33 protein-coding genes (1 of these 33 cut by a window edge) are annotated in these 41,723 nt (G+C 49.4%); 21 read left to right on the top strand and 12 right to left on the bottom strand.

Going from position 1 to position 41,723, the window contains the following annotated elements; all coding sequences use genetic code 11:
- Nucleotides 1–109: 109 nt before the first annotated feature.
- Nucleotides 110–1,108: a 2-hydroxyacid dehydrogenase gene (locus tag AC2215_RS09850; protein WP_486809812.1), complete on the bottom strand. Its 999-nt coding sequence runs from the start codon at nt 1,106–1,108 to the stop codon at nt 110–112.
- 236 nt (nt 1,109–1,344) lie between these two features.
- Here AC2215_RS09850 and AC2215_RS09845 point away from each other — a divergent pair, with 236 nt between their 5' ends.
- Complete coding sequence (locus tag AC2215_RS09845) at nt 1,345–2,631, top strand: glucose-1-phosphate adenylyltransferase (protein ID WP_486809811.1); 1,287 nt, start codon at nt 1,345–1,347, stop codon at nt 2,629–2,631.
- A gap of 46 nt (nt 2,632–2,677) precedes the next feature.
- Here the strand turns inward: AC2215_RS09845 and AC2215_RS09840 are convergent, their stop codons facing one another.
- Complete coding sequence (locus AC2215_RS09840) at nt 2,678–3,523, bottom strand: uroporphyrinogen-III synthase (protein ID WP_486809810.1); 846 nt, start codon at nt 3,521–3,523, stop codon at nt 2,678–2,680.
- Between the two features lie 156 nt (nt 3,524–3,679).
- Here AC2215_RS09840 and AC2215_RS09835 point away from each other — a divergent pair, with 156 nt between their 5' ends.
- From AC2215_RS09835 to AC2215_RS09815, 5 genes are all read left to right on the top strand, one after another.
- Nucleotides 3,680–4,363 carry a tetratricopeptide repeat protein gene (locus AC2215_RS09835; RefSeq protein ID WP_486809809.1) on the top strand — a complete coding sequence of 228 codons (684 nt, stop codon included), beginning with the start codon at nt 3,680–3,682 and terminating at the stop codon, nt 4,361–4,363.
- A 246-nt stretch (nt 4,364–4,609) separates the two neighbouring features.
- The gene (locus AC2215_RS09830; protein WP_486809808.1) at nt 4,610–4,969 is read left to right on the top strand and encodes an MGMT family protein; all 360 of its coding nucleotides are present in this window, start codon (nt 4,610–4,612) and stop codon (nt 4,967–4,969) included.
- Between the two features lie 645 nt (nt 4,970–5,614).
- Nucleotides 5,615–6,613, top strand: coding sequence for a hypothetical protein (locus tag AC2215_RS09825; protein ID WP_486809807.1), 999 nt, complete (start codon nt 5,615–5,617; stop codon nt 6,611–6,613).
- Nucleotides 6,610–8,241 (top strand): hypothetical protein, encoded by a 1,632-nt coding sequence (locus AC2215_RS09820; RefSeq protein WP_486809806.1) that lies wholly within the window; start codon nt 6,610–6,612, stop codon nt 8,239–8,241. Before AC2215_RS09825 ends, AC2215_RS09820 begins: the two co-directional genes overlap by 4 nt.
- A gap of 144 nt (nt 8,242–8,385) precedes the next feature.
- Entirely contained in the window at nt 8,386–8,982 is a 597-nt protein-coding gene (locus tag AC2215_RS09815) for a hypothetical protein (RefSeq protein ID WP_486809805.1), read from the top strand.
- Between the two features lie 587 nt (nt 8,983–9,569).
- On the opposite strand, the gene AC2215_RS09810 is transcribed toward AC2215_RS09815, so the two are convergent.
- On the bottom strand, nt 9,570–10,139 hold the full coding sequence (locus AC2215_RS09810) for a hypothetical protein (RefSeq protein ID WP_486809804.1): 570 nt from the start codon (nt 10,137–10,139) through the stop codon (nt 9,570–9,572).
- Nucleotides 10,140–10,795: 656 nt separating this feature from the next.
- Here AC2215_RS09810 and hslO point away from each other — a divergent pair.
- Nucleotides 10,796–11,692 carry an Hsp33 family molecular chaperone HslO gene (hslO, locus tag AC2215_RS09805; protein ID WP_486809803.1) on the top strand — a complete coding sequence of 299 codons (897 nt, stop codon included), beginning with the start codon at nt 10,796–10,798 and terminating at the stop codon, nt 11,690–11,692.
- Between the two features lie 151 nt (nt 11,693–11,843).
- Here hslO and AC2215_RS09800 read toward each other — a convergent pair whose 3' ends face one another.
- Nucleotides 11,844–12,599 carry a fatty acid desaturase gene (locus tag AC2215_RS09800; protein ID WP_486809802.1) on the bottom strand — a complete coding sequence of 252 codons (756 nt, stop codon included), beginning with the start codon at nt 12,597–12,599 and terminating at the stop codon, nt 11,844–11,846.
- A 508-nt stretch (nt 12,600–13,107) separates the two neighbouring features.
- On the opposite strand from AC2215_RS09800, the gene AC2215_RS09795 reads away from it, so the two are divergent.
- The 7 genes from AC2215_RS09795 to AC2215_RS09765 all read left to right on the top strand — a co-directional run bounded on the left by AC2215_RS09795 (nt 13,108) and on the right by AC2215_RS09765 (nt 20,416).
- Nucleotides 13,108–13,422, top strand: coding sequence for a hypothetical protein (locus tag AC2215_RS09795; protein WP_486809801.1), 315 nt, complete (start codon nt 13,108–13,110; stop codon nt 13,420–13,422).
- Between the two features lie 192 nt (nt 13,423–13,614).
- On the top strand, nt 13,615–14,898 hold the full coding sequence (locus AC2215_RS09790) for a M16 family metallopeptidase (RefSeq protein WP_486809800.1): 1,284 nt from the start codon (nt 13,615–13,617) through the stop codon (nt 14,896–14,898).
- Between the two features lie 205 nt (nt 14,899–15,103).
- Complete coding sequence (locus AC2215_RS09785) at nt 15,104–16,399, top strand: M16 family metallopeptidase (protein ID WP_486809799.1); 1,296 nt, start codon at nt 15,104–15,106, stop codon at nt 16,397–16,399.
- Nucleotides 16,400–16,561: 162 nt separating this feature from the next.
- The gene (locus tag AC2215_RS09780; RefSeq protein WP_486809798.1) at nt 16,562–17,899 is read left to right on the top strand and encodes a four-carbon acid sugar kinase family protein; all 1,338 of its coding nucleotides are present in this window, start codon (nt 16,562–16,564) and stop codon (nt 17,897–17,899) included.
- Between the two features lie 98 nt (nt 17,900–17,997).
- A complete protein-coding gene (gene patX / locus AC2215_RS09775) occupies nt 17,998–18,243 on the top strand; it encodes a heterocyst-inhibiting protein PatX (RefSeq protein WP_486809797.1) in 246 nt (81 codons plus the stop codon).
- Nucleotides 18,244–19,426: 1,183 nt separating this feature from the next.
- Nucleotides 19,427–20,017, top strand: a complete 591-nt coding sequence (locus AC2215_RS09770; RefSeq protein WP_486809796.1) for a slr1658 family protein — start codon at nt 19,427–19,429, stop codon at nt 20,015–20,017.
- A 141-nt stretch (nt 20,018–20,158) separates the two neighbouring features.
- A complete protein-coding gene (locus AC2215_RS09765; protein ID WP_486809795.1) occupies nt 20,159–20,416 on the top strand; it encodes a CRR7 family NDH-1 assembly protein in 258 nt (85 codons plus the stop codon).
- Between the two features lie 151 nt (nt 20,417–20,567).
- Here the strand turns inward: AC2215_RS09765 and AC2215_RS09760 are convergent, their stop codons facing one another.
- The 6 genes from AC2215_RS09760 to AC2215_RS09735 form a co-directional block, all read right to left on the bottom strand.
- Nucleotides 20,568–20,735 (bottom strand): hypothetical protein, encoded by a 168-nt coding sequence (locus tag AC2215_RS09760; protein ID WP_486809794.1) that lies wholly within the window; start codon nt 20,733–20,735, stop codon nt 20,568–20,570.
- A 216-nt stretch (nt 20,736–20,951) separates the two neighbouring features.
- Nucleotides 20,952–22,325 (bottom strand): glycogen synthase GlgA, encoded by a 1,374-nt coding sequence (gene glgA / locus AC2215_RS09755; protein ID WP_486809793.1) that lies wholly within the window; start codon nt 22,323–22,325, stop codon nt 20,952–20,954.
- A gap of 241 nt (nt 22,326–22,566) precedes the next feature.
- Nucleotides 22,567–23,055: a hypothetical protein gene (locus AC2215_RS09750; protein WP_486809792.1), complete on the bottom strand. Its 489-nt coding sequence runs from the start codon at nt 23,053–23,055 to the stop codon at nt 22,567–22,569.
- Nucleotides 23,056–23,101: 46 nt separating this feature from the next.
- Nucleotides 23,102–24,385, bottom strand: coding sequence for a hypothetical protein (locus AC2215_RS09745; RefSeq protein WP_486809791.1), 1,284 nt, complete (start codon nt 24,383–24,385; stop codon nt 23,102–23,104).
- Nucleotides 24,386–24,434: 49 nt separating this feature from the next.
- Entirely contained in the window at nt 24,435–25,427 is a 993-nt protein-coding gene (locus tag AC2215_RS09740; protein WP_486809790.1) for a trypsin-like peptidase domain-containing protein, read from the bottom strand.
- Nucleotides 25,428–25,434: 7 nt separating this feature from the next.
- On the bottom strand, nt 25,435–26,496 hold the full coding sequence (locus tag AC2215_RS09735; RefSeq protein ID WP_486809789.1) for a trypsin-like peptidase domain-containing protein: 1,062 nt from the start codon (nt 26,494–26,496) through the stop codon (nt 25,435–25,437).
- Between the two features lie 115 nt (nt 26,497–26,611).
- Between AC2215_RS09735 and AC2215_RS09730 the strand changes: the two genes are divergently transcribed.
- Nucleotides 26,612–27,421: a GUN4 domain-containing protein gene (locus AC2215_RS09730; RefSeq protein WP_486809788.1), complete on the top strand. Its 810-nt coding sequence runs from the start codon at nt 26,612–26,614 to the stop codon at nt 27,419–27,421.
- A gap of 69 nt (nt 27,422–27,490) precedes the next feature.
- Nucleotides 27,491–28,480 carry a hypothetical protein gene (locus AC2215_RS09725; RefSeq protein ID WP_486809787.1) on the top strand — a complete coding sequence of 330 codons (990 nt, stop codon included), beginning with the start codon at nt 27,491–27,493 and terminating at the stop codon, nt 28,478–28,480.
- Between the two features lie 57 nt (nt 28,481–28,537).
- Here AC2215_RS09725 and AC2215_RS09720 read toward each other — a convergent pair whose 3' ends face one another.
- Nucleotides 28,538–31,375: a beta strand repeat-containing protein gene (locus tag AC2215_RS09720; RefSeq protein WP_486809786.1), complete on the bottom strand. Its 2,838-nt coding sequence runs from the start codon at nt 31,373–31,375 to the stop codon at nt 28,538–28,540.
- Nucleotides 31,376–31,592: 217 nt separating this feature from the next.
- On the bottom strand, nt 31,593–33,560 hold the full coding sequence (locus tag AC2215_RS09715; RefSeq protein ID WP_486809785.1) for a choice-of-anchor Q domain-containing protein: 1,968 nt from the start codon (nt 33,558–33,560) through the stop codon (nt 31,593–31,595).
- Between the two features lie 291 nt (nt 33,561–33,851).
- Here AC2215_RS09715 and AC2215_RS09710 point away from each other — a divergent pair, with 291 nt between their 5' ends.
- The 5 genes from AC2215_RS09710 to AC2215_RS09690 all read left to right on the top strand — a co-directional run.
- Nucleotides 33,852–34,937: a TIGR03032 family protein gene (locus tag AC2215_RS09710; RefSeq protein WP_486809784.1), complete on the top strand. Its 1,086-nt coding sequence runs from the start codon at nt 33,852–33,854 to the stop codon at nt 34,935–34,937.
- Between the two features lie 760 nt (nt 34,938–35,697).
- Entirely contained in the window at nt 35,698–35,967 is a 270-nt protein-coding gene (locus AC2215_RS09705; RefSeq protein WP_486809783.1) for a hypothetical protein, read from the top strand.
- Nucleotides 35,968–36,419: 452 nt separating this feature from the next.
- Nucleotides 36,420–36,779 (top strand): hypothetical protein, encoded by a 360-nt coding sequence (locus tag AC2215_RS09700; RefSeq protein ID WP_486809782.1) that lies wholly within the window; start codon nt 36,420–36,422, stop codon nt 36,777–36,779.
- A gap of 190 nt (nt 36,780–36,969) precedes the next feature.
- Nucleotides 36,970–39,315, top strand: a complete 2,346-nt coding sequence (gene glgB / locus AC2215_RS09695) for a 1,4-alpha-glucan branching enzyme (protein WP_486809781.1) — start codon at nt 36,970–36,972, stop codon at nt 39,313–39,315.
- A gap of 1,124 nt (nt 39,316–40,439) precedes the next feature.
- Nucleotides 40,440–41,723, top strand: partial view of an ATP-binding protein gene (locus tag AC2215_RS09690; protein ID WP_486809780.1) — the 5' portion only. It continues 69 nt past the right edge of the window; the window shows 1,284 of its 1,353 coding nt (coding positions 1–1,284); the start codon lies at nt 40,440–40,442; its stop codon lies off the right edge, out of view.

Raw genomic sequence — 41,723 nt, 5'->3', positions numbered from 1 at the left:
TGGGGTGTAGGGTGTGGGGTGTGGGGTGTAGGGAAAATTCATCTCCCTGTCCCCTTGTCTCCCTGTCCCCTTGTCCCCTTGTCTCCTTGTCCCCTTGCCTCCCCACCTCTCAATCGGGAAGTTGAACCTGATTCGGACAGGGTCGTCCTTTGTCAAAATCCGTAATATTTGCCAACGTCGTTTCGGCAATATTTTGCAAAGCGTTGCGGGTAAAAAAGGCTTGATGTGCCGTAATCACCACGTTAGGAAACGATTGTAACCGCTGGAAATCATCATCTTGAATGACGGTATCCGAGAGGTCTTCAAAAAATAAATCTTCTTCTTGCTCGTAGACATCGATTCCCAGATAGCCCAGCTTACCGGACTTGAGGGCATCGATCGCTGCTGCGGTATCGATGAGTCCTCCCCGACTGGTATTGATGAGCATCGCACCGGTTTTGAGGTGTGCCAGGGATTCTGCGTCGATCAGGTGGTACGTCTGGGGGGTGAGGGGACAGTGGAGGGAAACGATATCCGCAGCCGAGAGTAACTCCGGCAATTCTACATATTGCACGCCCATCTCCACAAACGCCTGATTTTGGTAAACGTCATAGGCGAGTAATTGGCAACCAAACCCTTTCATAATTTGGGCGAAACACCAACCAATTTTCCCCGTCCCGACGATTCCCACCGTGGAACCGTGCAAGTCGAATCCCAGCAACCCTTCCAGGGAAAAATTATCATCTCGCACCCGGTTGTAAGACCGATACAGCTTGCGATCGAGCATCAAAATCAACGCCACGGCATGTTCGGCTACCGCGTAGGGAGAATAGGCCGGAACGCGCACCACGGTCATTCCCAGTTCCGCGGCCACCGCTAAATCGACATTATTAAACCCCGCAGAACGCAGGGCAATGAGTTTCGTGCCTCCAGCGGCTAGGCTGTGTAAGGTGTCTGCGTCGAGGCGATCGTTGATAAACGCGCAAACCGCCGGAAATCCCGCTGCGAGCACTGCAGTTTCTGAGGTGAGGCGAGGTTCGAGAAAGACCAGTTCGTGCCCTAGATTGCCATTTGCCCCATCAAGAAACTGTCGATCGTAGTTTTTAGAACTGAAAACTGCAACTTTCATCACCCTCACCCTAAGTAAAGTCTTAAAAATAAATTTATCGATCGCAACCGAGTCGTTCGATCTCGCTCAGAAATCGATCCCCTGCATTTTACCCATTTTTCCAACCCAGGAAATGTATCGATCTCGACATACCTCGCTTCTAGGCTGTAACCGATTTTGCTAGACCCCTTGCCAAGAAACTCAGACAATCGGACACTAAGACTGGACAATCCCCTACTCAGTCAAGAGGTGTTTCGGTGAAAAGAGTTCTCGGCATTATTCTCGGTGGCGGGGCAGGTACTCGTTTGTACCCCCTGACGAAGCTCCGAGCCAAGCCTGCGGTTCCCCTCGCAGGAAAGTATCGTCTTATTGATATCCCCGTCAGTAATTGCATCAACTCCGACATTCACAAGATGTACATTCTGACGCAGTTTAACTCGACGTCGCTCAATCGACACGTTAATCGCAGCTATAATTTTTCCAGTTTTAGGGAAGGTTTTGTCGAGATTCTCGCAGCTCAGCAAACCTCAGATAATCCCGGTTGGTTCCAGGGAACGGCCGATGCCGTGCGTCAATATTTGTGGCTGTTGCAAGATTGGGATGTGGACGAATACCTGATTTTATCGGGCGACCATCTCTATCGCATGGACTACAGTCTATTTGTCAAGCGCCACCGGGAAACCAACGCTGATGTCACCCTTTCCGTCGTTCCCATTGACGAAAAACGGGCCTCAGATTTCGGCTTGATGAAAATTAACGATGCCGGTCGAGTGGTCGACTTCGCTGAAAAGCCCAAGGGAGATGCCCTCAAAGCGATGCAAGTGGACACCACCGCTCTGGGACTGACTCCCGAACAAGCGGCTCAAAGCCCCTATATCGCTTCGATGGGCATTTATGTTTTTAAAAAACAAGTTTTAATCGATTTACTCGAAAAAGCTCCAGACCAAACGGATTTTGGAAAAGAAATTATTCCCGGTGCTGCCGCCGATTACAATCTGCAGGCTTATTTATTCGATGGCTACTGGGAAGATATCGGAACCATCGAAGCCTTTTTCAATGCCAACTTGGCGCTGACGAAGCAACCAAAACCTCCCTTTAGTTTCTACGATAAAAACGCACCGATCTACACCCGCGCTCGCTATTTACCTCCGAGCAAGTTGCTCAATTCTCGGGTCACCGAATCGATGATCGGGGAAGGATGCATTCTCAAAGATTGCCGGATCGATCGCTCCGTATTGGGGGTTCGCACTCGTATTGGTGCTGATTGTGTCATCGAGGAGTCCTTGATTATGGGGGCAGACGACTACCAAGCGTTTGCCGAACAGAATGCTCCCGAGGATAGTCAAATTCCCATTGGCATCGGCGAGAAGACCACCATTCGTCGTGCCATCGTGGATAAAAATGCGCGCATCGGTCAAAACGTCCAAATCGTGAATAAAGACCGGGTGGAAGAATCCAATCGCGAAAGTCTGGGATTTTATATTCGCAATGGGATCGTCGTCGTACTCAAAAATGCGATAATTCCCGATGGAACCGTAATTTAACGGCGATCTGACATCGACTTCAGACGATCGGGTGTATCTACGGGTTTCAAGCAGACGATGGAGCAAAAAACTCTGCCATTGCTCGGGCGAAACCTGCAAACGAACTATAATCCTCCGAGACGATCGCGACTGTCATTCCTAATGTTTTGGCATTGGCGGCTGTATAGGGTCCAAAACAAGCGATCGCACATCCCGCAAGATTTTGCGGGGAGTCGATCGTGCCTAAAAAACTTTCAACTTCCGCACTGCTACTAAAGGCGATCGCATCAACTTTACCTTGACGCACGAGATTCAACTCGATTTCGTAACCGTTGGGGAGCGATCGCCGGGTAGCGTAGGCGGGTACGCGGGTGACACTCATCCCCAAATTCTCTAACGCCGCCACAAAATCAGGGACGATGTTCGGTTCTCGAATGCCCATCACTTCGGGAACGGGAACGAGGATGGTTTGGGAGGCGATATCGATGATGGGAGAGAGTTCCGCGACAATGCCGTTGGGACTGGGTTCGGCGGGAATCAGGTCGGCACGAAACCCCAACTCGGTAAGCCTGCCGGCATCTCGACCGATGGCGATCGAGCGGCAGCGTGCCGATGGGGATAGTCCTAAGGTATTCAAGCGTTCGGCAACGGCATCGATGCCGTTGCGACTGGTAAAGGCTATCCAATCGAATCGATCGAGCTGTTGAAGCGCGCGATCGAGGGCAGTATAATCTTCAAGCAAACAAGTTTCAATTGTCGGCATCAAAATCGGCAGTCCGCCCAAATCCACGATTTCCCGCGCTAATCTAGAAGCGTAGGTTCGCGGTGCGGTGACCAGGATGCGCTTGCTCCAGAGGGGAAGTTGATGGGATGGAGTGAGTCGGCCAGGTGGATGGGTAGATGAGAGAGACACGGTGACGCACACACACACAGAAGATAAGAGATAAGAGCGTTCACCAATTGTCCGTTGTCCGCGATCGGTTGTCTATGCACCTGAGCTCGAGAAAATGTACGGTGTCCGGTTAGGATAGGGGGTGTTTACTTTGAAACCTGGCGCATGAAACGATTTATGAAACCTGTTTTCTTGAGATCGAACCTGCTTGCCGTCGTTCTGGGAACGCTCGTCTCCCAACCCACTTGGGCGCAGGACTCGATCGTGCTTTCGCAGACGGTTTCTCAACTGACGCGAGACTACGATTATTTGATTGATGTCTGCTCCGAAAGTCGCGGACGAGAAGCCCTGGAGGCTTGCGATCTCGCTTTGGATATTCAACCAGAAGATGCCACGACTTGGACGAACCGAGGAACGAGACTCGACGAACTCGGACAACTCCCAGCGGCTTTAACATCCCACGATCGGGCCATCGAACTGGCATCGGATTATTCCCTGGCGTGGGCGAATCGATGTTCGGTACTCATTGGCTTAGGTCGCAATTCCGAAGCGATTGAATCCTGTCAAGCAGCCATTCAAGGTGATGGTCGTTGGGGGGCGATGGGAGAAGTGCTCGCGTGGTATAACTTGGGTGTTGCCTTGCACTATCTCGAACGAGACGAGGAAGCCCTCGATGCCTACAATCGGGCGATTTCTCTCACACCGAACGATGCCGATGCTTGGAATAACTTGGGTTTGGTCTTGGAAGGGTTAGGTCGGCTTGAAGAGGCAATGGACGCCTACCAACGAGCGATTTCTCTCGATCCGGCTCATCCGCTAGCCAGACGCAATATCAATCTATTACAACCTCAAATCGATTGAGGATGTGAGTTGCGAATTGTTGTAAATGTTGGAGAGTGCCGAGAAGGGTGTGTTTGAAGTCAGTGTCGATGGAGTTTCAATCCTGGGGACATGGACGACAGGATCTAGAAAATTCAGAAATTAGCTTTGTCCCAACGCAACGATCGAATTGAGAGGACTAGAGTTAAGGTTTTAGGGTGAGTGAGAAAAGATCGCCGTTGACTTCTCTCTTGTGACTCTGGCGAATTTCACCGATATTTGCAACACATGTCTGTCTACGAGCAAATTTACGCCATCGTGCGTCAAATTCCCTTCGGTCAAGTTGCCACTTACGGGCAAGTGGCAATCTTGGCGAATTTAGCCGGTCGAGCGCGTTTGGTTGGATATGCACTATATCGGGTGGACTCGATTGCGGCAGATATTCCCTGGCATCGGGTGGTGAATGCTAAAGGGGAAATTTCCCATTCACCCCAGCGACGGGGAAGCGATTATCTCCAGCGATCGCTCTTGGAAGCCGAAGGGATTGATTTCGACGATCGCGGCAAAATTAATTTACGTCAGTATCTGTGGCAATTTCCAGATCGCACTACGGAAATGGATGAGGATACGATTGCCTGCAGTCGGTGAAATCGGGCTGTTTCCACCGTCGAGTAATATATCTATACATTTAAGATGAATTTAACGTTAGTGCCGCGCAGCCAAAACACCACACTCGTTATCAACAGCTGAAATCAAGGTATACTCAGGCTTTTGAGTTTTTAATCGTATATTTCTAATTCCCCATAGCGATGCAAGTTTGGGCTCGGCCGAACACCTGATTTATCCTCGGCCCAAACCGCTAATTTTTGCGTAAAAGCCCCCTCCAAAGCGGGCTTCACCTGAATTCGCATTAAGTTAGCATCTTTTACCATATCTTCTTGCACAAAAATACATAAAAAGGTTCCGGAAAGTTCTCGGGTGACTTGAATAAGTAGACAAGATGAGTGCCAAAGTACGAACCGACAGTATCCTCAAAGACAAACACGATTGGTTCGTAGAAGATCTGAAACAATCATTCAACTTTTCAAGGAGGATTTATTGTCTTCACAGACTATTTTTCTCGAATCACAAAACACTCAAAATTCACAACAATATCACCCACCTCAGGTACTGTCTAAAATCGGCAAAAAAATTAGACTAGAAATATATCATAACCCTAGTAAATAAAACTTAAATATTATTGAGTTTTTGCAATTATTGCCGATTCAAAGAGTAAACAACTAGGAGAAAGCCTTGTTACTTTATACAGACCCAACTCGCTCGAACGTACTCGCAAATCAAGGAGCCTTAGAACTCTATCGAGATATCGTCAGAGGATTTTATCTCAACTCTGCTCGCATTCCCAATTCCAACTTCACGAGAATCGAAGCCTTCAGCAAACTTGACACCGAGACTCAAGCCCAAATAGACACGGTGTCCTGGATCGCATTTCCAAAATCAGCGGTTGCATCCGACGAAGAAATCGATCGGCAGCGCATCCGATTGCAGGACGAATATGTTGAGTGGCGCACCCAACGAGATTCAAATGGGGCCGTTCGTCAAATTACCTTCACCACTGAATTTCTCGAGTACTACGAAGCCCTTGCCCAAGTCAGTTTCGAGGCTCTCGTTGCAGGTATTCAAGCGGTGATTCCCGGTGCAAACCCAACGCCACGGGAATTACTTGGCACCGAGTTCGATCGCCCCGAAGATCGGGCTTTTAGGTTCCGCCAACACCTACCCCAAAACCCCTGGAATAACGGCGAGAAAGGCATTCTTTGCTTGTCCCAACAGTTTAATACCATGAGTGCCTTGTTTACCCTCGTCCATGAGTGCGGCATTCCCAACCCCCAAGTCGATCCGGCCGAGATTTGCCATAACGCGAACTGTCTGCACACTCGCAATTCCGATCCCTTCGTCTGTACTGCCTGTCAAAATCAAGCTCGGGGGTCGCGCGCCTTGAGCTTAGCAGATCCGGTGGGCATCAAAATTCTCAAACTCGATGGCATTTGGGAAGTCGATGGCGAGCGCATTGCCATTAACAACCCCGATCGCAACCGAGGGATTTGGCAGGTGAGTCGCAACGGACGGCGAGCGGTGCTGAACGTGATTCCGGGTCTGACCCTCGACAGCCGTTCGATCGTGACGGGAACTCAAATTTCCACGAAGCTTTCGGTGGGAGTAGACGTAATTACCGCTCCGGAAGACGCATTACCCGAATGGGCGAGAACCGGGCAGGAGGCATTGATATGAGAATGGCGAATATCCTGCGCGAAACCATCATTCGAGGTGCAATCGCCCTGACAGTAATCCTGGGAATCTTCACCATCGGTATTTTTTCCGCCCAAGCGCAACCAGTTTCCTTACTCAAACAGACCCACGATCGCGCCCGAGTCGAACCCTTACCCCCCGCCGAACTCGACGAACTTGGCGATCCGTTTTTCAACCTCGTTCTGCAGAAGCGTCCCGATGTCACCAACCTCACAGACATCGAAAATCTGATGCAACCCGATGCGACAGAAACCTATGTAGTTGACGAGCGGATCGTCGATAAACGCTTGGGACAATCTCGTCGAGGCATTCTGGCATTTCGAGGGGAAACCGACGGTGAATTTCTCGAACCCAACGTGATGATGTCCGTTGCCTTCGATTCGGAAAAATTTTCCGAGACCCCCGACTTCCTGGAGGTGTGGGGTTGGGATAGCCAGCGCGGTCGCTACAATTTTTATAAACTCGATCGCAGCGGAACCAACGAACTGAGCTGGAAATTTCGCGGGTCGTCGGTGGGGGCTTCTGCGCTAACCCCTCGACAGCGGACGGGAACTTGCATGGCTTGCCACGTCAACGGCGCGCCGATTATGAAAGAACTGTTCTTCCCGTGGAATAACTGGCACTCTTTTGCCTCGGAAGCCACCTACCTGAAAGCCGAACAACCCGATCGCTGGCCGGTTGCCGATAGCAAACGCTTGAAGGAACACCTCACCAGTGCCGAAAAACTGGAGAAATTAATAATTCCCGCGATCCGCAGACTCAATACTCGGAAAATTAATGCGAGCGTCCGCACCGATCGATCGGTGGTGGAAGTGACGGAGGCAAAGGAACTGCTTAAACCTCTTTTCCAAACTACAGAGGTCAACTTTATCAGCGACGATCGCCCCTCGAACCTCCATCCATTTTCCGACACCACCTCCCAAAGCGAGATTGCCATCCCCGATAGCTTTTTTCTCAATGTCGAGCTGATTGCTGGGGGGGGATTTGCCGGATACCGAGGTTTAGGCATTACCGAAAGCCGCCAGTTTTCTGAAATGGCGAAGGTGGAAGCGGCAGAGTACGATCGGTTGGTGCAAGAATCAGCCGTCAAATTAGCCGGTCAGCGACCCGGAGATAGCCATTTCGCCTGGTTCGTGCCGGAAGCAAGCCATATCGATAATGATGAAATCGACCAACTGATGGGCAAAGGCATCGTCCCTCGGGAGTTTGTGGCATCGGTTATGGCGATCGACCTGGAAAACCCGATTCTATCAACCGATCGCCAGCGCCTGCTCGACTTCATTCCCGACAGGTTCCAAGTTAAACCCACCAATACCTTAATTCCCCAGACGATCGCCGCCTTAAAACGAGCAAATCCATCGAGCGATTCTCCTGAAGGTCGGTTTTTGACCCTGCTTGAAAGCGACGATCCGATCGCCGAGTTGCGAGATGAGGTGAACGATTATTTAGCGCGCGAAACCCAACTCCTGAACGGGGGAGATGAAGCAACCCGATTTGTCGAACTCAAGCGATTGTATTCCATGGCGATCTCCCGCCGGACAAATCTGGTGCGCGATGAGGTGTTGGGCAACCTTAATGAAGCCCAAGGACTGCTTTTACCTCTGCCGTAGATGGGAGAGTAGGCAATGGACAATTGACAATGGACAATAAGTTCGTTGCGACGCTCTTCCCCCTCCTCACCGTGTCCCCGTGTCCCCGCGTCTCCACATTCCCCGATAGCAGGCACATTTAACCCGATCGCTATACATTGAATCGTGACTATAGAATTTGGCAACAACTCTAATCAACATCGAGAGTCTCATCGCATCAAGCGCATTATCCTTCCCGTTGCGAGCATTGTCGGCTTGGTACTACTGGGATTTTTTTCTCCCAGGTTTTCTTCGGCGATCGCGATTAATGACTCGATTAGCACGGATATTGGCGGCTTACTGGGTATCCTCGCATTTATTTCTTTTGCCTTGGAGAGCGCCCTGGAAATTTACGTGAGTACGCTACGCAATGCAGGTCGCGAAAGGTTAGAGCGACAAATCGAACGAGTTCCTTTGGAGAAGGAAGAATCTCAACCGGGTGATGGTGAAATTGCCCAATTAAACCTGGAACTTTTCGAATACCGCGAAGATACGGCATACATCACTCGCGTTGTCAGTCTCGTAGCCGGTGTCCTCATTGGGATTATGGGCGTTCGTATCCTGCAACCGTTTGTGAATTTAGGTACGTTAGCTGGATTTCAAGTGCCTCTATTTCACGCTGTGGATATCTTACTCACCGCAGCTCTACTTTCCGGTGGCAGCGAAGGCATTCACCAACTGACGAAGATTTACGCCAAAGCCACTCAAAAAGCTGTTGAGTAGGAGTTGGAACCGATTTCGGTGCCGGTCAACTTTACGAATCATTTTATCCCCCTACCTTCCTAAAGTTAAGGTTGCAAACCCAACATCGAGGGAAATTAGGGGGTTTTTGGCAGAAGTACGAGATCTTCAGGCGGTCATGTTGCGCTTGAGGAGAGCAGCGTACAGGTCGATCGTGACATCGAGTAGAGACAAGGTTAATGGTAAGTTGCACGTGGCTGGCATCAATCGGAAATCACTGATGTGATCGCCACCATTGCCTACCCGGCAGATGCTTTCACTCTACTCGATCGATTGGCATCAATCAGCGCAAGAGATCTGTTCTGAGTCAAGGGATTGTTGGGGTTGCAGTCCAAATTTAGATTCAGTTGGTGCAGACAGTCGTTGGCGCTAGAAGCAACGAGCGATAGTGTGGCGAGCTTTCAACTTGTTTTTCCGAGTATACGAGAAACCCAACAATCGACAGGATTGGAAATTCCTGGAGTTGTCACCATGGGACCTGTATTTGTTAAGAGCTCAAGGATCGTTCGAGTGTTAGGGCGATCGTTTGCGAGGATGTCTGACGTGTCAGTCGGGTTTGACGATCGAGATTATCGTGCTAGGTTAGCCGTCAGATTCGTCTGGCAAGTGGCAAGAATTTCTCGATCGGATGGGCTAATCTCATCGATGGGGTAGAAGCCGTCCAGTCGAGGCTGGGCACTGACGCTACCAGTTGCGGCCACCAGATTGGTATTGTCTACGGCGATGGTGTAGGGAAAAGATTGCTGGCTGTAGCTATCGACAACGTTTAAGGCCAAGCGATTGCTGCCAGATGTACCGTAGAAGCAATCAAAGGAAGAAGACGGCTGATAAAACGCACCGATGACGCGCTCCTGGCGCACTTCAAAAATTGCGTAAGAGCGACCCATTTGTTGCGGTTGGGAAGACTCTCCCTGAAGGTAAACACCATCGGGAATAGCGGTTTGGGATGGGTAGGAAATTGCTTCGAGAGCTCGCCTCTGAAGAGGTTTCTTCTTCGGGACTGCTTGCGCGCTAGAGATGAAAAAACTGCCTGTAATCGCGCCCAAGGTCACCACTGAAAACAGTTGGCTCGCTCGGATCGACGTTATTGGGGCTTGTTGCGTTGCTACTCCTCCAAACAGTCTCGCAAATGTGACCATGCCTGACACCACAAAAATTTCTACAGTCAAGAGTGTCTCACAGGCCTCTATAGACTGTCAGCGATCGCCTGCACGGGTTGGTTGCGATCGATATCGCTATGGAATGCGATCGATGTCAATGCTTTATTGACACTTTTCTGATAAAATTTACAGCTATCGTTCATCAGAAAAGTTAATCGATCGAACCCCACTATCTAGTAAGAGAAGCATAACAATTGCGTTGTGTCAATATAAGACTGATAAAGGTTGATGACGTTGCTAAACCGATTCCGATGGGCAAAACTAAGCAACGTTTCCTCGATTTCAGGAAAATCTCTCGAGAGCAAATGTTCTTCAATGGACCCATACTCTTCGGGCGAAATTTCCTGACAATTTCGACGCACGTTACTCAGATAGCGGTGGAGATAATCATCTCGCGTTTCCCTTTGACGACGGACGACATCAGCCAGCAGAGACACCCCATCTAGGTTGAGCAGATGATGTAGCTCGGCGATGGGCGTGCTCTTTTTCTTCTCAGTTATAACAATTTATCTGTAATTATCGACGATCGACCTTCAAGACGACCGCTTCGGAAAAATTTTTCCGAGTCCCCTTGTCCTCTGACAAAGATGTCAAAATAGATAAAATCGCAACTGTTAAGAAACTTAAATCTTTGTATGGCTGACCAGTTAATCCGCGCAACCGCAGCAGACGGCGGCATCCGCTGCGTGGGTGTCATTACCACTCGACTCACGCAAGAGGCACGGGAGCGACACAAACTCTCCTACGTCGCCACGGCAGCCCTAGGACGAACGATGGCTGCGAGTCTCCTGCTCGCATCGAGTATGAAGCGACCGGAGTCGAGAGTCAATATCCGAGTCAGTGGCAACGGACCCTTAGGAGGTATTCTCGTCGATGGTGGTCTCGACGGTACGGTGCGCGGTTATGTCGGCAACCCCAATATCGAACTACCCCCCAAACCCAACGGCAAACTCGATGTGAGCGGTGCCGTTGGCGAGGAAGGTTTTCTCTACGTCGTTCGGGATGTCGGCTACGGCTATCCCTATTCGAGTACCGTCGAGCTGATTTCTGGGGAAATTGGCGACGATGTGACTCACTACCTCGCATCCTCCGAGCAAACCCCCTCCGCATTGCTTTTGGGAGTCTTTGTCGGCTCTGAAGGCGTAACGGCTGCTGGAGGTCTTTTATTGCAAGTTTTACCCAAAGCCGCTCGGGATGAAGCCCTTGTGTCAACCCTCGAGTCTCGCGTGTCGAGTCTATCGGGGTTTACTCCCCTGTTGCAAGCGGGCAAAACCCTCCCGGAAATCTTCGAAGAACTTCTAGGAGATATGGGGCTAAACATTCTGCCGGAAGTACAGATGGTGCGCTTTCACTGTGGCTGTTCCTCCGAGCGAATGTTCGGTGCGTTAAAGATGCTTGGAGAAGAGGAGTTACAGGACATGATCGAAAAAGATGATGGAGCTGAAGCCACCTGTCACTTTTGCGGGGAAGTCTATCGCGCCAGCAGCGAAGATTTAGCTAATTTGATTCGCGATTTGCAAGCGGATGGGTGATGGATAGGGGATGGATTGACAAGGAAGGGTTTGGAACTTTTGGGTGGATTGGAGTTGGGGGAGTAGTCGGACCTGGCGTCGGACGGGGCCTATAAACTAAACTCCTGGGGTGTCCCCAGGAGACAGCCCCTCCGCTAAATGCTCGGGGACCTCACGACTTCACCGCCGAGGGTAATTTGTACCAGGGAAGGTGGGGATATTCGTGATGTTCCCAGTGATAGCCGAAGTGGTAGCAGGTGAGGAACGACCAAAAAATGGGATACTGGCTGCTTTGCGAACGATGACGATTGGTATGCCCTCCTTTCGGTTCTCGGTGCGGTAAGAAAACGCCAAAATAAAACATTTGTACCGTACTCGCCAGCATCGGCAAACTCCAGACGAATAACACGTTGGCAATCGGAAAGTGAACAATCGCCCACAGGGAATGAAATAGAACGGTCATTGCCAATAGCTGAAGCCAACTGCCTTTGTACTTCATATTGGAGACCATAAACGCAACAAACCAAAGGACGGCATTGTGCTGGTACTTCCGACAAAAATCCGGGTCTCGTTCCGTTGCTGGATGGTAATGGTGCATGCGGTGCTTTTCGAGCAAGACTTGGTACGGTAAAAGTGCGTAAGCTCCGATGGCGAGGGCACCAATCGGGCGGTTGAGTTGGGGCAGTGTCGGACAAATCGTTCCGTGCATGGCATCGTGGGCGGTGATAAACAAGCCCGTGTGCAGAAACATTCTCACCAAGAAAATCGCTGCAATCGCCCAAATTGGGACTCCCGATAAGTCTGCGGGGAGTAGCCACACTAAGCTACCAACCCACAAGGTCAGAATAACTAAAGCGCTTAAAATTCCGAGAATCGAATTGCGATGAGTTTGAAGTTGAACTTCGATCGAAGAAACGGTTTTTGGCATCAGAGAAAATCTTGATAATTTGCTGTTATCTGCTGTTTTTTCGCGTTTTTAGCTTTATTTGTTGGCTTTAGTAACAAAGCTCGGTTTTATTAATATAACTTTATATAAACAAACGTCGTTACTCCGTAACTTGGGCCTTTCGACCCTTACAAATCAGAATCCGCTCTAATTTTCAAAAATTAAAGCGCAATTTTATTGACTTTTTTGCAATTTAATGCAATTTTTATCGCTTCAAAAACTGAGAGATTCAACCGATTCCCAGGACTCGCTCTCGATAAAGTTATGTCCCCATACATCAATTTTTGTGACGGTAGCAAGAGGGGTAAAATCTACTGTATCGTTCGGTCTCGCAAGGTTTATCGCCTCAAGGATTGCTATTTGTCGATCGAAAGCACTTGTTAAATCTTTTGTCAGAGTTGTCCGAGATCGAGGTAAGGTGCGCTTCAATAATCACTACACCAAACCGATACGTAAAATACTTTCGAGACTGTTCGTACAGTTAAGACCGATGAAGCGACCTTCACAGTTAATTCGACTGATCTTAGATTTTTATCGCGAGAATCCCACAGAGTTAAAGCAACTCGAACCCCTGAAAAACGCTCGTGTTTTTCGGCGTTGGGGTGTTTGGTACATTCGCGCGCGAGATCGCCAGCAAGCCGAGGCGCTTCTGGAGATTCGCCCGGTGCTAGAAGACCCAATTTTGCAACTGCGTCTGGCCCGAAAGATTAAGATTTTAGTGGGTCGAGAACGATTTGCGATGTTCGCTGTCGGGTCTGACGAGCCAATTACTCGGTCGACGCAGCAGCTCTCCCACGATGGATAGGATGGCGATTGCCACATCGACAACGACATCGAGAATTTGAGTTGGAGTCGGGGGCGGGATTGGCGAAAATCGCCCTCCCTCGAGATCGCTCGACTCTGCAAACCTGAGTTGAGTTTGTATCAAAGTATGCGGATAGATAACAATTTCAGGGGATAATTTGAATACACGTTCAAAGATGTAACGAGTTCAAGGTTGAAAGTTACCCGTCGTTTCACCCAACTTCGAGTCCCCTCCCACTGTCCGGTCCGGCAATTTCGGCGGGATGATGGATTGACAATCGTCCATCAATACATGCAAGCCACCCCCGTCGTGGTGGCAGATGTGTGGGTGCGCGCGGGGGCTGCCCTCGAACCCAATGGTTGGTCGGGCATGGCACATTTTCTCGAACATGCCATCTTCAAAGGAAGCGATCGCCTGCCCCCCGGAGCCTTCGATTTAGAAATCGAAAATCGAGGTGGAACCACTAACGCCGCCACCAGTCACGATTACGCCCATTTCTTCATCGCAACAGCCGATCGACATTTCCGCGAAGCCTTACCCTATCTCGCGGAACTTTTATTGCACGCCGCCATCCCCGACGAAGAATTTATCCGGGAACGGGATGTAGTGCTCGAAGAAATTCGCCAAGCCAACGATGACCCCGATGGTGTCGCGTTCGACGCACTTATGGATACCGTCTACCAGGTACATCCCTACAAAAAACCGGTGCTGGGTAACCAGGGAGAACTCCTCGAACGATCGCCTCAAGAAATGCGGTGTTTTCATCAAGCGCATTACCAACCCCAGAACATGACCGTCGTCATTACCGGTGGGATTGGAGAAGACATTGCCCTAGAATCCGTTGACGCTTGCTTTCGAGATTTTCGATCGCCCCCCTCTTGTCCCGCTTCGAGTGCCCCAACCGAACCGCCCATGGATGGAGTGCGTCGGCGGGAATTGTCTTTACCCAGACTAGAACTGGCTCGATTGAATATGGCATGGCTCGGGCCCGGTATCGATCGCATCGACGATGCCTACGGACTCGATTTACTCGCAATCATTCTCGCGGGGGGTCGGTCATCGCGCTTGGTGCGCCAACTCAGAGAAGAACGACAATTCGTACAGTGGATTAGCGGCGATTTCTCCTTGCAGCGAGATTCGAGTTTACTCACCATCAGTGCCGGACTCGAGCCAACCTATCTCAACCTCGTAGAAGAGTTCATCAGCAGCGCAATTGGTCAATTGCAAACTACCCCCGTTCCCCAAGTGGAACTCGATCGCGCCAAACGCCAACTGTGCAACGATTTTGCCTTTTCGACAGAAACCCCATCTCAGGTAGCGGGCTTGTACGGATACTACCAAACCCTTGCCGAAGCAGACCTGGCGATGCTCTATCCTCAGAAAATTCAGGCATTTAGCCCCGAGCGACTCCAGCAACTCGCCTGCAAGTATCTATCCCCCGAACGTTACGCGATCGCCGTTGCCCTCCCAGAGTAATCTCGTGCCATCGAGATGGAGTATGGGAGCGGGCGAAATTGCCTCATCCAGTTCTCCTTTCGAGAAACACTCGCTCCAACATCAACGATCGCCAAAATCTGTCAATCGATATTTCTTCATCCCTAGAGAGATACGATAGTTTTTCTAGGCGCGCTGCTTCCGAAGCTTGCGAGAGCTACCCATTCTTTCCCATAGTACTATCCAAATGACATCCATCGCTCGACCCACTGCCAACATTCGTCAAGCAACCCTAGACAACGGTATCGCTGTGATTGCCGTCGAAAATCCCACCGCCGATATTATGGCAGCTCGCCTCTTTTTCGGAGCCGGTAGTCGTCGAGAAACCGCAGAGCGCGCCGGTCTGGCTCATTTGCTCGCGACGGTGATGACCAAAGGAACCCAGAGCCGCTCTTCTATGGAGATTGCTGAAGAAGTGGAATCCATGGGCGCCAGTTTGGGAACCGATGCAGCTGCCGATTACTTCGTCTTGGGTTTAAAAACCGTGTCGGAGGACTTTGCCCAAATCTTAGACCTGGCAGCGGAAATCTTGCGGCAACCGACGTTTCCCCAATCTGAAGTGGAGTTAGAGCGGCGTTTGACCCTGCAAGCGATTCGCTCCCAAAAAGAGCAACCCATGTCCGTTGCCTTCGCTCAACTGCGGCAATCGATATACGGCGAACATCCTTACGCCCGATCGAGTTTGGGAACCGAAGCCAGTGTCGCCCAACTCTCCCGCGAGGATTTGCTCGACTACCATCAAACTTACTTTCGTCCCGATAACATGGCCATTGGGATCTCCGGTTGCTGGAGTGCCTCGGAAGCCATCGCTCAAATCGAAGAGGTGTTCGGGGATTGGCAGGTCCCAGACACGCCCCTACCCCCGGACGCCGTGCCCCCCATTGCGTCCCATCCCGATTGTCACGCGGCAACCCAAGACAGCCAACAGTCGATCGTCATGTTAGGCTATCTCGGACCGTCAGTTTCGATGGGAGAATTCGATCGTGGGGTCTCGACGGATTACGCCAGCCTCAAGCTACTCGATACCTATCTCGGCAATGGATTGTCCAGTCGCCTGTTTGTCGAACTGCGGGAAAAACGGGGTTTGGCCTACGATGTCTCGGCTTTTTTCCCCACTCGCCTCGATCGCGCCAACTTCGTTACTTATATGGGAACCTCACCCGCCAATACCCAAATTGCCTTGGATGGATTGCGCGATGAAGTCGATCGGTTGCGGACGACGCCGCTTACCCCCGAAGAACTGCAAGCCTCCAAAAATAAACTATTGGGACAATATGCCCTGGGCAAACAAACCAACGCCCAACTGGCTCAGATTTACGGTTGGTATGAAATGATGGGTTTAGGCGTGGAATTCGACGATCGATTTCCCAAAGCGATCGCCGCTCTCACCTCTGACATGGCGCTCGAAACGGCCCGACGATACCTCGGCCCACCCCATATTTCCCTCGTCGGACCTGAGGAGTTCGTGAATGGGGTAAGTTAGTCGAGCCTGGGCTTTGGAGGCAGACGCGGTGACGCGGTGACGCGCAGAGGAAGAAAAATTCATTCTTTCTTCTCCTCCATCTTCCATTCCCCATTCCCCATTCCCGACCACCCGATACATCCGATCCAAAACAAACGTTAACCGCACTCAGAGAACCCTCCCATGAATGCCAAACCCAAGATAGTCGTACTCGACGATGACCCCACCGGTTCCCAAACCGTCCATAGCTGCTTGCTACTGACGCAATGGGATGAAGCCACCCTGCGACTGGGGTTAGCCGACGAATCGCCGATTTTCTTTATCCTCACCAATACGCGGGCACTGACCCCCGAAGATGCAGAAACGGTGACGCGGGAGGTGTGCCGTAACTTGAAACGGGCTTTGGCGGCTGAAGGGATTGAAGATTTTTTGGTGGTGAGTCGCTCGGATTCTACGTTGCGAGGGCATTATCCCATCGAAACTGATGCGATCGCCGAGGAGTTAGGGCCCTTCGACGCTCACTTCCTCACGCCAGCGTTTTTTGAAGGGGGGCGCATTACCCGAGATAGCATCCATTACTTACTCGTCGAGGGAGTCGAAACCCCCGTTGCCGAAACGGAATTTGCCCGCGATTCGGTGTTTGGATACCATCACAGCTACCTACCGGACTACGTGGCCCAAAAGACGAAGGGGAAAATTGATGCCGGTGAGGTGGAGCGGTTTTTACTTGCGGATATTCGAGCGGGGAGTTTGGAGCGATTGATGCAACTGTCTCGGAACTGTTGTGGCGTTGTCGATGCCGAAACCCAAGCCGATCTCGATCGCTTTGCCGCCGATTTACTTGCCGCAGCCAGTGGGGGCAAACGATTTTTATTTCGCTCGGCGGCCAGTTTGCTCACCGCGTTAGCAGGTTTGGGGGAGCAACCCATCCGAGCGGAAGCCATGTCCGGGTACGTGCGAGGCTCGAAGCCGGGGGCGGTTTTGGTCGGTTCCCACGTCCAAAAAACCACCCAACAACTCGAACGATTGCTGCAAGAACCGAATGCGATCGGCATTGAGGTAGACGTCGCTCGCTTGCAGGACGGTGGCGATCGCTCCCAAACCCGTTCTACCTTACTGAGCGAGATTCTCCAACAGGTGAGTACTATCCACGATCGGGGACAAACCCCCGTTATCTATACCAGTCGCCGGGAGTTAACCTTTGCAGATACGCAAACGCGGTTGGAATTTGGTGCGGCCGTCTCGGCACTGTTGATGGATATCGTGCGCGGATTACCTGAAGATATTGGTTTTTTGATTAGCAAAGGGGGAATTACCTCCAACGACGTTCTCTCTGATGGGTTGAAGTTAAGAACGGCTCGGCTGTTGGGTCAAATTTTAGCGGGGTGTTCGGTCGTCCGAACGCCTTCTGAAGGAACGCAATTTCCCGATCTGCCAGTCGTGCTATTTCCCGGAAACGTGGGAGATCGCGATGGATTGGCAACAGTCTATCGACGTTTGAGCCAGTCAGCAGCGACTTAAAGCCAATTCCCTGTCAGGGCTGACATCGTCCTGAAATCACCCGGGCTATCCCGTATTAGGAAGTTAGATGACCTAACCAAACTTTCTACGGGATGCTTATGTTTAATTTTCTCGATCTATTTACCCTTCGTTCCCTGTGCGTATCCGGTTTTGTGTTGAGTGCGGTGATGGGATCGATGACCCAAGTCGATCGTTCTCCCGAAATGACGCTCTCTCACGTCAGTGGGGGCTTACTTTCCGCTCAAACCGACCAAAGCCAAGATGCAGAACCCTATCGCGGCAGTGGACGGCGGCGTTTTAGCGATGTCAGCGTACCGGGTTCTTCCCTAGAAGACATGCTTTGAGCGCCACATCCCGATTGCCAGAGAGATTCTCGAGCGATTCGAAGTGCGACTTTTTCCAGATTTGAGTTTGTTTGAACCACTCATGGACGATCGATCGCGACCCTTGCCCCGCTGTAACTCTCGTTCCAGATTGTAGATTTCACCCACAGCACTCGCTCTTGACACCCACTGGGAAAATCTCTCCGACAATGAGGAGAAGCGAAGGACTCAAAAACCAATGTTTATTCGGTTTGCACGCCGATACAGATGCAGAAAACTCCCGTTCGAGGCGCTAGAATACCCGACTGGGAGTTTTTTCGCGATCTCATATTCTAGACAGGGACTTGATGGCGCTTCGCAAATTCCCCACACCCGAGCGCCCAACACGGTCCGATCCCAAACTGACGTTAAAAACGTTTCAGCGATTGCAACCCCGATTTCCCAATAACTCGACTGGAGTGAGATCGAATTGTTCTCAGCTCGGATTGGGGTAATTCATCATAACCTCATGAATAATGCAGGCTAAAACTTCTAAAATGTCTGCTTTCCCTAAGAGTTTACAGCCGATTGCCGAGTGCTGCTAACGGCTGAATGCCGAGCGGACTTGCGGAGATTGCAGTGGTGACGCTTGAGTGATATTTGGTCTGCGATCGGGGTTGGTGGGTCGTTGCGAGTGTAGAAGCTGCACTTTTCGATCGGTTATTACAGTGCACGCCCTACAAATTTCTCAAGCTAAACCCCGCGGGGTCTATAAGGCGCGAAAATGGCTGTAAATTGAAATCTATTTTCAGCTTCCGTAAGCTATTAGAATCAACAGTGACTTGTCAAGTACTATATCTAGTGTTAAAAAGCAGCGATCGGTTTAAATATAGACTTTCTCTTGGAACTCACCCATCTCCTTTTCCCCTTTGCCGATTTCCAATGGCTCTTGACATCCGTGCAATTCGAAGAATATTTGTCGCTCGTCTATTCCTAAACCTCCTGTTTTCCTGCCTCCAACTCTTTCCCTCGACTCACCTGTTCTCTATAATTAAATAGTTTATCAAAAATTTATCGATCGCCTCTAGGATTGACAAACCTTTTCCTTCGTTTCTCTCGGATCGAAAACGCTCAAAAACTCAGTGAAAATTACTCGAGATCAATTCAGCGGCTTGTCTGACTCGATCGTTACCCCACCAAAATATGCTAAAAATACGGAGCCAATATGAGTCAAATCTTTGGGTATTTTGATGAAGATTTACCCGAGACTCACGAATATATTGTGGTCAGTTTTTCCCCCAGTTCGGTGCCCATCCGTCAGCGATGGCGAAACAACGGCTTATCTGCCGATTTTCTATCAGATTATTTGATGACCTTTTTCCCGGAAAATGGGGATAAATTTTCGCTAAAAGCTTCTCCTGCAGATATCAAAGATGCTGTTAGCTATATTGCCAACGAATTGCTAGAAAATTCTATGAAATTTAATGATGATACTCTATCTCATTCGATTAGCATTCAGCTGCGATTACTCTCTAATCGCCTCATTTTTATGACGACCAATGCAATTGAGTCTCAAAAACTCGATCGATTCCAAACCTTTTTAAATAAATTCATAAATTCTGACTTGGAAACTTTATACGTTCAACAAATTGAACAAAGTGTAATTTCGGACGATCGAACTAGCTCTCAACTGGGTTTTTTAACCATGGCTCTCGATTATATGGCCAAGCTTGGCTGGAAGTTTGAAACCGTGAAGAATCATCCAAAGTTTACTCGAGTGACCACTATGGTGACTCTCGATCTGAGGGATATCTAATTGCCGACAGCAACGATCGGTCAAAAAAATGAGTTTAAGTATAGCGCTCGAGAATCGTAGAGATCGAGAATCCAAAATAAAGTTGCACCCTCGAAACCCAGAAATAATATTGTTCGTACAATCACCCTATTTTTCTTGAAAATGTCAGACAAATCAATGTATTCGGAAGAGTATTTTGTCATTATAGAAGCAAACAGCCCGGAGCAAATTCTCTCGGCTGCCGAGTTAAAAGAGAAGCTCGAAACTGTTTTAAAAACCCGCGTCGCACCTCTACCGAGGGAGCTAAAAAAGTTTGAGTCTCTCGAAGATCGGACCCAATACTTATTAGAAAACTGTTGCGAAATTGAGTTGAGTCCTGGGAGTCTTTTGCAATGGTATGCCATCCGGTTGGAAAAATAATTCGATCGAAATTCGATTGGATAGAAATGATGTCGGGTCGGCAGTTTTTCCGGAGATCGCTTGACTTCGATCGCTCTCAGCTCGAGTTGGGTTTGTATGGTAAGCATTCAGGTATCAGCCGTCAGCCGTCAGCTTAAAACTCTTATGCCGCTTACAAGTTGAACCTCTTCCCAGCATGGGTTCTATATAACGTCAGTTTTGCTACCGCGACGTGGACGGGATGCCGACTCTGGGTGAGATTCGGGCGGTTGGCAAGCCTCTTGATGAGCGAAGCGATCGCACTGGCTACATCTGGTTGCCGGGGAGCAAAGTACTTCATCCCGATTCCCGATTCCCGATTCCCCATTCCCCGCCCTCACCGGAAACAGTCTTATCCAAAACTGACGTTATATACTAACAATTCCGGTTCAATGAGAAGCACAGAGAGTTTCGGGAGAGAAGCCTCAGACAAGTGTCTCAAAGCCTGATACCGGTGGGGAACGGACTAACCCTGACGGCCTAAAGCCTCAACAACCTCTTCTCCTCTGCCAAAAATCTAACCGCCGATAATCTCCTTATAAATCCCCTCGTACTGCAAGGCCGATCGTTCCCAGCTAAAGTCTTGCTGCATCCCCCGCTGTTGCAATTGCGCCCACCGATCCTTGTAGCGGAACCCTTCCCAGGCCCGAATCAGACAGGTGAACAAATCCAGGGGTTCGTAGCGATCGAAACAGTATCCCGTTCCCGCCTCGTTCATCGGATCGTGATGGGACACCGTGTCCACCAAACCCCCCGTCCGGCGAACGATGGGAATGCAACCGTAGCGCATCGCCAGCAGTTGGCTGATACCGCAAGGTTCAAATCGGCTGGGCATCAGAAACGCATCGCTGCCGGCGTAGATGCGACGGGCGAGGTTATCGTTGTAGAGGAGATACACCGACATCCGTCCGGGGTAGCGATTGCTCAATTGCCATAGTTGAGTTTCGTAGTAGCGATCGCCCGTTCCCAAGACGATAAACTGACAGTCGGTATAGGCCATGAAGCGATCGAGGATTTGCAACACCAAATCGATCCCCTTCTGTTCCACCAACCGGGTCACCATCCCCATCACAAACGCTGCCGAATTGACTTCCAACCCCAACTCCTCCTGCAAGGCAATTTTGTTAGGACGTCGTTTTTCTAGGGTCTCAGCGGTAAAGGTTTGGGCGATCGTTTTATCGTTCGCGGGGTTGTAACTTTCGATATCGATACCGTTGAGGATGCCGCTGAGTTTATCGCTGATAAACGAAAGCAACCCTTCAATGGTTTCCCCGTATTCGGCGGTTTGGATTTGCTGAGCGTAGGTGGGAGAGACGGTATTGACTCGATCGGCAAACTGTACCGCCGCCGCCATGGTATTGTGTCCCTGCATGTACCACGGACACCAGGTAATCTTATCCAAAAACCACCGCCACGGACCTTGATAGGCTAAGTTGTGGATCGTAAACACGCTGCCGATATCTGAGGTTTGATGCATCCACACCGGAATCATCCCCGTATGCCAGTCGTGGCAGTGAACGACTTGAGGTTTCCAGTAGTTCCAGGAAAACTCCGCCGCAGCGTTAGAAAAGAGAGTAAAACGCCACGCCTCGTCGTCTCCGCCGTAGATGTTACGCCCCATGAAAGCGGGATGACCGAAAAGATAGAGGGGAACGTCGGTACCCGGCAACAGGGTTTCGTAGACGGCAAAATGCTCGAACATCGCATCTCCCCACCAAACCGGCTCATCGGGAACCTCCATCTTATCCGGGAGAAAGCCGTAGTAGGGCATGAAAATCCGGACATCGTGACCCATTTTGCGCAGGACTTGCGGCAGTGAACCCACCACATCCCCCATACCGCCAACTTTTGCGATCGGTGCTGCTTCTGCGGCCACAAATAAAATTTGCATCGATGGTTTGTCTCCCCTTCAGTTCGAGTTCTTGCGTTCGAGATCGTGTCGCTCTAGGGCAAGGGTATCATTGATGGGGATCGAAGAATTTATATTTTGAAACAATCTCAGAATTTACGTTGAATGGGAACGATCGAACTCTGAGCGTACAAGGAGAAGGGGGAAGGGGAGGCTGACAGGTGTCGGTTTTTCACTTTTGGATGGATTTGAGCGCCCCCAGCTCAAATTGACGATCGCCAATTTATCGATCGGGATTTTTGATGCGATCGTCGATATCTTCCAGGGTGAGCAGCACCAACCGCTTTGCCTGCATTCGCCAACCCCATTGCTGAATTTTATAAGCGATCGCCCCACCACCGAGGGTGAAGAGAAAATCTAACGGTTGCGCCATGGCTATCCCCAAAAGCAACCCCAACCCGGCAATTCCCCAAAACGGCAAAGCCGCTGTCTGTCGTTGCGTTTCCACCGTTTTGGCAATGCCGCCGGTGGGGAGTTCCGCCCTCAAGGTTTCTTTGAGTTGCTGCTGTTCTTCTCTAGATACCGACAGACCGAATTTGACGCGCAGTTTCTCAATTTTCCGCAGAGTGCTGCTGTACTGAGTGAGTTCGTCTTCTGCCATCAAGATCGTGCGTTCGTATTGTCCCATGCCTTTTGTCCCGTATGTCCTGGCGCGCTTGTTGTGGTTATTATAGATCGCGCGGGTTCCCAGTCTGCCCCAGCCGATTTCCATGCCGTGTGATTCGTAAACGACCCACAATTTCGACAGTGACAGAGTGCTAGCTGGAGAAACGCCAAATCTTCACTGTGGCATCGGCACTACCGCTCACCAAGGTGCGACCATCGGGGCTAAACGCAACAGACTTCACTGGACCAAAGTGCGTGAGCGGTTTCTCGAGTAGCTCCCCAGTCCGCCAATTCCAAATCCGAATGTTGTTATCATCGCCACCACTCGCTAGAGTTCGATTATCGGGGCTAAACGCCACGCAGTTGACTCGACTTGAATGCTCTGTGAGTGTCCGCAAAAGTTTTCCAGTACTCGAATCCCAAAACTGAATAATTTTGTCTTCACTACCACTAGCGATGGTTGTACCATCGGGACTAATGGCAACCGACCAAATCGTTCCCACAGAAGAGTCAAAGAAAGAAACGAAAGACCCAATCAAATCAGAAGGGGACGGTCGATTAAGAGTGTGCAGGAGTGTTCCAGTCCGCCAGTTCCAAATTTTGATAGCACTATCCATGCCGCTACTGATAAGAAGTTGTCCATCCGAGCTGAAAGCGATGCTTCGGATTTCCCATCCATGTCCTCTTAGAGTTCGTTCTTTTCGTCCACTACCCAGATGCCAAATGTTAAGCGTGGCATCAATGTTTCCACTGGCTAGATATTGTCCGTCGGGGCTAAAGGCGATCGAGCTAACGCGCAGTTTAAGGAACCCACGATCGAATATTGGGTGCAGTTCTCCCGTGCGGACATCCCACAATTTGATATTACTATCTGCGACTTCCAAGTTACTGGCACTCGCCAAGGTTTGCCCGTCTGGGCTAAAGGCAAGAGAAAGAATTGCACTTTTGGAATGTCCCCTCAGCGTACGTAACGCTTCTCCCGTTTCTAAGTTCCACAGTTTGATAGTGCGATCGAAACTGCCACTAGCAAGGAGTTTTCCGTTGGGACTGATGGCTATGGTTTGAACGGTATTAGAATGCCCCCGGAGAGTTTGTACGCCGCTCCATTTTTCTGTTTTTCTGTCACAATTAAGTTCTATTTTAATCTGTTGAATAAACTCATCAATTTTTGCTTTGTTGTCTATTCCGACATCTTGACGAATGACTTCTAATAAGGCACAAAGCGCAGGTTGTCTGGGAGTTAGTTCTCCAAAAGAGACTAACTGTTGTACCATGTTGAGAATGAAACTATTGGTTGGCTCGTTCCAAATCAAGTTCAATGCATCTGCATGAGTTCCAAGAGCTAGCATTAAATATGCTCGACGTTCGCTTTCGTTTCGCAAGTAGGGTCTGAGAAAAAGCCTTATTTTTTTAAGTAGATCGCTACTAAGATTCATAAAAAAATCTAGGGAAAGTTATTTTCTCTGAATGCTCGCAAAGCTTCGCTCAACTATCCTTATAAACACGATAAAAAATTTCTGGTGCGTTGTCCTGCAAATCTTTTAAAATTGCGATCGCGCTTGTCCCTTGACTTCTCAGATAACGTCGATCGGTTCCAGGTTCAAGTAAATTACCACCACTGTGGTGAATAGCAATTACGTCAAAATTATCATTGAATATCGGTGAACCACTTGAACCATAAGAAGTATTTCTGGTATACTGAATTAATTTAGCATCAGTATATTCTGCCCATGTATTCTGAAGTGCTATTTCTTTGGATATTCCACGATAATACTGAATTATTTTCAAGCTATCTTTACGCTTCACTAAATTCATAGCTAATCTTAAAGGAGTGTATTTATAAGGTAATTCTTGAGTTTCGAATATTGTAAAATCCAGATCTTTATTCGTGTAAAAATAACCGCATAAATATCCAGGATCGCACAAACAAATACTTTCTACTTCTTTTTCTTTTGACTTATAATTAAACATTAACTTAGATTTCCTAGCTAGTTCTGGATTTGAAATTAGATGATTGGTAGTTATTAAAAAATTATATGAAATCATAAAACCTGTACCCAGGGCGTTTGGTGTATCAACTAGAATCACAGCTTTTGATGCTTCTGAAGCTAGCTCTAAAATCTCAATACCAGAAGTCTCCAAAAATTTATATTTTTTATTGTCTCTAGTAATATTATTTATTTCGTTTATAATGTCATTTATTGTTTCTTTGATATCTTCTCCTACATCTTCACAAATCACACTTAATAAAGCAGTTAGCGCAAGTTGACCAGGATATATCTCGCCAAATTTTATTAGTTCATCTATAAGATGAGGAATAAAAATATTTACAGGGCTTTCCCAGTGACTTATGCGATTTAATGCAGGGGAATTAATTCCTAATCCTCTCATAAGGTAGGATAAACGCTCTTCTTTCGTTCTTAAAAATGGTCTAATAGCATTCAGCAACTTTTTCATCAACGGTTGATTAATTTGCATAACGGAACTATCGCTCTAAACAATCGAAAATTTCTGGTGCGTTTGCCTGTAAATCTTTTAGAATAGCGATCGCACTCGTCCCAGCATTACGTAAATAACGTTGCATCGTTCCCGGTTCAACCAACCTGCCACCACTATGGTGAATTGCAACCACATTAAACTCATCATCAAACACAGGCGAACCGGACGATCCTTTTAAAGTACTGGTCGTATATTGCACGATTTGGGCATCAGCGTAAGCAACAAAGTTATTCTGCATTGATATTTTTTTGAGATGGCCGCCAGGGTGTTGGATAATGGTTACGCGATCGTCTCGCCGCATAAGCTGGCTTTTGAGGACGAGAGGACGGAACGAATCAGGTGAATCTTGCAGCGAGACGACGGTATAGTCCAGCTCTTGATTTGTGTAAAATAAGCCTCCTGATAAGGCTCGAACAGTCTGCGTGGGGCATTCTCGACCGTTGGGATCGAGTTGGTAATTGAAGGTGAATTCCGTCTGTTCGGCAACTTCGCGACTGGCAATGACATGGTTATTCGTCATCACTAGATTCGGTGAAATTGCAAAACCCGTCCCCAAACTGGTTGGTGTTTCTAGGCGAACTACAGCTTTAGATGCTTCAAGAGCCAAATTCAAAAGATAAATGTGGCGCAGGGTATTTTCGCCAATAATCTTTTCTTGTACGTCAGCAGGACTATCCATCCCGCGCCATCGGTCGATCGCTCGGTCAGGGGTCGCGGGTACATCGAGAGGATACTTCTGAAATAGCTCGACAATGAAGTCTGAATCTTCATCGCCAGTAAAAGGCTGAATATAGTTGAGGAAGACGCTTAAAGCTTCTTTTCCGTAAGCGACTTGTCCGAATTGGCACAAGGAACGCACCACTTCTACAGAAACGCTCATTGGTAGACCATCTAGATCTAGCCGTGCGAGGATGAGGTTTGCCTGGGGAGCGCCTTCCAATGCCCCGGAAATTATGCGTCGGCGATCGCGCACGTTGGCAAAGTCGGGTAGGTTTTGAACGATGCGGGTGAGTCGGCGGAAATCAGGCTGAGATAGCTGAACGGTCAAAGCGACGGCTCCTTTTTGAAAAAACTGCTACATTGATAGGTCAGAGACCGAATTGGGGTACTGCGGTCAATTTGGGCGTGATGCTTGCTATTGATTATTTTAAGTGACTCCGATAATGAGACTATCTCCTGACATTCTCAACGAACTCATCAACCTGCTCGCACCCTACATGGTGGATGAAAGAGAACGTCGTTCGATGTTAACACTCGCTCTCGGTCAGGATGCTGCCGTACTCAGGCATATTGATTGGCGAGGGAATGTCAGCACGTTTATTCCCCATTTGGTTGATGCGTTATCAAACTATGGTGAAATTTCTCCGGGAAAGCAGGCGCTTTGGGCAATGCTTGAGTATCTTCGTTCTCAAGTGGGGACAGATGTACAACAACGGATCGATCGATTGCGTCCTGTCATTAACCCCACTCCGTCACCCTCTAAAATACCGCCACGTCCCGAAACAACTTACCCTCAACTTCAACGCTTGCTAGCTGCTGGGCTATGGCGAGAAGCAGATCGAGAAACGGCAAAGATTATGCAGGCTTTGGCTTGTCAAGAAGGCCGAGGCTGGCTCGACGATAATGATATTTTAAAATTGCCCTGCGAACCCCTACACATCCTCGATCGTCTCTGGGGCAAGCATTCCAACTATCGCTTTGGGTTCAGTGTACAGAAACAAATTTGGCAGGAGACTGGGGAAAATTTAGATACGTTTGGCGATCGCGTTGGTTGGAAACATGGTGTCTATGGCATCCTGGGATGGCGTCATTACGATGCTCTCACATTCAAGCTCCAAGCCCCGAAGGGACATTTACCCAATGCGTGGCTTCGTTCCAGTGCGTTCAATTTAACCGCCCTTTCTTCACGTCTTGTCGATGCGAGCGCGATCGCGGTTCTCGTCCGAAGGTTGGTTGCTTGTCAAATCGATTGAAATGAATTGTCGATGAGAACTTTCCAAAATCTTGAGATTGGAAAAATCTTAGTTGCGAATGAGTAGATTATGAATTCTAAAAAGGGTTTAACCGAGGAAGAACTAAATAAATTAATTGAAATTCTTTCTCAAAGAAAATCAGATACGGAAGGAAGAACTTCAATTGCAGAGGTTCGATCGAGCTTAGTACAATTAGGCTTATCCGACTTTTGGGAAGAAAACGATATTGAAAAAGTCCAGAAGCAGGTTGAACGAGAAATGAAAAAGCGACAAATTCGAAATTATTTTCTATTTGGTTTTATTCTCACAATTTTAGTAGCTCCTTTATCAGCTTATGGAGGATATCAGCTCAAGGAAATTTTAACCTCAAAATATCCTCAAATATTTGGCACTTCCGAAATTGATAGTTCTGAGTCTAGTCAACTCGAAGAGCAAATCGCATTACTCAAGTCCGAGACTGAAAAGCTTGAAGATCGACTAGAAGAAACTGTCGGTCAAAAAGAAGAACTAGAAAAAAAAGTTGAAGAATTAGAAGAAGAAAAAGAGATTTTAGAGAAGCGAGAAGATTCTCGGAATGCAGAACCCGCATCAATTCCAAAACCTGAAGAAGAAATCGAACTGAAATCCGACGAAGAACCGGAAAATCGACCTTCACTACAATCTTTTGAAGTACAGGATTTAAATTTTGAACTTCAACGCTGCCAAAAAACAAATACCAATGCCACTAGCCAAAGTATTCGTTGTGTTTTCTTGATAACCAGTCAAAAGGATGAAGCACGAGTTTATTTATATGCAGGCTCGAATCGTAGAAGAAGTCGAATTATAGAAAAAGGTCAAGAATATTTATCTTCGCGAGTTGAGATTGGGAGTGCATCCGATGACTACAGCGTCAGGAACGATCTGATTAAAGATGCACCCACAGAAGCTGTAATTACTTTTGATGACGTTGCATCGGACATCGACAACATCGGAGTACTATCAATCAACTCTTATCTAACAAGCTCGGATTACAACGATGATATCAATATTGAGTTCCGGAATATTCCACTATCAGAGTAGTGTGTATCGGCATATTGGAAGATTTGATACGCCGATATTCTAAACGATCGAGTCGCCTCAGACCGTCGCGAAATCGTTAGAATCGATCGCCCCAACATTCACGTTTTGCAACGTCACCACCAATCCAGTAGCAGAAATCTGGGTATCGTTACCCACCTGAGCGATCGTCACATCCGCAAAGGTCAATCCATCGAGCAAACCGATGATATCCACCCCATCGGTGAAATCGGCTACGACATCGACGCCATCCCCTGCACGGAAGTCAAAGCGATCGCCTCCCGCACCGCCAATCAAGAGGTCATCTCCCAAGTCGCCGCGAACCACGTCGTTGCCCGTACCTCCGGTTACAATGTCGTTATCCCGACCGCCGAAGAGTACGTCATCGCCATCGTCGCCGTCGAGAACATCCGCCCCGCGATTACCGAAAATGACGTCGTTTCCAGAATTTCCATCGAGGGTGTCGCTACCGAAATCTCCCACGATCTCGTCGATTCCGTCTCCGCCAGTGACCAGGTCGTCATCTTGTCCGGCAAAAATCAGATCGTCTCCCGTACCGCCATCAATGGTGTCATTTCCGGTATTACCGAAAATGATGTCGTTTCCGTCGTTACCGTCGAGGCGGTCTGCTTGGGCAAATCCAGCGAGGATGTCGTCACCAAGCAATCCGCACAATGCATTGGCATTTTCATCTCCCAGGAGAAGGTCGTCGTTGTTGTTGCCGTCATTGCCGCAGATACCGGTAGTGGGGAAGTCCGGAAGACGAATTTCGAGTTGGTCGAGGATGAGGCGGACATTAGGTAAGGGGTCTGGTGTCGCTGGGTTGGGATGACTCGGGAGTGTAATGGGATTGTCCGGTGTGCCGGGAGAATTGTTACTCGGGAGTGTAATGGGATTGTCCGGTGTGCCGGGAGAATCGTTACTTGGGGCTGTAATCGGATTGTCCGGGGTGACGGGAGGATTCACAATGGGAGGTATTTCGTTCCCCGTGCCTTGGATGTCGAAGGTGTAGGGATTTTCATCGCTGTCGTTGCTGGCAATGCTCACCGTGGCGGTGCGAGTGCCAACAGCAGAGGGGTCGAAGCTGACTTGGAATGTCGTATTTTCTCCAGGGGCAATCGTAGTCGTCGGTAATGCTGTAATGCTGAAGTCGGCTGCGTTGGCACCCCCCAGACTGACAAGGGGAGAACCGTTGAGGTTTAAGTCGATGTTTCCCAGGTTAGCGAGGGTGAAGGTGCGGACGAGGGTTCCTCCCGAGATATTGGTGCTGCCAAAATCGGTGCCATCGGCTATGTCGGGGGAGGTGTCACCATCGGTAATGGCAATATTGTTTCCCGTAATGTCGATTTCGGGAATGGCTTCAAAAGCACCAATATCGCGGGTTCCGAAAGCGGCAATTCCCCGTTGGTCGTTAGCCGCAGCACTTGCCCCAGATGCGTCGATTGCAGGACTACCGAGCTCGAGGGCGTGAGTTTGGGTATCTCCGCCGTAGTCGCCAAGGGGCAGAAGTTGGGGATCGACTCCCGTGAGATTATTGGTGTCGTTGGTAATGGTTGCGCCTGCGGTATCGCCAATGAGACTATTTTCGATGGTGTTGAAAGTACCAGAAAGGTCGTTTCCGCTTCCAGTCGCAATGTTGGTTGCAACGATCGCATTCATCAGATGAATCGTTCCCCCATTTCTGAAAATGCCGCCACCATCCCCGCCTGCTTCATTATCGGCGATCGTGCTGTTGTAAATTTCGATCGTGCCGCCATTTCTGCCTCTGGCAAAAATTCCACCGCCGCGATTGGTGCTAGAGTTGCCTGATATCGTACTGTTGGTGAGATTGACCGTTCCTCCCCCTCTCGAATAAATCCCACCCCCTCGGTTGCTAGAATTGCCCGAAATCGTGCTGTTGGTTGAAGTCAGATTGTTTCTGAAATAAATCCCGCCCCCTTTATTGGTACTGGAATTTCCCGATATCGTACTATTGGTGAGATTGACCGTTCCAGTAGCATAAACTCCGCCCCCTAAATCGCCACTGGAGTTGTTTGAAACGACGCTATCAATGATATTCGCCGTGGTGCTATACATCCCCCCAGCCGATAGTCTGCTGGAGTTGCCCGAGACGGTACTATTGGTGAGGGTAATTGTTCTACTTCTCGCCCAAATTCCGCCGCCATGACGATTGCTAAAGTTGCCCGATACAGTGCTATCAGTTAGCGAGATATTCCCACTTCTGCTATAAAGTCCGCCGCCATTTCGACGACTGGAGTTACCCGAGACGGTGCTATTGGTTACTGTTATCTGCCCTCGGGCGTAAACCCCACCCCCATATCGCTTGCTTTCGTTGCCCGAGACGGTACTATCGGTGAGGGAAATATTCCCATTTCGGCCATAAAGCCCGCCGCCATTTCCGTTACTGTAGTTACCTGAAACGCTACTATTGGTGAGAGCGATCGCTCTTGGAGTATAAACGCCTCCCCCTCGATCGGTGCTCGTATTGCCCGATACGATGCTATTGGTGAGATTGACCTCGCCATTAGAAAGGATGCCACCGCCATCACCCGTTACATTTCCCCCCCTCAGCGTCAGTCTTGCCACCGTCAGGGGAGCATTCCCCGTTACGTTAATGACCCGAGACATCTCGTCTGCGTCGATGGTGAGAGTATCGGCTCCAGGGCCAGTGAGGGTCAATGCTTCGGTAATTGCCAGTTCCGTCCCCCCCAGAACAATGGTTCCGGTTAATCCCGCAAACTGGATTTCGTCGTTGGTGTTATCGAAAGTAATCCCTGCAAAGTCACTGTTCCCCGCAGCATCGTTGTTGTTGAGGGCAATCATCGCTTCGCGGAGGGAAATCGCCCCATCGTTGGCGGCAGTATTATCGAGAAGGCTAGTAACGGTAACGATCGCCATAAAACTAAAATTCTGTAATCGAAAGTTCTCTGAGAACTGAATTCAATCGCAAGTTGCACAAAAAGATCGACCCTCATCTTCCGTTCTAACTTTGCAACTTGCCTCCTCGCCTCCGTAAGATCGCGTCAGTACGAGGGCACAAAAACTGGGTCTGGCAGCCACAATACAAATGCCACCAGACCCTTGAAAATTCGAGTTCTTGAATTGGAGAGCGAACCTACAACACGGCAAAATCCGCAGAATCGATCGCTCCAACATTCACGTTCTGTAATGTCACCACTAATCCCGCGGCCGCAATTTGGGTATCGTTACCGACTTGAGCGATCGTTACATCAGCAAAGGTCAATCCATTGAGCAAACCAATGATATCCACCCCATCGGTGAAGTCAGCTACCACATCGACACCATCCCCTGCACGGAAGTCAAAGCGATCGCCTCCCGCACCACCAATCAGGAGATCGTTTCCGAGGTTGCCGCTAAGAACGTCATTTCCCGCACCGCCGAGAACAATGTCTTGACCTCGACCGCCAAATAGTACGTCGTCGCCATCGTCGCCATCGAGGACATCTGCCCCGCGATTGCCAAACACAACGTCATTTCCGGCATTACCATCGAAAGTATCACTGCCGAGTCCCCCGACCATCACATCAATTCCCTCTCCACCGGTTGCTAAGTCGTTATTTTTCCCAGCTAAGATGAAGTCATCTCCCGCACCGCCTGCAATGGTGTCGTTTCCGGCGTTACCGAGAATGACGTCTTTTCCACCGTTACCATCGAGGCGATCTGCCGATCCAAATCCGACGAGGATATCGTTCCCCCCCAATCCGGAGAATGCATTGGCATTTCCATCTCCCAAGAGCAGATCGTCGCTGTCGTTACCGAAATTGCCCGTTTCGGGGAAGTCCGGGAGGGTAATTTCGAGTTGGTCGAAGACAAGGCTGACACCGGGTTCGGGTCCTGGAGGTGGCACGAATTCAAAAGCGCCGATATCGCGCGATCCCACAGCGGCAGTACCTCGTTGGTCGTTTGCAGTCGCGCCGGCACCGGATGCATCGATCGCTGCAGAACCTTCAACGAGGGCATGGGTGAAGGTGGAACCGCCGTTATTGGCGAGGGTGGTATTGAGGATATCGGCAATGGCGAGTCCGCTGGTATCGAGGACGATATCCGAACCGGTGCCGATCGTGCCGTTGCCGTTCCCCACTGCCGTTCCCAGGATATTGTTGTTGTCGCCGTTGATGCCGTCTCCGGAGAGATCGGCAGCTTCGCGGCCCAGAGCGATATTCCCGGCAATGATGCTGTTACGAATGGTGAAGGTGCCGCCGCGATTGAAAATCCCGCCGCCATCCCCCAGACCGAAATCATTGGAATTCGCAGTGTTGTTGGTGATGGTGGAGTTGTCGATCGTTCCACCGTTCACGCTGTAAATGCCTCCCCCATCGATGGTAGCGGCATTACCCGAGATAGTGGAGTTGATGAGGGCGACATTTCCATTGCTGAAAATTCCACCACCTTCCCCGCCCAGCAACTCGTTACCCGAGACGGTAGAGTTGGTGAGGGTAACGTTTCCGATAACGTCAATGCCGCCACCGTAGTCGAAACCGGAATTGTCCGAGACGGTAGAATCGGTGAGGGTGACATTTCCACCGCTGAAAATCCCGCCACCACTGCCGTCGCCCTCGCCGCTGCCGCCGGCAGTGGAATTCCCCGAGACGGTAGAGTTGGTGAGAGTGACATTTCCAAAGCTAAAAATCCCACCGCCTCCCCTCTCTGACGCATTCCCCGAGACGCTAGAGTTAGTGAGGGTGACATCTCCACCGCTAAAAATCCCGCCGCCTTGGTTTGCGGACATTCCCCCGGTCAGCGTCAGTTCCCCTACCGTCAGCGGAACATCCCCCGTCACGTTAATGACGCGAGACATCTGGTTGGCATCGATCGTGAGATTACTCGCTCCGAGTCCAGTGAGAGTCAGCTCTTCGGTAACTTCGAGTTCCCCGAGTTCTAGGGTAATCGTCTGCACTCCGGCAAACACCGTCGGATCGAACTGAATCTCATCAGCTCCCGAGCCGGCAACGGAACCATCAACGGATGTATTATTATTGGCTGCTATAATCGCTTCTCTGAGTGTCACTGCACCATCATTGGCGATCGTGTCTTCGAGACTTGTAACTGTAATAAGTGGCATAAAACTGGGAAGTGAAAATTTTGACGAAGAGGCTTTTCCCAACTGGTAGAAATCCCCGATCGAGAAAAAACTGGGCTATTAATCTATAGATAAATTTCGCGAAAAATACGCAACTTTACGCAATCTTTAAATTAGACTTTGTTGATATCCTTGAAATTAGGTTTTAAATTTCGATTAAAAAATTTAGATGAAATCGTATCGCTTCAAACCAAATATCACTCAAGTATAGATATGGTTTTTTGTTGCCATTCGTGATACTAATTGCTTTATTCTGAAAATTTATTTGACAAAATGACCAATACCTGTTCTAACTTTTCAGCGCTCGAACCCATGCGCAGCGTTCATACGAGCAACTTTCCCGACATCCTCAGACAGTTAGGAATTACCCTAGTTGTCTCTACCTACCAAGCGGGAAAACTGATTATTTTGCGTGCTGAGGAAAACGCGATAAATACCCACTTCAAAGTGTTCGATCGAGCCATGGGATTGGCCGTAGATCGAGAAAAAATGGCGATTGGAACGGCATATCAAGTTTGGGAATTACGCAATGTTCCTGCCGTTGCAACTAAACTCGATTCCCCCGGAAAACACGATGCTTGCTACTTACCTAGAAATGTCAGAATTACGGGAGATATCGACATTCACGAAATGGCTTACGTAGAAGACGAACTCTGGTTTGTGAATACGCGCTTTTCTTGTTTGTGTACCTTAGACAAAAACCACAGTTTCGTTCCTCGTTGGAAACCGCAATTTATCACGGAATACGATTTGCGCGATCGCTGTCATTTAAACGGTCTGGGATTGCGGGATAATCGCCCTAAATACGTCACGGCATTAGGCGAAACCGATACTCCTAACGGTTGGCGAGAAAATAAGGCCAGCGGCGGTATTTTAATGGATATCGAAACCAACGAAATTATCGCTCGCGACTTATCAATGCCCCATTCTCCTCGTTGGTATCGCGATCGACTTTGGGTACTCGAATCGGGGAAGGGCAGCTTAGCAACAATAGATTTAGAGACTGGAAACGTCACCACGATTGCTCAACTTCCTGGTTTTACGCGCGGTCTAGAATTTTATGCCAATGTTGCTTTTATCGGTTTATCTCAAGTTCGAGAAACGGCAACCTTTAGCGGTCTGCCGATTACGGACAATGCAAACGATCGCATTTGTGGTGTGTGGGTGGTGAATATTGATACCGGAGAAACGATCGCCTTTCTGAAATTTGAAGATGCCGTCCAAGAAATCTTTTCCGTGCGGGTCTTACCGGGAATTCTCTTCCCCGAAGTCATCGATTGGGATAAGGATTTGATGGCGAGTTCTTACGTTCTGCCTGATGACGCTTTGGCTCAAGTCGTATCCATCTCTGAAGACTAAACTTGATTGACACTCCCCTGCTTAAAACGCGGGAGCTTTCAGGTTCCCGTGTCGCCCCGTAAGCTGTGACGTATTGGTCATTGGTGAAAGGTTAAGCTTGTTGGCCACCTGTCAAGGGGAACGGGGAACGGTTTGAGGTTTTGGGTATGGAATCGCAACATTGCTCGGTCATCAGAAATATAGCGCTACGCAAATGTGTTAGGACATCTAAAAAATTTACAAGCTATAAATAGCAAGGTTTTGACTGAGGGCTGAATGCTGATAGCTGAATGCTTACTGCTATAGTCTAGAACTGAAGAGTCAGTCAAGTGGCAACACTAAATATGGGACTTGACAACCGAGCGATTTCCTTAACCTTTCACCAACTCCCTACACCCGGTCACTCTACACCCATTGGTGAGGCGGTTAAGCTTGTATGTCACTTGTCAAGGGGAATGGGGAATCGGGAATGGTTTTGGGTTTTAGGTGTGAATCCCAAGTGTTGGTCTATCATCCGAGAGCGTCTAGCTCTAGATAACATTTAGAGTAGCAACACTAAATATGGAGCTTGACAAACGAGTAATTTCCTTAACCTTTCACCAATGCTCTACACCCCACACCCCCCGATACGGTGTATAAACGTAAAAACCTTTGTATAACAAGGCTTTTAGACGATTTTACGGTCTTTTCTCGGGCTTTTTCGTAAATATTCGGTTAAATGCAGTATCTTATCTAAATAAGTACATTTGCTTAAATAACCCGTTAAAAGAGGAAACACATCGTGAATCTCAAATTTGCCAGTGCAGCCTTGTTGCTCAGCTTAGCCGTTACCCTTGGTGCTTGCTCGAAAACCGAAGAAGTCACACCGGGAACCGATGCCGCTCCGGCAGAAGTGAACGAAACCACTGAAGGGGCCACCGATGCCACCAAAGACGAAGCCACTGAAGCGGTAACTGACGAAACCAAAGACGAAGCCACTGAAGCGGTAACTGACGAAACCAAAGACGAAGCCACTGAAGAAGCTCCTGAAGCGGAAGCCGAAGTTCAGTAAGTTCGAATCAGATCGCTAATCCTCGATTTCCAGGGCAAAATCACCACGATCGAGGATAAATTCTGAGTGACGATCGCCCATCACACTCATACTGCTCCTCACATTCTCCACTCCTCACACCCTTTAATCGTGTCGATCGTCACACCGTTCTTTCTCTAACGCTGTGTTTGGTGAAAGCTCGTTCGTCGGTGAGTCGCGTGTCTTTCACGTCCTTGCGCTCCCACTCTTCTAGTACCGAGTGCCGCGCGGTAAAAATCAATGACCGGTCCTCAAACCCGCGAACGTGATGTATCGTCGGTATTTGTCATTTTCAACCGCGCACATTTTTTATGACCCGTAGCGGCACGAGCCTACCGATGTCAGAATCCCTGTAGTGCTATACTAATAAGCCCTCGATCGAAAGTCCGTCGAGCGCGCGTCACGTCAGCGAGCGTCTTTCCCGGAGATCGCCCATGCTTCCTTCCCTGCTATCTAGGCTTGCGGATACAGATGTCTCGATCGCTTTTCGCGGTGTCACGAGCAGGTCGATCGTCTTATTAATGAGTACCTTAATAAGTACCGTAGCGGCGAGCAAACCGGTCGTTGCTTTACCGCCTCCAGAGGATATCCCTGAAGAAGTGTTGCGCGCGGAAATTATTCTCGAAGCGCGATCTCCCGTGGATGGAACGCCTTTAACCGCAGCAGAATACGCCCAGTTGCAAGCCGAACTGCAAACTTCTCCCTATCCTCCACAAATTAATCCGGCATTCGAGCATAATGTTTTTTTGTTGCGAGTGCTAAAATTTTTCCGCACGATCCTCCCCTTCTTTTAAACTAGATCGGGTCGCAGTTTTTTTGGAGATCGAGAGGGTCAAATCGATTCGGCATCGAGATTTCCTCGTCTAAAAACCCTCTTCGATCGTCAAGGTGCGATCGTTTGAGACTTTGCCTTCGATTTGTTACTGTTTATTACAGTTAATAAATCTTTATTAAATATTACTGACCCTATCCATAGGTAGCTTCATGTCCAATACCATTGCCCCCGAGCAGATCGACCGCATTGTTTATAACCAACACCACGATCCCTTTGAAGTGCTCGGCCCCCACGAGATCGAGCTGGATGGCAAAAAGGTCTGGGTCGTGCGAGCCTATCTGCCCGATACAGAAGCCGCATGGGTTGTACTGCCAGAAGCCCGAACCGAACAAGCGATGCAATCGGTTGGCCACCCCAATTTTTTTGAATGCGTTCTCGATGCTGGCGATACCGACGCGCTACCGGCCAACTACCAGCTGAAGTACACAAAAGGCGATAGCACTCGCACTACCTACGATCCGTACGCCTTTCGATCCTCCAAACTCACGGATTTTGACATCCACCTCTTCTGCGAAGGCAACCACCATCGCATTTACGAAAAGCTCGGTGCTCACCTAATGACCGTCGATGGGGTGGAAGGGGTTTATTTTGCCGTTTGGGCCCCCAACGCTCGTAATATCTCCGTTCTGGGAGATTTCAATCACTGGGACGGTCGCCAACATCAAATGGGAAAACGGGGCAATGGTGTATGGGAACTCTTCGTTCCGGAACTGGGGGTTGGTGATAGCTACAAATACGAAATTAAAAACTACGACGGCGATATCTACGAAAAATCAGATCCCTACGGCTTCGAGCAAGAAGTACGACCCAAAACTGCCAGCATTGTCACCGATCTCGATAGCTACACTTGGAACGATGGCAATTGGATGGAACAGCGTCGCGATCGCGATCCGATGGCTGCTCCCATTTCCATTTACGAAGTGCATTTAGGATCTTGGCTGCACGCAGGATGGGAGGACACCCCCAAATCCAACACCGGCCAAACCCTACCTCCGGTTCCCGTCGCTGACCTCAAACCGGGGGCGCGATTTCTTACCTATCGGGAGTTTGCCGACAAGCTGATTCCCTACGTGAAAAAACTCGGCTTTACCCATATCGAACTGCTACCGGTCGCCGAACACCCCTTTGACGGTTCTTGGGGATATCAAGTCACCGGGTACTATGCCGCCACCTCCCGCTACGGCAAGCCCGAGGATTTGATGTACTTTATCGATCGCTGCCACCAAGAAGGCATTGGGGTGATTGTCGACTGGGTTCCCGGTCACTTCCCCAAAGACGGTCACGGTTTGGCCTTCTTCGACGGCACCCACCTCTACGAACACGCCGACCCTCGTAAAGGAGAGCACAAAGAATGGGGCACCCTTGTTTTTAACTACGGACGCAACGAAGTTCGCAACTTCCTGGTTGCCAACGCCCTCTTCTGGTTCGATAAGTACCACATCGATGGTATTCGGGTGGATGCGGTGGCTTCCATGCTCTACCTCGACTACTGCCGCGAAGAAGGGGAGTGGGTCACCAACCAGTACGGCGGTCGGGAAAATATCGAAGCAGCCGACTTCCTGCGCCAGGTCAACCATACAATTTTCAGCTACTTCCCCGGAATCCTCTCCATTGCGGAAGAATCCACCTCCTGGCCGATGGTTTCTTGGCCGACTTACGTGGGGGGTCTCGGCTTCAACCTGAAGTGGAATATGGGCTGGATGCACGATATGCTCGACTATTTCAGCATGGACCCCTGGTTCCGCCAGTTCCACCAGAACAATATCACCTTCAGTATGTGGTACCACCACAGCGAAAACTATATGCTCGCCCTCTCTCACGATGAAGTGGTGCACGGCAAGAGCAATATGCTAGGAAAAGTGCCCGGTGATGAGTGGCAGAAATTTGCCAACTTGCGGTGTTTGTACTGCTATATGTTCACCCACCCTGGCAAGAAAACCCTGTTTATGAGTATGGAATTCGGTCAGTGGGGTGAGTGGAACGTCTGGGGCGATTTGGAGTGGAACCTGCTGCAATACGAACCCCACCAGAAGCTGCAAAACTTGGTTTGCCGCCTCAACGAACTCTACCGCACCGAACCGGCCCTGCATACCCAAGATTTCGACGAACCGGGGTTTGAATGGATCGACTGCAACGACAACCGTCACAGCGTTGTTTCCTTCATCCGTCGCCAGAAAGAATCCGATGAGTTCGTCATCGCGGTGTGCAACTTTACCCCCCAACCCCACAGCCACTACCGCGTCGGGGTTCCGGAGGCGGGTTTCTACACCGAACTGTTTAACAGCGATGCCCGGGATTACGGCGGTAGTAACATGGGTAATTTGGGGGGCAAGTGGACTGATGAATGGTCGTTCCACAACCGTCCCTACTCCTTGGATTTGTGCTTGCCGCCTTTGGGAGTACTGGTCTTGAAAATCGATCGCGTCAAGACGGAAGCGGCAAAAGCCGAAGCCGCTAAAGCCGAAGCCTTGAAATCGGCTAAACCGGAGAAGTGATACTTGAGGATAGGGAATTGGAGAGCGGGGAGGCAGGGGAGGCAAAGACCTCACAGGTTTCCCCCGTGTCTCCGAATTGCGAATTCCAAATTCTCCACTTGATTTTCTGTCACATCCGAGTCGAACCTGGAGGTAATTTATCCAGAATTGAGAGATGCTCCCCCGAATAAAGGAGTACGACAATCTCAAAGATAGATAATGATATGAGAACCGCTCGATCGATTCACTCAAATTCGATGTCATCCCATGCTTCCATTTCACCCATGGCGGGTGCGATCGTTTGTGCTCTATCTCTGCTATCTTTGGGCAGTCCCGTTAGAGCCGAAATGAGTGCGCCCGAGAGAGTCCCGGAGGTTTCCGATGGGATCTCGGGGGTTAGGTCGATCTTCGATCGCGTTTTACCTCCGGGATATGAAACCCCTGAATCTCGGGGGAAACAATCCCAAGAGTGCATCTGGTTGGGCGTAGATTGTTAAGTTCGATCGAGTTCGGTTCCATACCGAGTGTCGATCGGAATTCGGAATTCGGAATTCGGAGTTCGGAGTTCAGAATTTGGAGGCGCGGAATTCGCAAAAAGGGAATGGGGAATGGGGAATAGAGTACCTTGCTTGCGAGCGAGGAGATTCACCCCAGTCTTATCGGCTCGCTCTCACATTTCCAATCAGTCCGAACATCAACCAGAGTTAGTATTTGGCTCTATCACTGAACCCAAACTGAGGCGATCTGACGTCGATTGAAGTTTCGATCGTTCCGGATCGAGCCTGGGGAGAACCCGAATAAAAGAATTAGAACGATACGGGAGATCGAAAATCGCGAATGCAAATGATGGGATCGTTCAAAGTTACTTTAGAAAAGTAACTTTAGCTGGGAATGCCGAAGGAAATTTTAGCGTTCGAGCGAGAGAAAATCGATCGAGCTGACCTTCAAAAGCGATATAACCTAAAAAGTTCTCGATTTCGCTCGCCATTCAACATCTCTAAAAAAAGGGGGAAGGGAAGACTTATCGAGATCGACAGTTGAAGAATCGATTTGATTTTGGATTGCTGGAGATATCGATTTGATGAGTCTGAGGGATTTTCCATCGACCCCCACAACTCAAACGGTCCTGACAAGGCGAGTTCGTCATGGCGCTAAATCTACCGAAATTTTACCGCAATTGCAACCCCAGTAAAACCCTCAACACCGCCAGCCACGAGGCGCAAAAATACTATATCGATTTTTCGGGAGTGCGCGGTAGCAATATCGTCGAAGAACTGCTGGCGAACATTACATTATTCTCTCCCGACGAACCCACCTGCCAGCTGTTTACCGGTCATATTGGATGCGGCAAATCCACGGAATTATTGCGTCTCAAATTCCTCTTAGAGCAAGAAGGATTTCACGTGGTCTACTTTGAATCCTCTCAAGACTTAGATATGGGGGATGTAGACATTGGGGATATTTTACTGGCGATCGCCCATCAAATCGCCTGCAGTATCGAATTTCTCGGGTTAACTACCCCGATTCGCAAGCTGCAAAATTTGCTGCGGGGGGCGTGGAGAGTGCTCAAACACGAATTTCGAGTCTCCCCGACGGTGCAATCGACCTTTCACGAAGGGGCCCTGGAAAAAGAAGGTCATTTCTCCCTCACCCATGGATTGCGTCAACTCACCACCCATGCCAAAAACAGTCCCGAAGTTCGGTCTAAATTGCGGCAGTATCTCGAACCTCGGGTGGGATTTCTCCTCGAAGCGATCGAAGAAGAACTCATCGCACCGGCAATTGCCGCCCTCAAAGCCCGAGGTCGCCACGGACTGGTGACGATTGTCGACAATCTCGATCGCGTCGAAAACCGCTATAAGCCTTGGGGTCGATCGCAACCGGAATACCTCTTCGTCGATCGCGGCGAGCAACTGCGCAAGCTACAATGTCACATCGTCTACACGATTCCTATTAGTTTAATGTTTTCGAGCGACTTCGGACGATTGACCCTCAGATTTGGCGTCGATCCCAAAGTCTTACCCATGATTCCCGTCAAAGATCGACGGGAGCAGATGTTTGAAGCGGGAATGGCGCAAATGCGGCAGATGGTGCTTGCTAGAGCTTTTCCCGAGCGAACCCCCCAGAAACGCCTCGACGGATTAGGAGAAGTTTTCGATGCTGCCGGAACCCTCGATCGCCTATGCTACATTAGTGGAGGCCACGCCCGCAATCTTCTGAGACTGTTACATCGTTGCATCGAAAAAGAACGACACCTACCCCTGTCGAGAGGGGTGTTAGAAGCGACGATTCGAGAACGCTGCGCTCAGTTGGCTCTATCCCTGGAGGAACCCGAATGGGAGTTGTTGCGGCAAGTGGCTCGCGAGAAGCGCGTGCGCCAGGTGAGATCGCTACCGAGCCTTATCCGCAGTATGTTTGTATTTGAATAC

Source organism: Zarconia sp. (assembly GCF_057467645.1).
Note: the sequence above shows the minus strand (reverse complement) of the source record. Positions and strands in the feature narration are given on the sequence as shown.

What these genes read in the sequence shown, in the direction of transcription:
- AC2215_RS09850 (WP_486809812.1), bottom strand. Translation starts at nt 1,108, where the DNA reads ATGAAAGTTGCAGTTTTCAGTTCTAAAAACTACGATCGACAGTTTCTT.
- AC2215_RS09835 (WP_486809809.1), top strand. Translation starts at nt 3,680, where the DNA reads ATGAAACCTGTTTTCTTGAGATCGAACCTGCTTGCCGTCGTTCTGGGA.
- AC2215_RS09830 (WP_486809808.1), top strand. Translation starts at nt 4,610, where the DNA reads ATGTCTGTCTACGAGCAAATTTACGCCATCGTGCGTCAAATTCCCTTC.
- AC2215_RS09820 (WP_486809806.1), top strand. Translation starts at nt 6,610, where the DNA reads ATGAGAATGGCGAATATCCTGCGCGAAACCATCATTCGAGGTGCAATC.
- AC2215_RS09810 (WP_486809804.1), bottom strand. Translation starts at nt 10,139, where the DNA reads ATGGTCACATTTGCGAGACTGTTTGGAGGAGTAGCAACGCAACAAGCC.
- hslO (WP_486809803.1), top strand. Translation starts at nt 10,796, where the DNA reads ATGGCTGACCAGTTAATCCGCGCAACCGCAGCAGACGGCGGCATCCGC.
- AC2215_RS09800 (WP_486809802.1), bottom strand. Translation starts at nt 12,599, where the DNA reads ATGCCAAAAACCGTTTCTTCGATCGAAGTTCAACTTCAAACTCATCGC.
- AC2215_RS09795 (WP_486809801.1), top strand. Translation starts at nt 13,108, where the DNA reads ATGAAGCGACCTTCACAGTTAATTCGACTGATCTTAGATTTTTATCGC.
- AC2215_RS09785 (WP_486809799.1), top strand. Translation starts at nt 15,104, where the DNA reads ATGACATCCATCGCTCGACCCACTGCCAACATTCGTCAAGCAACCCTA.
- AC2215_RS09780 (WP_486809798.1), top strand. Translation starts at nt 16,562, where the DNA reads ATGAATGCCAAACCCAAGATAGTCGTACTCGACGATGACCCCACCGGT.
- patX (WP_486809797.1), top strand. Translation starts at nt 17,998, where the DNA reads ATGTTTAATTTTCTCGATCTATTTACCCTTCGTTCCCTGTGCGTATCC.
- AC2215_RS09770 (WP_486809796.1), top strand. Translation starts at nt 19,427, where the DNA reads ATGAGTCAAATCTTTGGGTATTTTGATGAAGATTTACCCGAGACTCAC.
- AC2215_RS09765 (WP_486809795.1), top strand. Translation starts at nt 20,159, where the DNA reads ATGTCAGACAAATCAATGTATTCGGAAGAGTATTTTGTCATTATAGAA.
- AC2215_RS09760 (WP_486809794.1), bottom strand. Translation starts at nt 20,735, where the DNA reads ATGAAGTACTTTGCTCCCCGGCAACCAGATGTAGCCAGTGCGATCGCT.
- glgA (WP_486809793.1), bottom strand. Translation starts at nt 22,325, where the DNA reads ATGCAAATTTTATTTGTGGCCGCAGAAGCAGCACCGATCGCAAAAGTT.
- AC2215_RS09750 (WP_486809792.1), bottom strand. Translation starts at nt 23,055, where the DNA reads ATGGAAATCGGCTGGGGCAGACTGGGAACCCGCGCGATCTATAATAAC.
- AC2215_RS09745 (WP_486809791.1), bottom strand. Translation starts at nt 24,385, where the DNA reads ATGAATCTTAGTAGCGATCTACTTAAAAAAATAAGGCTTTTTCTCAGA.
- AC2215_RS09740 (WP_486809790.1), bottom strand. Translation starts at nt 25,427, where the DNA reads ATGCAAATTAATCAACCGTTGATGAAAAAGTTGCTGAATGCTATTAGA.
- AC2215_RS09730 (WP_486809788.1), top strand. Translation starts at nt 26,612, where the DNA reads ATGAGACTATCTCCTGACATTCTCAACGAACTCATCAACCTGCTCGCA.
- AC2215_RS09725 (WP_486809787.1), top strand. Translation starts at nt 27,491, where the DNA reads ATGAATTCTAAAAAGGGTTTAACCGAGGAAGAACTAAATAAATTAATT.
- AC2215_RS09720 (WP_486809786.1), bottom strand. Translation starts at nt 31,375, where the DNA reads ATGGCGATCGTTACCGTTACTAGCCTTCTCGATAATACTGCCGCCAAC.
- AC2215_RS09715 (WP_486809785.1), bottom strand. Translation starts at nt 33,560, where the DNA reads ATGCCACTTATTACAGTTACAAGTCTCGAAGACACGATCGCCAATGAT.
- AC2215_RS09710 (WP_486809784.1), top strand. Translation starts at nt 33,852, where the DNA reads ATGACCAATACCTGTTCTAACTTTTCAGCGCTCGAACCCATGCGCAGC.
- AC2215_RS09700 (WP_486809782.1), top strand. Translation starts at nt 36,420, where the DNA reads ATGCTTCCTTCCCTGCTATCTAGGCTTGCGGATACAGATGTCTCGATC.
- glgB (WP_486809781.1), top strand. Translation starts at nt 36,970, where the DNA reads ATGTCCAATACCATTGCCCCCGAGCAGATCGACCGCATTGTTTATAAC.